Origin of the sequence: Alkalibacterium sp. (assembly GCF_046484155.1) — a bacterium.
Classification (GTDB): domain Bacteria; phylum Bacillota; class Bacilli; order Lactobacillales; family Carnobacteriaceae_A; genus Alkalibacterium.
Genome location: NZ_JAWOBT010000047.1, coordinates 1 through 57,671 on the forward strand (window position 1 = coordinate 1; position 57,671 = coordinate 57,671).

The window sequence follows — 57,671 nt, forward strand, 5'->3', positions numbered from 1 at the left end:
AAATTTCAATGTTTTCCTCTTCTTTCTCAATAAAAGTGTCAAATATATCATTATAATTGATGAATGTTACTATTTCTTCCATAAATTGTATATGTTTTGTGTGTAAAATTAATTAATATTGATCGAAAATTTTTCTGTCCAATGCGAATTTTGATAGCCGAAAGCAATGAATTGATAGGTAGCGTAGTACAATCGATACTTGATAGAAACGGACATAGCACTTATCTGGCCCACGATGGAATAGAAGCCTTCAGAATGCTTAATTTGAGCCATTTCGATTTGGTAATCACTGAGGTCTTGCTTCCCTATTATACAGGACTGGAAGTGCTTCATTTTATAAACAATCAGGATCATAAACCCAAAACCATTGTTCTTTCATCTGTTCAAAACATGGATACTGTCCCAAGGAAGTCATGCCGATCAATCAAATTGACAACCGGAAGTTTGATGTACCTGAAGCGAATTCAATCATCAGACAATTACAAGCTGGTTATGAAAAAGAAATAGTAAAACAATGTGGCAAATTAACTAATTAAATGAATTGTTTTATTCATGAAAATAAAAAAGAACATGCATGTGCTTGACGACGCACAATTTTCTTTCTACAATAGAAAGTGCATCAATGTCTGTACCATTGTTTGACTAAAGATAAAAAAGGATTGAGTAAATATGGAGCTGGAGAGAGAATCGGGGTGGCAATTACATCCTATCGGTGGAGAAACAGGTCAAGCTTATATGGGTACAAGAAATGAAGAACGATTATTTTTAAAGCGCAATTCTTCTCCATTTTTAGCGGCCTTATCCCTGGAAGGCATTTCACCTAAACTCGTGTGGACAAAACGAACGGGTAACGGTGACGTTTTAACAGCGCAAGAATGGTGTAGCGGAAGAACCCTTCACAAAGAAGAAATGCACATGTCTAGCGTATTTGATATTATTCGCAAGGTCCATCATTCACAAAGCTTAAAACGTATGTTGATGAGACTTGGCGGTAAAACTGTAAGTCCATCTGATTTCTATAACGATTCGGTTTTTGACTTAGCTTCCGATCTTAGAACTCATCCATTAATAAAAAAAGCCATTGTTTATTTGAAAGAAAATATACCTGATGAAACAAGTAATGATAATCAGGTTGTTTGTCACGGAGATATTTCACATAAAAATTTATTATTGTCTACTGATAACCACTTATACTTGGTTGATTGGGATTCGGTTATTATATCGGATCCTTGCTATGATATGGGACAGTTGATGGGACGCTATATTCATCCTGACCATTGGGATGATTGGCTGAACGCTGTTCGACTCTCAAATAATGAATTTTCAAAAGATAAAATATATTGGTATGCTCATTTAAATATTTTAAATGATTTGAAAAACAATCATAAAAAACAGGATTATATCCGAATGAACAATGAGTTAATTAAGCTGGATGCCACATTAAGACTTATTAAAACTTAAAAAAGGATCAGGTTTTCAATCTGATCTCTTTTTTATTGAACAGATGAAGGAGAATGAGAATGAGATTACGTCATAAACCCCATGCAAGAGATATGTTAGAAGAATATTCTCAATATGTCGTTAATAATCCCGGAGAAGTCAAAGGGGATTGGCAGAAACGATTCGGTAATGAAAATCCTATTCATATTGAAGTTGGATGTGGAAAGGGTCAGTTTATTATGGACATGGCCAAAAAGTATCCTGCGATTAATTTTGTGGGTGTTGAATTACTATCGAGTGTTATCATAACGGTTCTAGAAAAACAAATAGAAGAAGATTTACCAAACGTACAGTTGTTGCAGGTGAATGCCAGTGATTTAACTCACTACTTTGAAAAAGATGAAGTAGATCGTATTTATTTAACTTTTTCAGATCCTTGGCCAAAAAATCGTCATGAAAAAAGACGGTTGACCTATAAAACGTTTTTAGCTGTCTATGAAACTATTTTAAATACAGAAGGTGAGTTGCATTTTAAGACGGATAATCAGAAATTATTTGAATACTCTTTAGTGAGTTTTTCTAATTACCCTGCTAAACTATCTGAAGTGTACCTCGATTTGCATAAAAGTGATGTAAAAGATAATGTAATGACCGAGTATGAAGAAAAATTCTCTAGTAAAGGAAATAGAATATATAAAGCTGTTGTTCAATTTCCTAAAAAATAATCTATATAATGAAAAGCCAAATTGTTTTTAAGAACAATTTGGCTTTTTCATTATATAGATGGGTGATTATACGCGATATATATCGATGATCGTACCTGTATATGCGTCAGCAATAAATTCATACTGAACCAGCTTATAGTCCTCATAACGAGAAATACCGCCATAGTAGACATCCGTTTTATGAGCAAACTTCTTCCAAGGTACTTTTGTCAACTCTATCCAAGATCCATCTAGAGTGCCTTCTTTGAGAAATTCTTTTTTCACATCTTTTAATATATCATCTGCTTTTAAAGCTTTTTTCTCACTGTATTGCTTAAAAGATAGCACGCCCAGAAAAAAAGATAACACAAGAACGATTGAAAGAAGTGACCATTCTTTAGAAGAATAACGAGACATTTTTATTTTTTTGAACTGAAACACTGTGACTCCTCCTTTACATTGATAGGTTGGTTCTATTTTATCACACACGAAGATGAAGTGTAACAGAAAATGAAAGATGAAAGGTTAAAATCGGAGAGTGTTTTGTGTATAATAATAAAGAATAGGTTAATACATATAGCGAAAGGAACATAAAGTATGAACATGAATAACAAAAATTCAAAAACTAAAGAGCTAATTAAAAAGACGACAGAATTGCAAGCAACAAGCGGATTTGAACATGCAGTGAGAACATTTATGCATAAGGAGATGAAACCGTACGTTGATGAGATCGACTATGATGGATTAGGTGGGATATTTGGTGTTAAACAGTCTTCACAAAATGATGCACCAAAATTGATGATTGCTGCCCACATGGATGAAGTGGGCTTTATGGTGTCAGCCATTACCAAAAAAGGGCTGATTAAAGTCTTGCCATTAGGCGGGTGGAATCCTTATGTTGTGTCAGCTCAAAGGTTTACACTACAAACGAAAAAGGGAGATTATCCAGTTGTCTCGTCTTCCATTCCACCTCATTTACTCAAAAATGAAGAAGCAACCAAACCATCGATCGAGGATATACTATTTGATGGTGGGTTTGAATCCAAAGATGAAGCTGAAGAATACGGCGTCAGACCAGGAGATGCCATTGTTCCTAAAGTGGAGACAGTCGAGCTGGCTAATGGTAAAGCATTTTTAGGGAAAGCATGGGATAACCGTTTTGGTGTGACCTTAGTGCTTGAATTACTTGAGAAATTAAAGGATGATTCTTTGCCTAACACACTTATTGTCGGCGCTAACGTCCAAGAAGAAGTGGGGTTGCGTGGAACAAAAGGCGCGGTAAGGAAATTTAATCCTGATGCATTCATTGCTGTGGATTGTTCGCCAGCTGATGATTTAAACGGAGATGAAGAAGCTTTCGGACGTTTAGGTGAAGGGTTCTTATTAAGATTTCAAGACCCTGGAATGATATTGTCTAAAGAAATGAAAGATTTTTTACTGGATACAGCCGAAACACACGATATCCCCTATCAGTATTTTGTTTCAAAAGGTGGAACAGATGCGGTTGCCGCTCATCAGCTTAATGAAGGGATACCTAGTGCAGTCATTGGTGTCCCGGCAAGATATATTCATACGCACCAGTCATTGTTTAGAATTGATGATTACGAAGCAGCGAGGGAAATGGCCTATCAAGTCGTGAAGTCTTTCGATCGTTCAATTTTAGAAACATTAAAGCTGAACAAATAACAAAAAATAATAACATAAACACTAAAAGGAGAACGCGATATGTTTGTAAGTACGTATAATAATAATGGATTAAATGATACACTGATGATTTTATTCGAGAAAAGTGAAAGTGATGTTCAAGAATTCAGCAAGTCTGAAGATCTAGTGGAAATTAAAAATAAGGAAACAGATAGAGTTGTAGGTTATAATTTATTTAACGCTTCAACCCATTTAAAAGATTTAACCAATGGCCCTGTTACTTTATCGGAAGAAAATATAAATAGTCTGAATGAACTGATAAAGGAAGCGGATTTCAAAAAAACACTAGAAACAACGGGCAGATCAAATTTCGTCGTAGGTTATGTAAAAAAATGTGAACCTGTAGAGGGATCAGACCATTTAAGTGTCACACAAATAGAAATAGATGATGAAAAAGAAGTTCAAATCGTTTGTGGGGCAAGTAATATTGCCGAAGGACAAAAAGTTGTTGTTGCCAAAGTAGGAACAGTAATGCCGAGCGGTTTGATTATTTGGCCGGGTGAATTAAAAGGAGTAACGAGCGAAGGGATGGTCTGCTCCGCAAGAGAACTAGGCTTGCCTCAAGAAGCTGATGGAATTATGGTTCTGGATGATGGCCCAGAGCCGGGAATAGAATTTAAATTTTAATCTGATCTTTTAACCGAGACGAAGGAGGGAAACGATGACTTCTAAGTATACAGATTTTTTTGAAACGACACGTAAAAATGAAGAAAGTCATAAAAACAAAAAACAGAAGCAAGTTTCTTTTGACGACTCCTACTCACTTCCAAAACATGTGAAAAGTAGAGAAGATGTAGAAAAAGGATTTAAAAGCTATTTGAATCATAAAGAGGAAGACAGACGTAGAGGATATATTTCTCCTCCTTTTGAAGTGAGCAAAGTACCTTCTCCTATTTATGGCTATCACAAACCTAAAAAAGAAACGAAAAGTACGTTTAATTACGAGCAATTAAAGGCAGATATGAGAAAAGAAAAGAAAGATTTCATACTATACGAGCAATATGTAACAAAGGAACTGGAAATTTTATGGCAAGAAAGCACGTCTCTAAGTATAGAAGAGGTCGGCGGTTCAAAGAAAAAGGTTTTGCCCCAAATTAAATCCATGAAATTGACCAAAAAATCGTTCGGTTTAAATCGGACACTTGCTGCGATAATGGAAGAAGAAAAGAGTGGGAAAAACAGCGAAAGACGAAATGTTCCTGGCTTGTTTAATTATAAAGACAATTCAAAAGACTGACACTAACTGAAAATAAACGGATCTATCAGTGTATCTTAACATTAATAATGTATTACTAGCTTTTTTTCTCTATTTGCCATATAGTATGTAACGATGTAAAATTAGCATGTTAGACATAACTGGAGGACTTTTTTATTATGAATCAAGATACACTGTACCATTTCGTAGGAATCAAAGGGTCAGGTATGAGTGCTTTGGCATTGATACTTCAAGACAAGGGATTTAAAGTACAAGGTTCCGATGTGAAGAAGTACTTTTTCACTCAGAAAAATCTGGAAGAAGCAAACATCCCAATGTTTGTTTTTGATAAAGACAATATTAAAGAAGGTATGACTATCATTGCCGGAAACGCTTTTCCTGATTCACATGAGGAAATCGTTCGCGCCAATGAGTTAGGTCTTACCGTTAAAAGGTACCACGATTTTTTAGGAGAACTTAGTAATCAGCACACCAGCATTGCTGTCACCGGCTCTCACGGAAAAACGAGCACCACAGGCCTGCTTGCTCATGTCTTAAGCGGCATTAAGGATACAAGTTATTTAATTGGTGATGGGACGGGTAGTGGCGTTAAGGATGCTAAATACTTTGTCCTGGAGGCTTGTGAGTATAGAAGACATTTTTTAGCCTATGCAACGGACTATGCTATCATTACAAATATTGATTTTGATCATCCAGATTATTATAAAAGCATTGAAGATGTTCAAGATGCCTTTCTGGAATTTTCACAACAAATAAAAAAAGCGATTTTTGCTTGTGGCGATGATATGAGATTGCAACGATTACATGCATCTGTACCTATCGTTTACTATGGTTTTGATGAATACAATGATTTTCAAGCAAAAAATATCGAACGTTCTACCCATGGTTCTGGTTTTGATGTGTATGTTCGAGGAGACTTTTACGGACGCTTTACTATCCCCTCATTTGGCAAACACAATATTCAGAATGCTTTATCTGTCATCGCTCTCGCCCATTATGAAGGGTTAGACCAGGAAAAAGTCAAAGACCGATTACTGTCCTTTGAGGGTGTTAAAAGACGGTTCACTGAAAAAAACGTGATGGATACGGTAATTATTGATGATTATGCTCATCATCCGACTGAAATTAGAGCAACACTTGATGCAGCTCATCAAAAATATCCTGATAAAGAAATTGTTGCAGTATTCCAGCCGCATACATTCAGCCGAACGATTGCTTTGCTGGATGAATTCGGAGAAGCTTTGGATCTAGCAGATGCAGTATATTTATGTGATATATTTACATCAGCCAGAGAACAAGATGGTAAAGTAACGATTAAAGACTTACTCGATAAAACAGAAAAGGGAAAACAAATATTGACTGAAGAAGATATGTCGCCGCTGTTGAAACATAAAAACCAGGTTGTCATATTTATGGGAGCGGGAGACGTAGAAAAATTCGAACATGCTTTTGAACGCATTTTAAGCCAGTCTCAAGCTATTAATTAAACCTTTAGAGAGAAGGTACTTATGAGCAGTCTACTTCAACTACAACATGCTGTATTGGTTGAAGTAGTGGGAGCTCTCAAGTATGTTCTCTTTTTCTATCACCGAAAGTTTGATATTATAGTCATAGGATGGATAACTAGGAGTGAAGTATATTGACTGAAAATAAAAAACTGCTTTTAATTGATGGCCATAGTGTGGCTTTTCGAGCATTCTATGGATTACATAGTCAAATAGAGAGCATGAAAAATAAAAACGGCTTACACACAAATGCCTTATATGGCTTTCATAATATGCTGGAAGTAATTATGGACAAGGAAAAACCAACACACGCTTTAGTCGCCTTTGATGCTGGGAAAACCACGTTCAGACACGAATACTTTGAAGAGTACAAAGGCGGCCGTTCCAAAATGCCTTCTGAATTTGCTGAACAAATTCCGTATTTGAGTGATTTATTGGAGGGCTTTGGTCTTAAAAGTTACGAGTTAGACAATTACGAAGCCGATGATATTATCGGAACGTTGGCAAAAGAGGCTGAAGAAAAAGGGTTTGATGTCGTTATATTAACAGGCGATAGAGACTTAACTCAATTAGCTTCCGATCACGTACGCATAGATATCACCAAAAAAGGTGTGAAAGATCTAAAAGAACATACGAAAGATTCCATAATGGAAGAAATGGGCATCACGCCTGACAAGATAGTAGATATGAAAGGTCTTGCAGGCGATGCCTCAGACAACATTCCCGGAGTTACAAAGATAGGCGAAAAGACAGCTTTGAAATTACTTCATGAATATGGCTCAGTTGAAAATTTATATGAGAATATTGAAGATATGAAGAAATCAAAACGTAAAGAGAATCTGATCAATGAAAAAGAGACGGCTTTCTTGAGTAAAAAACTGGCAACGATCGATAGAGACGCACCAGTAAAAGTTACACTGGACGAATTGGATTATGACGGTCAAAATATAGAAGCTCTTATTTCCTTTTATAAAGAAATGGACTTCAATTCACATTTGAAAAAATTAGATACAGCAGAATATATGGAAGAACTAGCTGAAGATGTTGAAGAAGTGAACTATACATTTGTAGATGAGATCACCTCATCGATGTTTACGGATGAGATGGCTCTTTACACCGAAATGTTGGATGAGAATTATCACCATTCTGAGATTGTTTGTATAGCTTGGGGGAATGATGAATCGATTTATGTAACCAATACTGAAACAGCTCTTCAATCGACCATATTTAAAGATTGGATAGAAGATGAAAGTAAAAGTAAAAGAGTGTATGATGCTAAACAGACATTTGTTGCTCTTAACAATAAAGGTTTGAAAGCAGAAGGTATCACTTTCGATATTATGCTGGCTTCTTATCTGTTAACAGCCGAGGATAGCAGCAGTGGTGATGTGTTTGATGTCGCTTCTAAACATAATTATCCAGGTGTTTCACCGGATGAAATGGTCTACGGCAAGGGTAAGAAAATCAAAGTGCCAGAGGATCAAACCTTGATGAATGCTCATTTAGCCCGAAAAATCTTAGCCATTCACGATTTGTCAGAAACGCTGGATGAAGAGTTGAAAGAGAATGACCAAGAAGATTTGTTGAAAGAAATGGAGCTGCCGCTTGCCATGGTTCTGGCTGAAATGGAAATCCAGGGGATCACTGTGGATGCTAAGCGATTAGAAACGATGCGGGAAGAATTTCAAAAGATTTTAGATAACGTTGAACAAAGAATATATGAAGAAGCTGGAGAAGAATTCAATATTAAATCGCCTAAACAGCTGAGTGTTATATTGTTTGAAAAAATGGGCTATCCAGTTATTAAAAAAACGAAAACAGGCTACTCGACCGCTCAGGACGTTTTAGAAAAATTAAGAGATCAGGCGCCGATCGTCAAATTCATTTTGGAATACCGCCAAATTTCCAAGATCCAGTCTACGTATATCGAAGGACTGCTTAAAGTGATCGATCCTGAAACGAGTAGGATACACACGCGTTATTTACAGACAGTTGCGCGTACGGGTAGGTTGAGTTCTGTCGATCCTAACCTTCAAAACATTCCTATCAGATTAGAAGAAGGCAGAAAGATCAGACAAGCTTTTGTACCTAGAGAAAAGGGATGGAAAATATACGCATCCGACTATTCCCAGATTGAACTGCGTATACTCGCGCATATTTCTAAAGATGAAGAGTTAATCAGAGCATTTAATGAGGATGAAGATATTCATATGACAACGGCCATGAGAGTTTTTGGAATTGATGATCCATCCGAAATAACGGCTAATATGCGTAGAGATGCCAAAGCAGTCAATTTTGGAATTGTTTATGGTATCAGTGATTACGGTTTGTCTCAGAATTTGAATATTACAAGAAAAGAAGCAAAAGTATATATAGACACATATTTCGAGCGTTTTCCTGGTGTTAAAAACTTTATTGATGATATTATTCGTGAAGCTAAAGAAAAAGGGTATGTTGAGACCTTGTTTCATCGAAGACGTTACCTTCCAGATATTAATTCAAGAAATTTCAATCTTAGGTCATTTGCTGAACGGACAGCTATGAATACACCTATTCAGGGAAGTGCAGCAGATATTCTGAAAATGGCTATGATTGAAATGAACAAAAGAATTAAAGAAGAAAAATTAAAAGCGACGATGCTACTGCAGGTTCATGATGAACTTATTTTTGAAGTGCCAGAAGATGAGATAGAAAAGATTGAACAACTTGTAGATGAAGTAATGGAAACCACAGTGCAGCTTGCTGTTCCGCTAAAAGTAGACAGTAGCTATGGAGACAGCTGGTATGACGCTAAATAATCAGTATGAAGGAGCGAGAGATATTCTCGCTTCTTTTATTGAGTATAATTTTTTAAAGAAAGAGATGAAACCTGTGCCTGAATTACCAGAAGTGGAAAATGTGAAAAATGGACTAAAGAAATTGATTTTAGGGAAGATAATTGTTGATACACATGTACTGTGGTCAAATATTATAAAAGAACCCTCTGTTTTTGAATTTCAAAAACAGATAAGGGGTCAGGAAATCGTAGATATCAAACGTCAAGGTAAGTTTTTATTATTTATCCTAACTGACTATGTTTTAATTAGTCATTTGAGAATGGAAGGAAAGTATCGTATCGAAAAAGCAACGGTGCCTTTAACCAAACACACACATGTGGTGTTCGAGTTGGATTCCGATGAACAGCTCAGATATCTCGATGTAAGGAAATTTGGTAAAATGAGTTTAGTAGACAAAGATAAATTGCATTTACATCCTTCAATCAAGAACTTAGGACCTGAACCGACCGTAGAAGCTTTAAAAACAGAGCATCTAATAAAAGCATTAAAAAAGACTGAAAGACCTATAAAAGCATGCTTACTGGATCAAAAAGTAGTGGCAGGCATAGGTAATATTTATGCTGATGAAATACTTTATGATGCGTATATACATCCCGAAAGAAAGGGAAACTCCTTAAGCGACGATGAAATAGAAACATTAAAGACTTCAATTATCGGTATCATGAGTAAAGCTGTGAAAAAGGGTGGAACGACGATTCGAACCTACTCAAATGCTTTTGGAGTCGAAGGAAGCTATCAAGCATATTTAAATGTTTATGGAAAAAAAGGCAAAGCATGTCAACGGTGTCAACACACGATCGAAAAAATAAAAGTAGCACAACGAGGAACGCATTATTGCCCTTATTGTCAGAAAATTGGAAGGTGACCATCTTGTCCCATGTGTTAGGTTTGACCGGTGGTATTGCAAGTGGAAAATCAACCGTTGGTCAATATTTGAAGAAATCAGGTTATCCAGTAATTGATGCAGACATCATCGCGCGAGAAATCATGGAACCTGGAGAATCAACTTATTCTAAAGTTGTTGATTATTTTGGTGGAGAAATAGTAAATAAAGACCGCTCAATAAACAGGAAGCTGTTAGGAGAAATTGTATTCAGTGATAATGACAAACTGCGTCATTTAAACGCATTGGTACAAAAAGATATATTCAATGAAATGATGGAGAGGAAAAAAGAAATGTGTGAACGCGGGTATCCGTTAATCGTTATGGACATTCCGCTATTATATGAAATAGGTTATGATGATTACGTTGATGAAGTAATGGTCGTCTACACTGATTATGCCACTCAACTAAGCCGATTAAGAAACAGAGATCAGCTGACTGAAGAAGAAGCTGTAAAACGCATTGAAGTACAAGAATCACTGGAAATCAAAAAAAATAAAGCAGATGTGGTCATAGATAATAACGGAACAATATCTCAAACTATCCAGCAAATAGATGAATGGTTGACAAAAAATGGGTATTCGTCACCCATGTAGTCATATGGTATAATAACCATATGAAATCTTTAGTAAAGGGATGAAATGCATGCAGTGTCCAAGATGTCAGCACTATGGAAGTCGAGTTATAGATAGTCGACCGGCAGATGATGGCAGAGCCATTAGACGGCGACGTGAATGTGAAAAATGTTCCTTTAGATTTACTACATTTGAGAGAATTGAACAAGGTGCTATTTTAGTTGTCAAAAAAAATGGAAACCGTGAAGAATTCAGCAGAGAAAAATTGCTGAGAGGCATACGTAGAGCGTGTGAAAAACGTCCAGTAGCTGCGGAAGATCAGGAAAACATTGTTAATAAAGTAGAATATAAAATACGTGATTTAGGCCTCAGCGAAGTCCCTTCTAAACAAATTGGAGAATTTGTCATGGATGAACTCGTAGATATAGACGATGTCGCCTATATTCGTTTTGCAAGTGTTTATCGACAATTTAAGGATATCGAAGTCTTTATGCAGGAAATGAAAGAACTTGAAAAGAAGAGAAAAGATAAATAGTATTTGAAAGGATAAATAATATAATGAGTTACCCATGGAAAAATCTTCGACCAAAAGACACATTGATACTTAATAAATCAACTGTCCTTTCTGATTTAAACGTGTCTACCGTTCTTTCGTTATATCAACCGCTGATGGGAATCAATGCAGCGAGTCTTTACTTGCTGATCAAAGAATATTTAAATGTCCTGGATGAGAAAGAATTGACTCTTTCTGATATTCTTACTCAACTAGATATAGGCATAAGAGAATATTATGAAGCAAGGACAAGGCTAGAGGCCTATGGATTATTAAAAGTTTTCAATCATAAAGAAAATGAAGGTATCTATTTATTTATTTTAGAGGCGCCCTTAGCCCCGATCCATTTTTTCAACGATACTATGCTGAGAATGTTACTGACAGAAAAGCTAGGTGAACGTCTTGTTTCAGAGCGGAGAGAAAAGTTTATTAAACCTGTTCAATCCAATGATAATTATAGAGAGATCACAAAATCCTTCCAGGATGTTATCAATTTTAATATGGAAAACTATACCGAATCATTTAATGTGATAGACACACCGAATGAATTAACCAAAACATCTCTTGTAGACGAAATATCGAAAGACAGCGACTTTGACTGGTCCTTTTTCACCTCAGGATTAAACAAACATTTTATTAGTTCTCAAGCTATCACTCCGGAGATAAAAAAATTAATCGAAACTTTCCATTCGATTTATGCTATCAATGAATTAGATATGCAAAAATTCGTACTTGAAGCGGCAGACATTACCTCTGGTAAAGTAAACGAAAAAACATTGACACGGATTATTCATGATCACTATTTAGGCAAAACGAAGCAGGTCAGATCTGAAACACCAGCGAGTCAGGATGACAATACGAGGAGCTCACAGTTAAGAGCAAAAGGAATCTCAAGAGAAGAGATCGAAATTATTCTGCATGCTGAAAAAACGCAGCCATTTGCCTATTTGAAATCAATAAAACAGCAAAAGGGCGGCTATGTGTCGTCCAATGAAACCTGGCTGTTAAAAGAACTTGTCGAACAAGCGCCTTTATCCACTGCCGTGATTAATATTTTAATGAATTATATATTAGTCGTTAAGAATGCCCCTACTTTAGAAAAAAACTTAGCAAATAAAATCGCTAATGACTGGGCTCAAAGCAAAGTGAATTCGCCTGAAGAGGCAATCATAAAGGTTAAAGAACTCTATGATTCGGTTCGAGAAAAAAACAAACAAACACAAAGTCAAACGCGATCAAAATCCAAATACAAGCAGTCTTCCGGCAGAAAAGAAACGTTGCCATCCTGGGCTAGTGAGTCAGAACAGACAGATGAGAAGATCAGCAAAGAAGAGGAAGAAGCGTTTAGAGAAAAATTAAGAAAAATCCGAAAGCAGAAAAGCGGTGACGACTAATGAAAAGTCTGAAAAATCAACTTGGAAAAATGATGGATGCTAATAAAATGAATCAAACATATCAAGATATTATGAAAAACCAGGTATTTAAAGATCCGGATGTAAAAAAATTTATTGCAGATAATAGAGAGTCCCTAGATAAAACAGCCATTGAGAGAAGTTCTTCTAAACTTTATGAGTTCGTATCAGAAAAAAAGAAAGCAGAAAAAATGAACGAAGGATTGGCTCCGGGATATGTGCCGAAACTTATATTAAATAACCACCGTATAGATGTAACCTATGTACCGACTCTCGAATTGGTCAACAAGCGAGCGGAAGAAAAAATAAAAAATCGGATCCAATCAGTCTTTCTGCCGAAGGATTTAAAAAATGCATCATTTGAATCTTTCGAAGTGACTAAAAAACGTCAAGTCGCTTTAGAGAAGGCGATGACGTTTATTGAATCCTATATTGATAATCCTAAAGATTTTCACAAAGGATTATATTTACACGGTGCTTTTGGTGTCGGGAAAACATATTTACTTGGGGCAATCGCCCATGAGTTGTCAGAGCAAGGATATTCATCGACAATCGTTCATTTCCCTACGTTTGCTGTTGAAATGAAAAATTCGATTGGGAAAAACACAACGGAAGATAAATTAGACAGCTTCAAACGGGCTAAACTGCTCATGATTGACGATATCGGAGCCGATTCCATGTCCTCTTGGATACGTGACGATGTGCTGGGTATTATTTTACAGTACCGTATGCAGGAAGAGCTGCCAACCTTTTTTACTTCAAATTTCAATATGAATCAATTGGAAAACGAACATCTGACAACGTCTCAACGTGGTGAAAACGAACCACTTAAAGCTAAGCGTATAATGGAGAGAATTCGTTTTTTAGCAGAAGAAGTTGAAATATCTGGAGAAAACAGAAGACATAAATAAATTGTATTGTAAAAAGAATTTAGCTGTGATATTATCAAAACTATAAAACAATGAGAAAGACATCTGTGATAAATAATCTTTTCAGAGAGAGAATGACTGCTGCGACATTCTTAAGACGAACTATCACTGACCCCTTTCGAGTACTATTTTGAAACTGAGTAAAAATGGTCGTATCCTCTGCGTTAAAGAGTAATGAAGGTAGAAGACACTAAATCATGTGTTTCTACAAATTTGGGTGGAACCACGTAGAATTTGACGTCCCATTGAATGAGATTATCTTGTTCAATGGGACTTTTTGTTTACCTAAATAAGGAGGAGAAAAAAATGGTCGAAAAAATCAAAGTAACATTACCTGACGGAACAATTAAAGAAGTGGAGCAGGGAACAACGCCTAAAGATATTGCAGGAAGCATAGCGAAATCATTAGAAAAAAAAGGATTAGCTGCAAAATGGAATGGAGAACTCATTGACTTTAACCGCTCTTTAAACAATGATGGGGTATTGGAAATTGTCACACCGGATCATGATGACGCCTTATCCGTGTTACGTCATTCGACAGCGCATTTAATGGCACAAGCCATTAAACGACTCTATCCTGATGTCAAATTCGGCGTAGGACCAACTATCGAAAATGGTTTTTATTATGATACAGATACAAAAGAGCCGATTACAGAAGAAGATTTAGACAAAATCGAACAAGAAATGATGAATATTGTCAAAGAAAACTTACCCATTGAAAGACAAGAAGTAAGTCGTGAAGAAGCATTAGATATCTTTAAGGATGATCCATATAAAATTGAACTGATCAATGAATTACCTGAAGATGAAATTATTTCTATTTACAAACAGGGTGATTTTGTCGATTTATGTCGAGGCGTGCACGTTCCCTCTACAGGACGTATTCAAGTCTTTAAAATGCTTTCTCTAGCGGGAGCTTACTGGAGAGGCAATTCAGACAATAAAATGATGCAGCGCGTGTATGGCACTGCCTTTTTTGACAAGAAGGCATTAAAAGACTACCTTAAAATGCGCGAAGAAGCTAAAGAACGCGACCACCGTAAATTGGGCAAGGAATTAGATTTGTTCATGTTGTCTCCTGAAGTAGGATCTGGTTTACCATTCTGGTTACCAAAAGGAGCAACGATCCGTCGTATTATTGAACGTTATATCACAGATAAAGAAATCAGCTTAGGCTACGAACATGTCTACACACCGATTATGGCTAATGTTGAATTTTATAAAAAATCCGGACACTGGGATCATTACCATGAAGATATGTTTCCACCAATGGATATGGGTGAAGGCGAAATGCTGGTGTTACGTCCAATGAACTGCCCTCATCATATGATGATCTTCAAAAATGATGTGCGCAGTTACCGTGATTTACCAATCCGTATTGCTGAATTAGGTCAAATGCACCGCTATGAAAAAAGTGGCGCCTTATCTGGCCTGCAACGTGTACGCGAAATGACATTAAATGATGCACATGTTTTTGTTCGTCCTGATCAAATCAAAGTGGAGTTCAGACGTGTCGTGGACTTGATGCTGGCTGTGTATGAAGATTTTGACATTAAAGATTACCGTTTCCGTCTAAGTTATCGTGATCCTAAGAATACTGAGAAATATTTCGATGATGATGCAATGTGGGAAAAAGCAGAGTCCATGCTAAAAGAGACACTGGATGAAATGGGACTTGAATACTTTGAGGCGATTGGTGAGGCTGCTTTTTATGGTCCTAAACTCGATGTTCAAGTGAAAACAGCATTAGGGATTGAAGAAACCTTATCAACGGTCCAACTTGATTTCTTGCTCCCCGAGCGCTTCGATCTAACTTATGTCGGTGAAGATGGTCAAGACAATCACCGACCAGTTGTTATCCACCGAGGAATTGTATCTACGATGGAACGATTTGTTGCGTATTTGATCGAGCGATATAAAGGAGCGTTCCCAACTTGGTTAGCGCCTGTTCAAGCTAAAATCATTCCAGTTAATTTAGATATTCATGGGGACTATGCAAAAGAGTTGCAGGAAAAAATGGCTTCAAAAGGATTACGTGTAGAAGTAGATATGCGTAACGAAAAAATGGGGTATAAAATTCGAGAAGCTCAAACCTTGAAAATTCCTTACCAACTTGTTATCGGCGATAACGAAATGGAAGCAGGAACAGTGTCTGTGCGTAAATACGGTGAGAAGAAAACTGATACAATTGATTTGAATGAATTCATGAATACACTTTTAGAAGAAGGAAAAAAATAACTGAAAACAAATATTTACTTGACACTGATTCTAATTGTTGGTATTATTAATAAGTTGGAAAAACAAAGCAGAAGCTCCCGCTTCTCGCCTAAGCAGATTAAAATCTCTGGGCAGATATGAACGTATATATAATTAAACGCAATGAATTGTGTTTTTATGCGGAGACAAGGCGGGATTTCTATAACTTATAGGAATGTCGTCTTTTTCTGTGTTTTTCTCGCAAATACTTTGGAGGTGACCACCATAGCAAAAGACATGATTGTCAACGACCGTATTCGTGCTAATGAGGTACGATTGATAGGTAAAGACGGTGAACAGATAGGCGTAATCCAAACAAAAGAAGCAATGAAGCTGGCAGAAGAAGCTAGTATGGATTTAGTGCTCGTTTCTCCCAATGCTAAACCACCAGTGGCTCGTATCATGGATTACGGTAAATTTCGCTATGAACAGCAGAAAAAAGAACGTGAAGCAAGAAAAAATCAAAAAGTTGTTAATATAAAAGAGATTCGATTGAGTCCAACTATTGATGACCATGATTTTGACACGAAATTGCGTAACGCTCGTAAATTCCTAGAAAAAGGCGATAAAGTTAAAGTTTCTATTCGTTTCCGAGGTCGAGCTATAACTCATAAGGACCTTGGACGTGTAGTGTTGGAACGTATGGCGGAAGAAGCATCTGATATTTCAACAGTTGAGTCCAAGGCTAAGATGGATGGCCGTAGCATGTTCTTAATGCTCGCACCGAAAAGTGAAAAGTAATAAGCTTTAGACTTATATTGAATTTAAGTCTGCTTAAAATTTTAGATAAGAGTATTGGAGGAAAATTAAAATGCCTAAGCAAAAAACGCATAGTGGATCAGCAAAAAGATTCAAAAGAACTGGTTCTGGAAAATTAAAAAGGGGTCATGCTAAAACTAGCCATATGTTTGCGAATAAATCACAAAAACAAAAACGTAATTTACGCAAATCTACTCTGGTTTCTGCTAGTGACTACAAACGTATCAAACAGCAATTAGCTTATATGAAATAATAATTTAGATTCATAGGATTGTATTGAAGGAGGAAGAACAACAATGGCACGAGTAAAAGGTGGAACAGTAACCCGCAGACGCCGTAAACGCGTTTTAAAGTTAGCTAAAGGGTATTATGGTGCGAAACATCGCTTGTTTAAAGTTGCAAAACAACAAGTAATGAAATCATATATGTATGCTTTCAGAGACCGCAAGCAAAACAAACGTAATTTCCGTAAATTATGGATTGCACGTATCAATGCAGCATCACGTATTAATGGCTTAAGCTATTCTAAATTTATGCATGGATTAAAACTTGCTGATATCGATATAAACCGTAAAATGTTAGCTGATTTAGCAATCAATGATTCAGTAGCATTTACGTCATTAACAGATCAAGCTAAAGACGCATTAAATAAGTAAACGTGAACCATAAGCCATATAATTATGAGTAATATTTACTCATAATTATATGGCTTTTTTTTTTTTAGAATATAGAGTCAAAATCATTTAATGTATTCTTTCCGCTTCATGGTATAATAAAATGGATCACGTTGTTATAGAACGTAAGATAACTATACATTCTCCAATGTAAAGTAACTAAATGTAATACATCGATTATTATCAGTATTAATTATGTAATATCGAATGGAGTATATGGGTATTATTATAGTTTGCGAGGGAAAGATGAATGGATAAAGTCAAAAAAAGAATTGCTATAATTGGTAGTGGAATCACCGGATTAACTACTGCCTATCATTTGAAAAAACAGGTAGATGAAGAGAACCTTCCTGTGGAAGTGATTGTGTTGGAATCATCCATTCGTTCAGGTGGAAAATTATTTACCATGAAATTTGGCGAACAATTTATTGATTTAGGAGCAGAGTCTATCGATACACGGTTACCTGAAGCAATGAATTTGATAAAAGAATTAAAATTAGAGGATAATATTGAATTAAGTCAAAATGGGAAACAAGATGTATTTGCATTTAATAAGTTATATCATTTTGAATATCCCACCTATAAAGGAATTCCTGTAAAACGAACAGATATTTGGAACTATGAGCTAATTTCCTTTCAGGGAAAACTGGCATTCTTAAGAAATACTTATTTTTCTCAAAAAGAAACGACACAAGAATTAACGACAAAAGGATACTTTGCTCAACGTATTGGAGAAGAAATGGCTGAATATGTAGCCGAGCCATACTTTTCGAAAATCTATTCAAGTGATATCGATGAAATAGGTATCCGTGGTTTTAATGAACCCATTATAGAATTAGAGAAAGAGTATGGATCGTGGACGAAAGCTTTGGAGAACCATCCGGAAATATGGGATGGTGACGGAATGTATGCGACATTTAAAGACGGCCTTGAAACGCTGACGAATGAATTAGCTATTAGAGTGAATGAGAGCATTAGATTTTCAAAAAAAGTGACTGAAATTAAAAAGAGCATCAACGGTACTTATATTTTAAACATAAATAAGAAAGAGCAGTTAAGAGTTGATTCCATCGTAGTAGCGACAGATTCTGGATCATATCAAGAGCTGTTTTCTGATATCGAATTAAGTGATTACTTTAAAGAAATTAAAATGGGCTCAGTTGGGTTCATGTTATTTAGTTTTCCGAAGGACTCCATCCAGAACCCTCCTAAAGGTAATGGTTTGTTGTCTGTTAGACGCAACAATTCATATATCCAAAGTGTCATTTGGTTAAATAAAAAGTGGAATCATTTTAAAGACAAAGATGAAGAGCTGTTAGGCGTCTATTTCGGCCGTAATGGGGACGGCGTCATGATGTCCTTAAGCAATAGACAAATAGAGGAAGAGATACTAGAGGATGTATCAAGGATGTTAAATATTGGTAGCAAGCCTAATTATAAAATTATCAAGCGCTGGCCAAATGCTATCCCTCAATTTACGCTAATGCATGAAGAAAAACGAATAAATTTGATGGAATTTTTAAACGAAAATTATCCGGGTCTTTATTTGGCGGGAAATGGTGTCAATGGGTTTGGCATTAATAACTGTATTGCCCAAGCAAATAAAATAAGTAAAGAAGCAATAACATATATTAAAAATACAATTTAGTTTTTTGAAGCATATTATTTGTTCGGTATACTAGAAAAACAGCTAAAACTTTTGATAAAAAAGAGTTTTAGTTGTTTTTTTTTACTCAGAAACGTATTCTAATAATAGACTATGGAATAAGAAGGGAGATTATTATGAAGGTCACTGTTTTAGGTTTCTATGGAGGTTATCCAACTAAAGGGGTAGGGACAAGTTCCTACTTGATTGAATTAAATGACTTTCACCTTTTGCTTGATGTCGGAAGTAACAGTTTATTAACGTTGGAAAAGTACGTTGATCCGATCGATCTGGATGCTGTTTTGTTGTCTCATTACCATCATGATCATATTGCTGACTTAGGTGTCTTGCAATTTACTCGTTTATTAAAAAGAGATGACAAAGGAAACAAGCCTCATCTATTACCCATCTATTGTCATAACGAGGATGTAGATAATTTCAATAAAATGTCTTTTGAAAATGTCAGTCAAGGCATTGCTTTTAATGAAGAGTCGGAACTGACTATTGGACCATTCAAGATCGAACATATGAAAACACTTCATCCTGTACCGTGCTATGCATTTAGAATTACCGAAGAAAAAAGTAATAAGACAATGGTCTTTACTGCTGATTCTGGATATAAAGAGGATTTTATAGGATTTGCTAAAGATGCAGATTTACTGATAGCAGATAGTAATTTTTATGAGGGAATGGAAAATCATACTGTGCATATGACAGCTAAAGAATGTGGGAGAATAGCAAATAAGGCAAACGTCAAGAAGCTGCTACTCACTCATTTACCCCAAACGGGAGATCTGAATCAATTAGTTGAACAAGCACAAGATGAAGCACCATCTATACCGATCGAACTAGCACATAAGGAAATGATAATAAATGTTTAAGGAGAGAAGATAATATGTACTATGTTAAAAATGAGCGTGACGGGAAAGAGATCCATGATCCGAGAATTAATTTAGCTATAGAATATTACTTGTTAAATGAAGTCAAATTAGATGAACCGATTCTTTTATTTTACATTAATAATAACTCAATCATTATTGGACGAAATCAGAATACATATGAAGAGGTCAATACTTCTTATGTGGAAGAGAATGAATTAGAAGTTGTTCGTCGTTTTTCTGGTGGAGGAGCAGTATACCATGATATGGGCGTCTTGTGTTTCTGTTTTATCACTGAAGATGATGGTGATTCTTTCCGAGATTTCAAAAAATTCACTTTACCTGTTATAGATGCTTTGCATGAAATGGGGGTAGAAGGAGCTGAATTAAAAGGAAGAAATGATTTGGTCATTGATGGGAAGAAATTCTCGGGAAACGCTATGTATGCTAAAAATGGTCGCATGACGGCTCACGGAACACTGATGTTCGATTCGCAAATTGAAGCGATAGTAAAAGCTCTAAAACCAAAAAAACATAAATTAGAATCAAAAGGAATCAAATCCATAAGAAGTCGTGTAACTAATATCAAACCTTTCTTGGATGATTCATATCAGTTTATGAATGCAAAAGACTTTAGAGATCAATTGCTTCTTCATATCTATGATACTGATTCCAAAGAAAATATAAAAGAATATGTGTTGACAGATGAAGATTGGGAAAAGATAGAAGTTTTTGCTAAGCGGTATACGGCTAACTGGGATTGGAATTATGGAAAATCTCCTGAATTTGATATGGAACGGAGTGAACGACTCTCTGTGGGAACGGTAGAAGTCAAGATGAATGTTAGAAAAGGTAACATCGAAGACATCCGTATTTATGGAGATTTCTTTGGTCTAGGTGAAATAGAAGATGTGGAAAACAAATTTAAGGGTATTCCTTATACGAGAAAGGCTATCAAAGAAACTTTCGATAACATTGATAAAAATAAATATTTTGGCAATGTTGATACAGATGAATTAGTCGATTTATTTTACTGATTTAATAATAGCTTACAAAAAAAGTGTGACCAGCTGATTAGTTTAATCAGCTGTTCATGTTTTTTTTGTTCAAATTGACAACCTTTATTTATAATAATTATAAATTGATTTAAAATATAAAATTAAGTAATGTTAAAAAAACCTTATCCTGTAGGGTTTTATATTAATTTTTCGAATAAAAAGAATGAATTTGACGGAAAAATGACAAAAGGGGTTTACATTCCGTCACATTTAAGCTATTATAATAATTGTAAACAGTTTCACTCGGTTTTATTAATTAAACATAATTGAGGGGAGAAATACATAATGGTTACATTATTCACAACACCTAGTTGCACATCTTGTCGAAAAGCAAAAGCATGGTTAGAAGAGTACGACATCCCTTATACAGAGAAAAATATGGCTCATAATCCTTTGGAAATTGAAGAAATAAAAGCTATCATGCGATTAACTGAAGGTGGAACGGAAGATATCATATCTACACGGTCCAAAGCATTTAAAGAATTAAATATCGATTTAAATGAGTTGTCTTTAAAAGAATTGTTTGTATTGATTCAAGACAATCCAACATTGATCAGAAGACCAATTATCTTAGATGAAAGAAGATTACAAATTGGGTATAACGAAGATGAGATTCGTCAGTTTGTACCGAGAGCAATCAGAGAAATCGAATTACAGAAAGCACAACGGTTAGTAGCTTTAACACAAAGTTAAATAGTTTATAAAAAGAATCGACAATTACATTTGTCGATTCTTTTTATAAACTGTCACATTTCTACATCGATTTACATACAGTTGTTACTTGTATTTAGAGAACAGCTTTTGTATAATAACTAGAGTGCTATCTATCGATAGTACAGTAAAATTATCCCAGCGGGACGTTTATTCCAAAGAAATGCGAGGTGTGGAATAATGGAAATAGAATATATCAACGATGATACTATTCGTGTGGTCATTGAAAACACTGATTTAGAAGAACGTGGTATCACTTTTCTTGATTTGTTAGGAAATCAAAAACAAATTGAAAAGTTTTTTTATAGTATCTTGGAAGAAGTTGATATTGATGAAGAATTTCAAGAATCTGAAGCGGTCACTTTTCAAGTCATGCCGAATAATAACGGATTAGAATTATTTATTAGTAAAGGAACTAATTTTAAAGAAGAAGTTGATTCGCTAGACACGTTGAAAGAGCAAATTGATGATAATATTAATCAAAATGAGGAATCACTTGATGAAATTGATGAATACACTAAAGGTGATAACACGACCAAAAAAGTCGTGATTGCTTTAGAGAGTTTTGAACAGATGATATCACTTTCCAAATCATTGTTTTTAGAAAGTGGCATGTCAACTCTTTATAGCTACAAAAATAGATACTATCTTCATTTAACTTTCTTTGTAGATGAGATGGTTGAAAAGACAAGTGATGAGGAAATAGCCATTGCTTTAGAGTTTGGAAATAAAACGAATACAACGCCGGAAGTCTTGAATGAATATGCCGAGAAAATAATGGAGAAGAACGCATTAGAGTTAACACGCTATCACTTCAAATGAAAATTATAATAACTAGTAAAACCCACAGAAATTTAATTTTCTGTGGGTTTTTTCGTTACAAAAAAAATAGTTAGTAAATATTAATACTGTAAGAAAAGAAAATAAGCGAGGCGATTTAATAATGTTTATAGCAATTGATAAGCAGTGTAACATTATAAAAGCTAGTGATTATAATTATAATGAAGAATGTTTCTGTCCGGCTTGTAAAGAAGAAGTGATTTTCAAGAATGGGTCGATTTATCAATCTCATTTTTCACACCGGAATAATAGTAATTGTAAGACTTTCTCCGAGGGTGAAACTGAGGAGCATATGGAAGGGAAGCTGCTGCTTTATAACTGGTTTAAAAAAGAAAAAATAGAGGTTCAATTAGAAGCGTTTTTACCTGCATTAAAACAGCGACCAGACCTGCTCATCAATTATAAAGGAATAAACATAGCTATTGAATATCAGTGCAGTCCTATTTCGAAAGAGATGATAACATCCAGAACTAGAGGTTACAAAAGAAACGGGTATTATGTTTTTTGGATTTTAGGTCCTAAATTAAAAGTATCAGAAAAATTTAATACAATACATTTTACCTACATATCAATGGATTCAAATGAAAGGTTTTATTTGTTTCAATTAGATCAGAAGAGAAAAAAGCTGGAAATGTTATCAGATTTTTCAGGTTCCCACAGTAAGATTCACTACACTAAAAAGAGTTTGACTTTCTCCAGCACATTAAAAGATATATTCAGGACTCCCGGTAAGAAGGAAAGAACCGGTCAGTTCGTTGTTAAAAATAAAAAAGAGCAAAAAGAGTATTTATATCAGTTATCTTTTTATAAATATGAAAAAAGCAGACACTTTTTTGAACTTATGTATGAGAGTGGTGTGTCTATTGAGTCTTTACCTAATACTATTTTCTATATTGTTCCGAACGAATGGATGATCGCTACATTTTCATATCAATGGAAATTCTTAATGTTAGTATGGTTGGGGAATTTTGAATCCTATCATGTTATAACGACAAACGTTATGGTACGTAAAATTAAAGAATGGGAAAATGAAAAAGAGCTCGTTTTTCAAGGTATGCCCAATGTGAATGCTGCTTACTTAAACCAGCCTTTTTTTGAGTATATTGAAAAATTATGCGCAAATGAAGTAATGAAAAAAGTCGGTGATGAAAAATGGATTCGCCATAAAAACATTTTCAGAGAATGAGGATTAAATGAGTAGGGAAGAGTGATAAATTAAAAAAGCAATAGATATTCTATTCGTTTTCAAATTATGTTATCATTGATTTGTTCATAAAAGTATAGGAGGAAGTTTAATGACTGAATCAAAAGTATTGCCTTTAAGAATTGAAATACCTTTAGAACAAACGTGGGATCTTACTGTTATTTATAAATCTGATGAAAAATGGGAGGAAGATTTCAAAGATACTGAAAAGTCGTTAAAAGATGTCAAAAAATTTCAAGGAAAACTTGGAATTGATGCAAAGACATTTCTTCAGGCACTGGAGTCGATGCTGAATCTTTCCAGAAAAGTAAGTGCCCTTTTTGTTTATGCCCATTTAAAAAATGATCAGGATACTGCAAATAGCACCTATCAAGCAATGAATGATAGAGCGCGTTATCTTGCCGCTTTATCTCAAGAAGCTACGTCCTGGTTTGAACCGGAACTAATCGCTTTACCTGAAAAACAACTAGCCAATTATTTTGAAGAAAAAGAAGAGTTAGAACAATATAAACATTACATCTCACAATTGACTGCCAATAAAGCGCATGTACTTTCAGCTGAAATGGAAGGTTTGTTAGCAGCTGCGAGTGAAGTGCTTACTTCTTCAAGCCAAACATTCAGTGTCTTGAATAACGCTGATTTGAAATTTCCGATGGTCAAAGGGGAAGATGGAGAAGATGTCCAGTTATCTCATGGAATGTTTGGAGAACTTCTAGAAAGTACTAATAAAGAAGTAAGAAAAGAAGCGTTTGAGAAAATGTATGAAGTCTATGAAAGCTTTAAAAATACATTTGCCAGTACCTTGTCAGCCAACGTCAAACATCATAATTATCAAGCGAAAGTCCATCATTTCAAATCAGCTCGAGAAAGTGCTTTATCTGATAACCATATTCCGGAAGCTGTTCATGATACTTTAATCGAAGTAGTAAATGATCATTTGCCTCTTCTGCATAGATATATGAACTTGAGAAAACAGGTGCTAGGATTAGACGAATTGCACATGTTCGATTTATATACGCCTATTACTGGAGAAGCCAGCCTGAAATTCACTTATGAAGATGCAAAAGAAAAAACATTCGAAGGATTAGACGTACTCGGACCTGAATATAAAGCTGTTTTGGATGATGCTTTTAATAGCCGTTGGATTGATGTTGTTGAGAACAAAGGAAAACGGAGCGGGGCTTATTCTTCAGGTATGTATGACACCAATCCTTATATCTTATTAAACTGGCACGATTCGCTCAATCATCTTTACACGCTTGTTCACGAACTAGGCCATAGTGCGCATAGCTACTTTACCAGAAAGAATCAACCGTATGTATATGGTAACTATTCTATCTTTTTAGCAGAAATTGCATCTACAACGAATGAAAATTTACTTACTGATTATCTACTAGAAACAACCAAAGATCCTAAAGCAAGAGCTTACGTCTTGAGCCATTATTTAGATGGGTTTAAAGGCACCGTCTTCCGACAAACACAATTTGCTGAATTTGAACACTTTATGCATGAAGAAGTTGCAAAGGGTACGCCACTAACAGCAGACTATTTGAGCGAAAATTATAGAAATCTAAATGCAAAATATTACGGAGATGCCGTTGAAAAAGATGATGCCATCCAATTTGAATGGGCACGTATTCCACATTTCTACTATAATTATTATGTATATCAATATTCAACAGGTTTTTGTGCTGCCACAGCGTTAGCTGACAAGATTTTGAAAGAAGAAGAAGGCGCATTAGATAAATACCTTTCATATTTAAAATCAGGCAGCAGTGATTATCCAATTGAAGTAATGAAAAAAGCAGGCGTTGATATGACTGAAAGAGATTATTTAGAGAGAGCAATGACAGTGTTTGAAGAACGTTTAGATGAGTTGGAAAAAGCTTTGAATTCTATTTAAAACAGACAGTTTAAAGCAGATAAGAGCAAGGATTTTAGATATGATTTTACCAATAAAAAAAACATAAAAAAGCCATTCTCCTTTATTCAATTGAAAAACTGAATATCGTGAGAGTGGCTTTCTTAAAAAAATATGACGTTCAATTGATTCTTACATCATTTGTAGTAGGGACAAACGATTAACATTAGATTTTTCAACTTGGACTTTTTCGTCACAAAATCCATGAAGTAATTGTTTGGTAATGGAATTTTCAACCTGGTAGCCATAGTCATCATTGTTCCCAGAATATAGAACACAAGAAGGCGCATTTTGTATATTCATTTCTTGGGCTAAACTCTGATCTTTTTTAAATGCTGATTTTGAAAAATCGGATTGAATATCTTCTTCAAACATTTCTAAATCCAGTTTAATCAATTCAGCAATTTCAGTAAATAATTCTTTAGTCACTTCTTTGCCTTCGTTGATAACTTTACCTTGTAAAGCCATCAAAAAATTTCTGCCTTTTTTTCTGCCCTGCATCGAAGCGGATTGAAAGGCTAAGCTAGCATAAAAGGAGTCGGTGTAGAGTTGATTTCGATGGGCTAGAGTCGGATTATCAGTTTCTTTGATAATGTTTCCGATAGTGTGGAAATTTAGTAAAGGAATAAAGCGCACGTTGACTTTCTCATCTCGTTCACTAGAAAACGATTCAATTATTCTTTCGGTTTCAAAACATGTCGGCCCTAATGGATTTACAAATAAGAAAACTTCAATTATATTATTTAAAAACATTTCAACACTCACCTAGTTTATATTTTGTCTTAACCAAATCAATCTATATAGAGTTTCTTTGTTCCTAATTGATTACATTACATAGATTAACAAATAAAACTAGTTTTATATAATATTCTGCCTAAAAATAGCAGGAAAAAAAATCCTTTGTAACAATTCAGTCACAAGCATAATGAATTACTTATCTCAAATGAATTTTGCTTTAAAGGCACGAGCAATTTTATTTGTTGTGGGTCTTAGAGGTATACCGTTATCCTTCAGTATTTGATTAAATAATGCTTCACCAGTAGATTTTGAATCTGATTCAATTTCCAGCTCAAAATCTTGTTGGTTAGAGTAATAACTTTTGTCTAATACAATGATAGAATGTGGATCGATCACTTCTAATCGATCAGTCTTTAGTTCAGCTATTATAAAAACACTTGGATCGATTGAAATGTTTTCTTTTTTGAGAACAGAGATAAGATCCTCGGGCAATGTAAAGGTACCGGATGCAATCATTTTTTTTGCGTTATCAGTATCTAAATCAATTGTTGTTTCCGTATGATGTCCTTCAAATGGAGTCTTTAAAGTCATTTCGGCATGATTTCCCTTTATTCTTATTCTAAGTGCACATTGATTGTTTTTCAAAGTATGGTCTTCGGTGTCGAAATAGTAATTCTCTTGAGTAACGGGTATGGCTTCGTCATTGAAAAATATTTGTTTTAGTTTCATGTATTCTGCTTCGGTTAATAAGTTTTTGTATTCGATTTCTACTTCTTGTTTCATATCAGTCCCTCAATTCCCTTGCTACGGTATTTTATGAAAATATGTTACAATGATATCAATAATAACAACTAAATTAAAGTAGAGAAGGTTGAGGATATGAATAGAGATTGGGAACTTTTCCTGCTTCCTTACGACCAGACAGTTGATGAATTAAAAGTGAAGTTACGAGGTTTGAGAGGGATGTACCTTTTAAGAAAAGAACATGGCCCCATAGAATTTGTAACAGGTCGAGTCAAGCCTATCAACAGTATTTTATTTAAATCTAAAACGAGAAACATTTCACTCGATAAGCTTGAAACTGATATGGAAGATTTAGCAGGGATTAGAATTATGTGTCCTTTTGTAGAAGATATACATGATGTGGTAGCTATGTTGAAAAAGCGCAATGATATTAAAGTAGTGTACGAAAAGGATTATGTTAACCATAAGAAAGATAGTGGTTACCGGTCATATCATTTAATATGTGAGTATCCGGTTCAATTAATCGATGAAGTAAAAGTGGTTTTAGTGGAAATCCAGATCAGGACCCTGGCCATGAATTTTTGGGCTTCTATAGAGCATTCACTCAATTATAAATATCAAGGTGAATTCCCGGATGAAATTAATAGAAGATTACAGAAAGCTGCTGAATCAGCTTTTCAATTAGATGAAGAAATGTCTACCATTAGAGAAGAAATAAAAGAAATTCAAAAGGACTTCCGTTATTCTCAAGAGTAATTGATGTAAAGGAAGGAAAGTTATAGTGAAAATTGCAATCGTTCAGAACAATACTGAAGAATCAATAGGAGTAACGCGCGAACTAAAGAAATTACTGGATAATACCATGTTGGAGATCGTCACTCATCAACCGGATATTATAATATCTGTCGGGGGAGACGGAACATTATTGTCAGCATTTCATCGGTATGCTCACCTCTTGGATAGTGTTCGTTTCATAGGGGTTCATACGGGGCATTTAGGCTTTTATACAGATTGGAGACAGTATAATTTAGCTGAATTAGTTGATAGCTTAGAAAACGATAATGGTGAATTTATAGACTATCCATTACTTGACGTTGAGGTCATCTACAAGAACAAGCTGAAAAACAAACACTTTTTAGCATTAAATGAATCTATTGTCAAAATCGCTGATGGAACTCTAGTTTGTGATGTTTACATTAAAGAGGAGCACTTTGAACGTTTTAGAGGAGATGGTGTATGCATATCTACACCTACCGGCTCAACCGGCTACAATAAATCCATTGGCGGTGCAGTGTTACATCCAAGATTGGAAGCCTTACAATTGACCGAGATAGCGTCACTGAATAATCGTATATTCAGAACGCTCAGCTCACCAATGATTATAGCTCCTAATGAATGGATAAAAATAAAGCCAATTGCTACGACTAAATTCACTTTAACCATTGATCAATTAGTTTCAGCCGAGACTGAAGTTGACTACATACGATTTCAAATTGCAAAAGAACGTATCAGGTTTGCGCAATATCAGCATACTCATTTTTGGAATCGTGTGGAAGATGCTTTTTTAGGAGTAAAATCAAAAAATGAAGATAGAATGGACAGTTGAGAGTCACCAACCAATGACTCTGAAATCGTTTCTAAAAACAAAAAACATTTCCAAACGACTTCTTGCAAAAGTAAAGTTTCAAGGGGGGCGTTTAGAAGTTAATCATGAACTCAGTCGTGTCAGGAAAATGGTATTGCCGGGGGATTTTATTTCTCTAACTATACCTACTGAAGCCAGCAACGATATTTTGGAAATCTCGCATGAAAAGATTGAGGTCTTATTTGAGGATGATCATTTTCTTATCCTCAATAAACCAAGTAAAGTCCCTTCCGTCCCCTCATCACTCTATAAAAATCATACGATGGCAAATCGAGTGAAGGGGTATATCGAAAAGAATGAGTATAAGCATAAAACAATACACATTGTTACACGTTTGGACAAAGATACTTCGGGTGTCATGATTTTCGCTAAACATTCCTTAGCCCATTCTTATTTAGATCAACTATTACAAAATAAAGAGCTCTATAAGGAATATGTTGCATTTGCTGAGGGGATAATAGAGAAATCTTCAGGACTTATCAATAAGCCGATTGGTCGGATGGAAGATTCGATCATTAAGAGGCAAATCGATGATTTGGGGAAACCTTCGCTAACGGAGTATTGGGTGAAACGAAGATATGCTAATGCGACAAAAGTAAAAGTTCAATTGCACACGGGAAGAACGCATCAAATCAGAGTGCATTTTGCCGCTTTAAATCATGGCTTGATTGGAGACACATTATATAACTCTAAAGCAAATAATAATCTTATTGACAGGCAAGCTTTGCACTGTGCCAAAGTTAGCTTCAAGCATCCGTTTACAGACCATCAGCTTGAAGTAGAAGCTCCCTTATCGGAAGATTTGATTTTATTAAGTAATCAATTGGAGAGTATGCGTCGTGACTAGAAAATATAAGCGTAAAAAGACAAATATCAATAAACCCTTATCCATTTTATTGACGACACTACTTGTTAGTGTTGCTTTTTTATTGGGGTCATGGTTTGGAAAAAATAACATTTCTTATCAATGGATAGAAACGTATGCAAATGAGATATCTTCTCAAATCCGTTCACTCGGCTCATATTTCAATAAGGACAAAAAAAGTGAGAAACTGGCCGACTATCATTTTTTTGACATGGGCCAAGCATCATCCGTCTTATTGAAAGGATATGACGGCACAACGATATTGATCGATACGGGACGTTATAATGACAGTGAACCGCGCATCATTGACTATCTGAATGCTGAGATTGGAATTGGAGCAGAAATTGATTTACTCATATTCACTCATAACGATGCGGATCATATAGGGAATGGCGATTTAGTGCTGGACTATTTCCAAGTTAATGAAGTGTGGATGAATGGGATGGATCATACAAGTCAAACGTACAGTAGATTATTGGACGCTTTGCTAAAGTCAGACGCGATATATACTGAGCCGAAAGATGGTTACACGACAGAGATGGGTGCATTCTCAATCGAAGTCTTTCATCCATTGGAAAATGAAAAGCAAAGCAATCAAAATGATGAGTCCATTGTCACACGTATTACGCTTGGGGACACAGTATTGATGCATACGGGTGATGTAAATGCTGACGTTGAAAAGCGTATTTTAAACGAAGCGTCCGCAAGTCTTCAATCTGACATTATGGTGTTAGGTCATCACGGTTCGAATGAAAGCACGAGTGAGAAATGGTTACAAGCAATCAATCCATCCGTTGCTGTATATCAGGCTGGCGTTGGAAACCAATATGGACATCCTCATAGAGAGATTCTCCAATTATTTGATAATCATCCAGCAGAGCTTTTAGGAACGGATAATTATGGAACGATTCATATTGTTGTTAACGAGAACAATGAAATCGATATCTTTACCGAGGAGGAAGGGTAATGTATGTGGTGCTGGAAGAAATCGAAAATAACGTAGCTTGTTTGATTCCGGATGATGAAGATGACCCTATCTATGTTCCAGTTTCGATCTTACCCCCAGCATATGAATTTGGGGATGTTTTTGTTATAAGAATAAGAGACAACGGTCAATTTGTATTAGAAAAAGACAATGCAGAAAAAGAAAAAAGATTATCTGAAAATAAACTAAAAAGACAAACGCTACTAAAGAGATCAGATGATAAAGAACAAAAATAAGAGAAAGATTTAAATAGCTTTTTGCATGAAGTGATGTGGTATGTCGGCATCTAAAAATCCGTCACCTTCTACAGAATAGCCGATTTTTTCGTAAAATGAGATGGCATGGTCTTGTGAATCAAGAACAAGACGTGAGGCATTTAATTGTTCTTTGGCAATTTTTTCGATTTGCTCGAGTAGCAGTTTACCTAGGCCTTGTTTTCGATAAGCAGCAAGAACAGCGACGCGTTGTATTTTCACCGATCCATCCTCTTTTTTAAGTAAACGAGCAGTACAGACAGGGGACTTGTCTTTGTATCCAACGATATGCAAGGTTTTATCCTCCAAGTCATCAATTTCTAATGATTCATCAACTTGTTGTTCCTCTATAAAAACTATCTTTCTTATCTCTATGGCATCAAGGTAAATTTGAGAAGATGTGTCGGTAGTAGTAAGAAAATTCATAGTATCCCTCTTTTCTGAAATTATGTCTTACTATAGCAATATTTAACATTTAGGTCAATATATCCGCAAATGCTCTTTTAATAAAGCATCAGGTCTACTATAATGTAAGAGAAATGATTTAATAAGAGGGGGATAAAGTGATCAATTGGAAAGAATCCAAATTAATGTTCTGGACGGTTTGGTTATTGGCAGTTGCCATACTTATTTACTTGCTCCAACGCATTGATTTTATATTGAATCCGTTAATGGGCATACTAACTGCATTATTCATGCCATTGCTTCTTGCCGGTTTCTTGTATTATTTATTGAATCCTCTAGTTAAATTGCTCGAACGTTTCAGAGTGAAAAGGATAGTTGGTATCATAATTGTAATGATATTATTAGTTGGTTTCATTGTCATCTCGATTCTATTGGGCATTCCTATGCTGATAGAGCAAACATCCAATTTGATTTCCGGTATACCTGAATTAATAAGTGGACTGGAAATATACACGAACCGCTTGGCAGAAGAACCGTGGATGCAGCAGATCGATATCAACTTAGCTTTAGAGAATTTGGAAATGTGGATGAGAGATATTGGGTCACGTTTCTTAACTGGAATTGTCTCAGGGGCAGGAAGCGCTATTCAGGCTTTTACTGAAGTAGCCTTCTTGTTGATCACAGTTCCAGTCATATTATTCTACATGCTTCATGACGGTAAGAAATTTTTACCCCATGTTGTCGACATTGTGCCATTAAAGTATAAAAGGAATGTCAAAGAAATCATTATGAAAACTGATGATACGATTTCAAGTTATATTAGCGGGAAAGGGTTGGCGTCCTTACTAGTAGGCGTCCTACTCTTTCTCCTGTATTCAGTAGTCAATCTGCCTTCTGCCTTTCTGTTATCAATTTTTGCGGCTATTACTAATTTCATCCCTATTATTGGTCCATTTATTGGTGCAGGACCGGCAATCGTGGTTGGACTGATCGAATCACCGGCACGGGCAATACTGGTAGCTATCTTTGTTTTAATTGCTCAACAATTGGACAGCAATTTCTTCACGCCTTTATTAGTCGGTAAATCCTTGGCAATTCATCCGCTGACAGTTATATTGGTGTTATTGGCTTCCGCAAAAATTGCTGGGTTGATTGGAATGTTGATAGGCGTACCGCTTTTTGCTATTTTGAAGACAATAGGAACCTATCTATTTAAAATGTATCGAGAAGAAAAGTTAACTAAGTATTCATCATTAGAAAAAAAATAAATATAAAGATTAAGGACGTTTACATTGACTGAAAATAAAAATAATGAGTTAAATAAAGAAGTGAAAAGAAGAAGAACGTTTGCTATTATTTCCCACCCCGACGCGGGTAAAACAACGATTACCGAACAATTATTACTTTTCGGTGGCGCTATTAGAGAAGCCGGAACAGTTAAAGCAAAGAAATCTGGTAAATTTGCAAAATCTGACTGGATGGAAATAGAGAAACAAAGAGGTATCTCTGTCACAAGTTCAGTTATGCAATTTGACTACGAAGACAAACGTATCAATATTTTAGACACTCCCGGACATGAAGATTTTTCCGAAGATACTTACCGTACATTAATGGCGGTGGATGCTGCTGTCATGGTCATTGATAGCGCAAAAGGTATAGAGGAACAGACTAAGAAATTATTTAAAGTTTGTCGTATGAGAGGCATTCCGATTTTCACTTTCATGAACAAGCTAGACAGAGATGGTAGAGAACCTTTAGAACTCATAGAAGAATTGGAAGAAGTGTTGGAGATCGATGCTTATCCAATGAACTGGCCGATAGGATCTGGTAAAACCTTATTAGGACTATATGATTTATACCACAATCGAATTGAAGCATTTAGACCTGAAGAATCAAATAAGGGCGAACGATTTATCCCGCTTAATTCAGAGGGGGAGATTGAAGGCGAACACAATATAAAAAAAGATAGCCTGTACAAGCAAGTGCTTGAAGAGGCTCTGCTTCTTAAAGAAGCGGGGAATGAGTTTTCTGAAGAAGCTATCGCCGCAGGGAAATTGACACCTGTATTTTTTGGTTCTGCCTTAAATAATTTTGGCGTACAGACATTTTTGGAAACCTTCCTGCAATTTGCTCCCGAGCCATCTTCTCACAAAACAAGAGAGGGAGATACCGTTCTGCCTACAGAACCAACTTTTTCAGGATTCGTATTTAAAATACAAGCCAACATGGATCCGCGTCATCGAGATAGAATTGCGTTTTTAAGAATATGCTCCGGTAAATTTGAAAAAGGGATGGACGTGACATTATCACGTTCAGATAAAAAAATCCGACTCTCAAATTCAACTCAATTTATGGCTGAAAGTAGAGAAATTGTTACCGATGCTGTAGCAGGAGATATTATTGGCCTTTATGATACAGGTAATTTTCAAATAGGGGATACTTTATATGAAGGCAAAGATAAGATAGAATATCAAGAGTTGCCACAATTTACACCTGAACTATTTATGAAGGTTGAACCGAAAAACGTTATGAAGCAAAAATCATTTCATAAAGGGATCAATCAACTTGTGCAAGAGGGTGCAATTCAACTCTATAAATCCTATCACACAGAAACCTATATTATCGGTGCTGTCGGGCAACTTCAATTCGAGGTTTTCGAACATCGAATGCGAAATGAGTATAACTCGGAAGTCATTATGACTTCGATAGGTAACCGTATCGCCAGATGGGTCGATCCGGAACAATTGGATGAAAATATGGGGTCAAGTAGAAATATGCTTGTAAGAGATCGCTTCGATCAGCCGCTATTCTTATTTGAAAACCGGTTTGCTATGAGATGGTTCAGCGATAAATACCCAGAAGTCGAACTGACGTCATTATTATAATAAATAAAAAAACATTAACATTCAGGTTCAATACAATGAACCTGAGATGTTAATGTTTTTTTTGAATAAAGAATGAGCCGTTTGTTTGATGATTGAAATTTAATTGGATTAAGGACTGGAATTAATCAGAACCCGTTTCTCCACTATCGTTACTTTGCATTTCACTAACAGATTTAGATGGGGATTTTTTAGTAATAACGATAGCATCATTTTCAACTGTTGCCAATATTTCTCCTGGTTCCGGATTGTTTAAATAAAATTCAGCGATTTTATCTTCAATTTGTTCTTCAATGACTCTTCTTAAAGGACGTGCTCCCATTTTAGGGTCATAACCCAAGTCAACCAGTTTTTCTTTTGCCTGCTGATCGACATTCAGCGTGATTTCGTGTTGGCTCAAAGCGTCATTGACATCGTCCAGCATCAAATCAACTATTTCCAGGAGGTTCTCCTTTGTAAGAGAGTTGAATTCTACGATGCCATCAAAACGATTTAAAAATTCTGGCTTAAAGTAATCCTGAAGATGATTTAAAATAGAATGCTGTTCACCGCTAAGTTGCGCTCCAAAGCCTACACTTGATTCAACATTTGTTGTACCCGCATTACTTGTCATAATAATGATGGTTTCTTTAAAGTTAACTGTTCTTCCTTGAGCATCAGTTAAGCGTCCATCGTCTAAAACTTGTAAAAACATATGCAGAACATCCGGGTGAGCTTTCTCAACTTCGTCAACCAAGATTAAACTATACGGATTCCGTCTTATTTTTTCGGTTAATTGCCCTGCTTCTTCATACCCAACATATCCTGGCGGTGAACCAATGAGCTTAGACGTACTGTGTTTTTCCATGTATTCACTCATGTCTAAACGTACATAGGCATCCTTGCTTCCAAATAATTCTAGGGCCAATGTCCTAGCCAACTCTGTTTTCCCTACACCTGTTGGACCTATAAACATAAATGATCCGATCGGACGGTTTTTCTGTCTTAATCCAATACGATTTCTACGAATCGCTCTTGCTACTTTATCAATAGCTTGATCTTGACCAATAACATGACGTCTAAGCGATTTGTTTAAATCTTTTAATTGTGTTTGTTCTTTCTCTTTTAATTCTCCAACAGGAATGCCTGTTTTAATTTCAATGATATTGATAATATCTTGTTCAGTTACTTCAGGTTGTTCAGACTGAGGCATCTGCTGATTGATCATTTCTTTGAATTTCGCTGCCTGGTCACGATAAAATGCCGCTTTTTCATAATCTTCTTGATCCAAAGCTGCCTGTTTGCTTTTTTCCGCCTCGCTTATTTTATCTTCCAAAGCTTTTGGATCAACAGACTGAATGGTCAAATTCTTTTTAGAACCTGATTCATCCATTAAATCAATGGCTTTGTCAGGCAGGAAACGGTCCTGGATATAGCGATGTGATAATTCAACCGCACTTTTTATCGCTTTGTCTGAATATTTAACATGATGATAATCTTCGTATTTCTTTTGAATGCCTTTTAAAATAGTCATGGTTTCTTCTAACGAAGGCTCGTTCACTCTGACTGGCTGTAACCGACGTTCCAACGCAGAGTCTTTTTCTATTCTTCTGTATTCATTTAGGGTCGTAGCACCAACCAGCTGCAGTTCGCCTGTGGCTAATGCGGGTTTCAAGATGTTACCAGCATCCATACTACTTCCTTCAGCAGTTCCGGCACCAACGATTTCATGCACTTCATCGATGAATAAGATGATATTATCATCTTCACTTAATTCATTCATCAACTGGTACATGCGTTCTTCAAATTGACCTCTAATACCTGTTCCTTGAACGAGGGAAGCGACATCTAGACGAATGACTTCCTTATCCTGGAGCTTTTGAGGGACGTCTCCGTTTACTATTTTAAGAGCTAGACCTTCAACGATTGCTGTTTTACCAACACCAGCTTCTCCTATCAGCACCGGATTATTTTTTTTCCGTCTATTTAAAATTTCGATGACGCGTTCGATTTCTTTATCGCGGCCGATTATTGGATCTATTTTCCCATCTTTAGCCAGTTGATTTAGATTAACACCATACTCACCAAGTAACCCACCGCGACCTCCGCCATGTCTGGGAGGTTGTTGGTTGTTCCCGGGGAATTGTTGAGTCGGCGGGATAGGCGGCTGTGCATTGGGGTTTTGTCTTTGCGATAATGCTCTAAACAGATCATCAAATTGATTAAATCCAAAGGGATCTTGATTGTTTCCTTGATTTAAACGTCCCTGCTGTTCCTGCTGTTTTAATTCACGATAACATTTCTGACAAAGATCAATTTCTTGTTTGCGGCCATTGACGACTGTTGTTAAATGAATCGTGGCAGGTCGTTCTTTACAACGTTGACAAATCATTGTATATAACATCCTTTCATTCATATTTTAATTTTATTATACTCGTAATTTTGTCAAAGGTCAGTTCAAAACGGTTGAGGATATAAATATATAGGCCATTTATCTGACCAATATTGACCTTTAATAATTATATTATACATTGACCAATTTTGACTTTCAAGTACTAAATAGGTGGACTGAGAAAAAATAGTTGTAGGTAAAGGAGAAAAATGGTAATCTGTTAGAGAAGAAAGAATAAAATGGAGGTTTCCTGGGAAAGTACTGTCCAAAAGATATAATCCCATAAAGCGTTGACATTTTATTCCTTTCGATAAAAAATACTTTATTTAAAAGGAGAAATTCAAATGGAAAAAAGAGAATACACAATCATTGCAGAAACAGGGATTCATGCTAGACCAGCTACTTTATTGGTTCAACAAGCTAGCAAATTCAACTCAGATATCACTCTAGAATATAAAGGTAAATCTGTTAATTTGAAATCAATCATGGGAGTTATGTCTCTTGGTGTTGGTAAAGGTGCAGAAGTTTCAATTACTGCCGATGGCGCTGACGAAAAAGAAGCTATTGAAGGAATTGAAGGAACAATAAAAAATGAGGGAATGGCTGAATAATGACTTTAAAAGTATCCGGGATTGCAGCAAGTGATGGAATCGCTCACGCAAAAGCTTACTTACTAGTTGAACCAGATTTAACTATTGAAAAAATCGAGATCTCTGATACTGATTCTGAGATGACTCGTTTAGCAGAAGCTATGGATAAAGCTAAAGAACAATTAACTAAAGTCAGAGCTATTGCTGCTAAGTCATTAGGTGAAGATGAAGCGCAAGTTTTTGATGCTCATATTATGGTATTATCAGATCCAGATTTAATAGATCAGGCAAAAGCAGTGATCGATAGCGAAAATGTTAATGCTGAATTTGCTTTCAAACAAGTGACTGATACGTTCATTACAATGTTTGAGGGAATGGAAGATAATGCTTATATGCAAGAGCGCGCTGCTGATATCCGTGATGTCAGAAAACGTGTACTAGCTAATCTGTTAAATGTTACCTTACCATCTCCAGCAACAATTGAAGAAGAAGTTATCATTATTGCAGAAGATTTAACACCAAGTGATACAGCCCAACTGAATAAAAAATATGTTAAAGCTTTTGTAACAAATGTCGGAGGTCGAACATCTCATTCTGCAATCATGGCTAGATCATTGGAAATTCCAGCAATCGTTGGAACGAAAGATATCACAGAGCGAGTATCTGAAAATGATATGTTGATCGTAGATGGTTTAGAAGGCGATGTTTACATCAACCCTTCTGAAGACGAGATTTCAGCTTTCAATAAGAAAGCTAAAGAACATGATGAATTGAAAAAAGAATGGGATCAATTATTAAACGAGCCTAGTGTCACTAAAGATGGCAAACATGTCGAGTTAGCTGCGAATATTGGTACACCAAAAGATTTAGAAAGTGTTAAAAACAATGGTGGAGAAGCTATTGGTTTGTACCGTACAGAATTCTTGTATATGGATTCTACGGAACTACCAACAGAAGAAGACCAATATAAGGCATATAAACAGGTATTAGAAGGTATGGGTGATAAGCCGGTTGTTGTGAGAACAATGGACATTGGCGGAGATAAAGAGCTCCCATATTTGAAATTACCAAAAGAAATGAATCCATTTTTAGGTTATCGCGCTATTCGAGTTAGTTTAGACCAAGATTCTATTTTCAGAACACAATTAAGAGCTCTACTGCGTGCCTCAGTTCACGGATCATTACGTATTATGTTCCCGATGATCGCTACGTTGCCAGAGTTTAGAGAAGCTAAAGCTATGCTAGAAGAAGAGAAAGCCTTGTTGCTTAAAAAAGGGATCAAGGTAGCTGATTCTATTGAAGTAGGAATCATGATTGAGATCCCTGCTGCTGCAGTATTAGCGGATCAATTTGCTAAAGAAGTTGACTTTTTCAGTATCGGAACAAATGATTTAATTCAATATACTATGGCTGCAGATAGAATGAACGAACGTGTTTCTTATCTGTATCAACCATATAACCCTTCAATCTTACGCCTTGTAAAAATGGTCATAGATGCAGCGCACAAAGAAGGCAAATGGGCAGGTATGTGTGGAGAAATGGCTGGAGATCAAATCGCAGTCCCTCTGTTAGTAGGACTAGGATTAGATGAATTTTCTATGAGTGCAACAAGCATTCTTAAAACAAGAAGCTTACTCAAAACATTGGATTCTAATAAGATGAAAGAATTGTCTGAAAAAGCTCTATCCGAATGCACAACTGTGGATGAAGTTATTGAATTAGTTAATCAATATGTAGAAAATTAATTAAGAAGATTGAGTCCTCTTCGGGCTCAATCTTTTTTTTTACCAATCTTTTTTTAGGAGTGAAAAAATGAGGAAAATAGGATTTATTGGTACAGGCGTGATGGGGAAATCAATTATAGGTCATCTGTTAGACAATAATTATACGGTAACCATATATAACCGGACAAAATATAAAGCTGAAACGCTCATAAGAAAAGGTGCAATATGGAGAGACTCACCGAGTAAGGTTGCTGATGAATCAGATGTGATATTTACCATGGTCGGCTATCCTTCTGATGTAGAAGATGTGTATTATGGTAAATCGGGTATCTTTGAAGCGGATATATCAGATAAAGTACTTATCGACTTAACGACCAGCACCCCGTCAATGGCTGGGAAAATAAGCCTGACAGCGTTACAACACAATGCTAGAGCATTGGATGCGCCAGTGTCCGGTGGAGACTTAGGCGCCAAGAATGGAACGCTAACGGTGATGGTAGGTGGGGAACAGGAAACCTATGAGTCAATAAAAAGTCTCTTTAATCTTTTCTCATCCTCGCTTGAGCTTCATGGACCAGCTGGTAGTGGCCAACATACAAAAATGGCGAACCAGATTATGGTGGCGGGAACAATGACGGGTTTAACAGAAATGCTGGTATATGCTGAAAAAGCTGGATTAAATCTTGAAAAAGTAATCAAGACAGTAGGTGGAGGAGCAGCCGGGAACTGGTCATTAGAAAATTATGCTCCGAGAATTCTAAAGGAAAATTATTCACCTGGTTTTTTTGTTAAACATTTTATTAAAGATTTAACTATAGCCTTGGAGGAAGCTGAAAAGATGCAGCTGAATTTACCCTCAACGAGACTAGCTAAAGAACTTTATGATCAATTGAGTCAAGCTGGATATGATGATGCCGGGACTCAAGCGTTAATCAAATTGTGGTGGGACGTTGAGTAATAGAGTGTCCAGCTAGTCGTTATAAAATAAGAGAATCACCGGTATGTTTATCCGGTGATTCTCTTATTATTTTTGGACTATTGTTCACGTAAGTCGGTTACATATTGAGCAAGGCGATCCATAGCTATTTCTATGTCTTTCAAGCTGGAAGCATAACTGATTCTGAAATAGCCTTCTCCTGCATCGCCGAAAGCGTCTCCTGGAATCATGGCAACCTTGAAATGTTTCGCGAATTCATAACAAAAATCATAGCTTGTCATCGGCAGGTCTTTAGGTAAAGAAGCAAAGACATAGAATGCTCCTTTGGGTTCAGTAAAGGTTAAATTCAATTCTCGTAAAGCCTGTGTAACGGTATTACGACGTTTTTTATAAGCTTGCTTCATGGGAAGAGCATCGTTGATGCCATGGGTCAAGGCTTCGATTCCAGCATATTGTGTGATACTTGAGGCGCTTGTAACAAGCGCCTGATGTGTTTTTAAAAGTTCAGTTGTCAAACTTTCCGGTGCAAAAATCAGACCCAAGCGCCAGCCTGTCATAGCGTGAGATTTAGAAAGGCCATTGATCACGATGGTTTGACTTCTTAAATACTCTCCAAGTGAGACATGGATCTGATCATAGACAAGTTCACTGTAGATCTCGTCACTTATAACCAGCATATCAGGATAGGTTGAGAGTGTTTGTGCTAAGCTAATAACATCGTCTTTAGTCCAAGTGACACCAGTAGGGTTATTTGGATAATTCAAGATAATGGCTTTAGGTATCTTATCTAGATTTTGAATAGCTTTGTCTATCGTATCAGAGGTGATTAAAAAGTCAGTTTCAGAAGTGTCTATATAAATCGGTGTTGCCTGGCTCATTCTCACTAGAGAATCATAGAGAGAAAAAAATGGAGAAGGGATTAAAACATAGTCTCCAGGATTAAGAATCGTAAATAAAGAAGTGGCTAACGCTTCGGTAGCTCCAACTGTAGCAATTACTTCAGTCTGCGGATCGTATTTAAGGTTGTATTTAATCTCTACAAATTTCGATGCAGCTTCTCTGAGTTTAATGTCTCCGGCCGTACTGGTGTAGAAGGAAAAATCAGAATCGATTGCTTCTTTGGCAGCATCTTTAACGTGCTGTGGTGTCGGAAAGTCTGGTTGTCCAAGGGTTAATCGTATCAAGGGCTCAAAAGCAGAGACATGGTCATCGAATTGTCTTATTTTAGAAATATTCAAAGCTCTTATTTCATGATTGAAAATATAAGTGGGTATATGTGTCAAGGGTTCTCCTCCTATTTTAAATTAGTTTACCATAATTTTCACAAATAAATGATAGTGAATTCGAATAACGAAGTCAAGAATGACAATAAATCCTTAAATCGTATTGCATCTAATGTAATTCGAGCTGAAATCTGTTAGAATAAAAAAGTGAAGAGACAAAAGAATAAGAAAGGGGAAAACAAATGAAACCATCCCAACTTATACCAATTATCAGACGTTTAGAAGCAATGCGTGAAGATCAATCGGAAGAAGTGCAAGTTAGACGTTTTGAGAGTGACGGTGTTGAAAAATGTATCGTGCGTTATGATGGTAAGTCTAAAATGTTCGAACTTGAAGATCGTACAGCTCAGCAAACATATGAATTCGATAATATTGATTATGTGGCTGTTGAAATACTCGAATTAGTCGAACCTGCTTCATCTACCGAAGAGTAAGGAGTGCACAAAAGGAAGTGCTTTGTGTGCTTCCTTTTTTTTAGAAAATCCCCTTTCGTGCATTGAAATAATAGTTTAGGAGGGAAATAATGCTGAGTAGTTTTAAGCCCACGTGGATGGTTGAATCCATATACCAAATTACTCCAGAGCAATTAAAAAGTGCCAACATAAAAGCTATATTGACAGATTTAGACAATACGCTAATTGCCTGGAATAATCCAGAAGCAACTGAAGAAACTATTCGATGGATCAAACTAATGAAAAAAAATGATATCAAAGTTGTTATTCTTTCAAATAACTCCAATAAAAGAGTGAAAAAAGTAGCGAGTATACTGGAATTAGATTTTATACCAAATGCATTGAAACCATTAACGATAGGCTTTAAAAAAGCTATTAAAAAGTATTCTTTCCCAAGAGAAGAATGGCTGATGGTCGGAGATCAGGTTATAACGGATATAAAAGGCGCAAATAACGCGGGATTCAAAAGTGTATTAGTTAAACCTATCTTAGATTCCGATGCATGGAATACACGATTAAACAGATTCGTAGAATTGAAAATAATGAATTATTTAATAAAAAAAGATTCAGAAATGAAATGGAGAGATACGATACATGGCAGACGAATTAATGAATAACGAAATGAGATGTATTGGCTGTGGGGCTGTTTTACAATCAGAAGATGAAGCGAAGTCTGGTTATCTTCCGGCTTCCGTATTAAGTGAAAGTGATTCGGAAGATAACGTATATTGTAAACGGTGCTTTCGGTTAAGACACTACAATGAAGTTCAGGATGTTGAGCTAAATGACGATGACTTTCTAAATATGCTTCAAGAATTGAATCAGGAGGATGCTTTAATAGTCAACGTTATAGACATATTTGATTTCAATGGAAGTATTATTTCAGGCATTCAAAGGTTTGCGGGTAACAATCCTATAATAATTGTAGCAAATAAAAGTGACCTTTTACCAAAAGTTCATCGAAAAAGTAAGTTACGTCAATGGGTGACAGAGCAAGTGCAAAGTCATGGCATCAGACCTCAAAATGTTTATTTAGTTAGCGCATTAAACAAAGAGTCTGTTACAGAATTTATGGAAGCCTTAGAAAAAGAACGTAAAGGTAAAGATGTTTATGTCGTAGGAACAACTAATGTAGGCAAATCAACATTAATCAATCAAATAATCAATATTGCTACAGAGTCTGAGAACACAATTACGACATCTTATTTCCCGGGAACGACTTTGGGTAAAATTGAAATCCCACTGGGTAATAAAAAGGTGCTCGTAGATACTCCCGGAATTATACAGAAAAATCAGTTGTCACAGTATTTAAATCCACAAGAATTAAAGATCATCACCCCAAGAAAAGAAGTGAAACCAAAATCCTATCAATTGAACGATAATCAGACATTGTTCTTTGGCGGCTTAGCTAGATTTGATTACTTGATGGGAGAAGGAAAGCAGTCTTTCGTCTGTTATGTTTCAAATGAAATAACTATTCACCGAACGAAGACGGAAAAAGCAGATGAATTATACGAAAATCATTTAGGCGAGTTGCTGTCTCCACCTAATGCTGAATCCGTCGCTTCTTTCCCTAAATTAAAGCGTCATGAATTTAAAATCAAAGAACCGTCAGATATAGTGTTTAACGGCTTGGGTTGGGTGTCCATCGATGCTACAGATATACAAGTAGCAGGTTGGGCGCCAGAAGGCGTGGATGTTATAGTGAGAAAACAGCTTATTTAATAAATGTAAAGACACAGAAAAGAGGATCGATATGAAATTAACAGGTAAACAAAAACGTTTTTTGCGTGCTGAAGCAAATCGTTTATCACCCATTTTTCAAATTGGGAAAAACGGTTTAACTATTGAAATGGTTGAAGAATTTGAAGAATCGCTTGGAAATAAAGAATTAATGAAAGTACAGCTGCTTCAAAATACTGACTGGACAGCTTCTGAAGCTGTAGCCTTTATTGAAGAAAATTCTGACATTACTGTCGTACAAAAAATTGGCAAAGTATTAGTTTTGTTCAAGCCTTCTGACAAAGAAAAGTATCAACGTTACTCTTCTCGCTTGCCTAAATCCAATCATTCATAAAGGGGAGGATGACCGTTGTTAAATATAGTTGCGAACGTCGTTGAACCAAAAGTAGTCGACGAGCTGTATGAGACGATTCCACTGAGAAAAGTAGGCATATTAGGTGGGACATTTAACCCTCCACATTTAGGGCATTTAATTATTGCTGAACAAGTAAGATGCCAGCTGGGTTTAGAAAAAGTAATGTTTTTACCGAGTGCTGATCCCCCACACAAGAAAGAAAAGAAAACGATCGCTGCCAAACACAGGATAGCAATGATACGTGCATCGATCTCATCTAACGACGGATTTTCATTGGAAGAGATCGAGATACAGCGTGGTGGCAAAAGTTACACTTACGATACAATCGTTCAACTGAAAGAAATGAATCCTGATATAGAATTTTATTTTATTATCGGAGCGGATATGGTAGAGGATTTGAAAAACTGGTATAAAATTGACGACCTTTTACAGATCGTTCAATTTGTAGCGGTTAATCGTCCTTCCTACACTTTAAATACGTCTTATCCAGTTATTACAGTTGATGTACCAAACATTGATATTAGTTCGAGCTTGATTCGTCAAAAAGCTATGGATAACTGTTCAATAAAATATTTAGTTCCTCCAGAAGTCGAGAAATATATCGGAAGTGAAGGATTATATAAAAATGAGAAAAATTCAGATGGATTATCAAAATGATTTTATTAGTTTAAGCAGAAAAGAACTAGTGAAAATCATGAAGGATGCGATGAGTCAACGAAGATACAGGCACGTATTAAGAGTGGAAAAAACGGCTATAGAGCTTGCTGAAAAATACAATATAGATAAAGAAAAGGTAAGTATTGCTGCTTTAGCGCACGATTATGCGAAAGAAAAACCTGATGAAGAAATGCGTGATTTAATTATTAGTGAAAATCTGGAATTAGACATGTTGCAGTTTGGAAGTAATATTTGGCATGGTCCTATCGGGGCAGTCCTCATGAAGAACGAATATCAACTAGAAGACGAAGATATTTTAGAAGCTATAAAATATCATACCATTGGAAGTCCGACAATGGGTGAAATCGCTCAAATTATATATGTTGCTGATTATATAGAGCCTAATCGCTTACACAAAGGTGTAGATAAAGCAAGGAAATTAGCTGAAAAAGATCTGTCAGCAACCGTTGCTTATATCACCAGACAAACATTAAAACATTTAATTGACAGAAAAAATAAAATATACCCCAAAGCTGTTGAGACATATAACGCTTGGGTTGTAGAAAAATAAGGGGAAAAAGTATGACTCAATCATCAATAGATATACTAGAATACGTAGTGAAAGCGGCAGATTCAAAAAAAGCCGAAGAAATAGTAGCGTTGGATATGAGAGATGTTTCTTTGTTAGCAGATTATTTTGTTATTCTGCATGCAAATAATGACAGACAGTTAAATGCAATCTCTTTAAGCATATTAGAGGCAGCTGATAAAAACAATCAAGAAGTTAAGCGTATTGAAGGTAAAGATAACGCACAATGGATTCTTATTGATTTAGGAGATATCATTGTTCACTTGTTCAAAAAAGAAGAACGCGATTTATATAAATTAGAGCGCTTGTGGTCTGACGCAGAACAAGTTGATATTAGTAAATGGCTTGATTAATGACTTACAACTGGTTTGCAAAAGTATATGATAACCTCATGGATGATAGCCTTTACGATAAGTGGTTAGTCTATACAAAAAGATATATTCCGAATGGAGAAAAAATACTTGAACTTGGCTGCGGAACAGGCATACTGGGATTGAAATTAAAAAGAGATGGTTATGATATCACTGGTTTAGATTTGTCTGATGAAATGTTGAGTATTGCATACAACAAACAGCTTGATGAAGGCGTGACGTTTCCTTTGATACAAGGTGATATGAGAAATCTAGGGGATCTACCGATGTATCCTGGAATCATATGCTATAGCGATGCTCTGTGTTATATGGAAAACGAAAAAGAAGTTTTGCTCGTTTTTAAAGAGGTTTATAATCGCCTGGAGGAAAACGGAAAATTTTTATTCGATGTGCATTCTACTACTCAAATAGAAAATTTTTTAACATCATCGTTTCATGCAGAAACAGAAAACATTGTTTTTATGTGGGATAGTTTTGAAGGGGAATACCCTTATTCAGTTGAACATGAATTGTCTTTTTTTGTAAACAATAAAGATAATCTATATGAAAGATTTGAAGAAACGCATAAAGAAAGAACATATCCGATAAATGTTTATATGGAATTACTGCAAGAAGCGGGTTTTCATGCTATCGACGTCAGTGCTGATTTTAAAGATGATGTGAGCGAAGATAGTAAACGCTGGTTTTTTGCTTGCACTAAATAAGGAGTTAGTTTATGAAAGTATGCGGGGTTGTAGCCGAGTATAATCCGTTTCACAATGGACATTTGTATCATCTTCAAGAGGCTAAAAAGAAAACAGAAGCTGATGTTATGGTAGTAGCCATGTCAGGCAACTTCCTTCAAAGAGGGGAGCCGGCGATTGTAGATAAGTGGGACAGAGCATCACTTGCTTTACAACATGGTGCGGATATCGTCGTCGAGATTCCTGCAGCTTTTAGTGTTCAGCCAGCAGACTTATATGCAAAAGGCGCTATAGAACTGCTGGCTCATATGGGGATTCATGTATTAAGTTTTGGGAGTGAATCTGGAGAAGGTTCTGATTTTGTTCAAGCTGCAGCTGTTTATTCTGAGAAAGAAAAAGAAATAAATGATCTTTTTCGTAAAGAACAAAAACAGAAACTGACTTATGCAAAAAACATGAGCGACATTCTCTCAAAATATTTTCCGGAACTTGAATTGGATCTTACCCAGCCAAATAACATGCTGGGATTCGCTTATGCAAGAGTGCTGGAAAAATATAATAGGCCAATTGAAATTGAAACGATTCGTAGAAAAAGCAGTCACTATCATGATAGTGAAGTCGGGGCAGGTAATGAAATCGCCAGTGCAACGGCCATTAGAAATCTGCTGTTTTCTGAGAATGAGTGGACTGATTATGATATACTTCCTTTCCCTAAAGAAACAGAGGGGATTTTAAATAAAAGCAAACATGTTAACTGGGATGACTTTTTTTCTTATCTAAAATACCGAATATTGACAACCCCGCACTCTGAGTTAAGTCGGATATATTTAATGGAGAAGGGTTTAGAATATAGAGTAAAAGAAGTCATTAAAGAATCATCAAATATGAATGTTTTTTTATCTCGATTAAAAACAAAACAACTTTCATGGACAAGGTTGCAGCGTTTAAGCTTTTATATACTGCTTAATCAATCTAAAGCAGAAATGGAACAGATGACAGAGAGCGTAGAATATATACGTGTGCTAGGATTTAATGAAACAGGACAAAAACATTTAAATCAGATAAAACATCAGTTGAAAAAACCATTGATTACAAACATTAATCAAAAAAACAACAGATTACTCGCTTATGACATAGTGGTCGGGGACGTTTATAGATTGGCTGATCAAACTAGAATTAAAAGCCAAGATTATAAAAGAAAGCCGATTAAAATATATTGACATTGTCAGCTTAAACTAGTATAATTATTTTTGTTGCTCAATTAAGTGAAAACTTTTTAAAAGTAATAACTCAAGTGCCTAAAGTATTAGGTTGAAAAAGACGTTTAACACTGAGGTGAAGTCTATGAAAATCAAATGGGCATTAAATGAATTACAAAAATATCAGGATTCTGCTTTAGCTGTCGATGGATCTGTCGATTTAGAAAAGTCACTGAAAAAACGTGATGATGAAATAATCGCAGTAAGTCCGGTTTCCTTAAAAGGAAGCTTAACAGTTGAAGAAAAATCTGTTTATTATGTTGATTTGATAGTGAGAGTGATAATTACCATACCATCTTCCCGGTCTTTAGAACCAGTAGATGTGTCAATGGAAATTCCATTTTCAGAAATCTATCTAGCCCCCGATTCTCCTGTTAGTTTGGAACAATTTTCAGAAGAAGAGTTAGTCGAACGATTGTCCGCGGATATATTAGATCTCAATAAACCTATTGAGGATGCAATTTTAGCTAATAAACCCAGTCAAGTATTTACTGATGAAGAACTTGAGACGGATGATATGCCGAGCGGGAAAGATTGGATAGTTTTACCAGAAGATCAGCATAACGATGATACTAATTCATCTAATGATGAAGGAGATCCAAGATTTGCAATACTAAAGGATCTCTTCAAAGACGATAACGAGTAAATATATAGAATTCGAATCCTTTTAAGGAGGTGTGTTGGAAAATGGCAGTACCTAAAAGAAGAACATCTGTTAGCAGAAAAGCAAAAAGACGTGCTCATATCAAATTGGACCTTCCAAACATGAGTGATTGTCCTAATTGTGGCGAAGTTAAACGTAATCACCACATTTGCACTTCTTGCGGATTTTACGCAGGCAAAGAGGTCATCAATAAAGAAGCTTAATTTAATTGATCTATCGGATAAGTTAAATTATATTATATAAAAAAGTGTTTATGACTATTGTTCATAAACACTTTTTTGTTTCTCTTTATGTTATTATTTACATATGTAACTTCAAATTATAATTTGAAGATAAGAAATGGAAGTGACTTCGTGGGTTCATTAACAAATCTACTCCCTTTGATCGGGTTTTATTTAGTGCCTTTTATCACATTGGTTTTTTCGAAATGGATCAATAAACAATTTAATTTAATACGACTGTCGATAAAGGTTGTCGATGTGATTATCCCCTATATGATTTTACTTCTGTTTATCATCAGTCAACTCTACCTGACAATCAATCTTGTTCCTTACTTATTTATTTTGATCTCAGTACTTGGCATTCTTTTAGCGTCGTATTACACATTCTATAAACAAGAATTAAACCTTTATCTGTTTTTCAGAATATGGTGGCGCATTGTTTTTATTATCTGTTTAATTTCCTATACGGGTGCAGGTATCTGGGTGCTATATCAAGGAGTAATTTGAAGTAAGAGTCAGTCATGAAAAATTAATAAACAGGCGTTCCCTAGTCATATGTATCAATGACTAGGGCTTTTTTTTGTAAGTTTATAAATAAATGTATTTTAGAGAAATAATGTGGTGGAAAGTGGGGAATTGTGGTAGACTTTACCTTATAAGTGGGAAAGGGGCAGTGAAATGTTATTAGGCGAATACAAACATTCAATTGATGCAAAAGGCCGCTTGATTGTTCCAGCTAAATTTAGGGACGATTTAGGCGAACGTTTCATTGTGACCCGCGGATTAGACGGCTGTCTTTTCGGATACCCCATGGAAGAATGGAAACTACTCGAAGCAAAGTTAAAACAGCTTCCTCTTGCTAAAAAAGAATCGAGAGCGTTTACACGCTTCCTGTATTCAGCAGCTACTGAATGTTCACTAGATAAACAAGGAAGAATTAATTTACCCAACACATTAACTAAACATGCAGCGCTCGAAAAAACGTGTTATATCATTGGTGTGTCGGATCGTATTGAAATATGGAGCGAAGACAGATGGACCTCATTTGCTGAAGAAGCGAATGAATCATTTGAAGACATAGCTGAAGAAATGATCGACTTTGGATTCTAACACGGAAAGTCAGCAAAGGGGTACAAAAATGGCAGATTTTAAACATGAAACAGTACTATTAAATGAGACTATTGAGGGTCTCAATATAAAACCAGACGGTATATATGTCGACTGTACTTTAGGCGGAGCAGGACATACAGCACTTCTATTAAATGAATTAAGTTCAAAAGGTCACGTTTATGCTTTTGACCAGGATATGACGGCTATTGATAACGCCAGTCAGTTGTTATCTGAAGAACTAAATAGCGGGAAATTGATATTTATTCACGATAATTTCAGAAATATAAAATCCGCTCTAGAAGAGAGAAACGTTCTGAAAGTAGATGGTATTATCTACGATTTAGGTGTTTCATCTCCTCAGCTGGATGTTACAGAAAGAGGATTCAGTTATCACAAAGATGCTCGGCTAGATATGCGAATGGATCAATCTCAAGCGTTAACAGCTCACGATATCGTCAACAAATGGGATTACAGTGATTTGGTTCGGATTTTCTTTCGATACGGTGAAGAAAAATTCTCTAAACAGATTGCTCGAAAAATTGAAGCAAGTCGGGAAAACAAGTCTATTGACACGACACATGAATTAGTGGATATCATCAAAGATGCGATACCAGCCTTCGCACGTCGAAAAGGCGGTCACCCAGCCAAGCGTGTATTCCAGGCATTACGCATTGCAGTGAATGATGAACTGGGTGCTTTGGAAGATTCATTGGAGCAAGCCGTTGATATTTTAAATGTTGGTGGGCGTATAAGTGCCATCACATTCCACTCGCTGGAAGACCGAATAGTTAAGCAGTTATTCAAAAGTTATTCAGATCTACCAGAATTACCTCGGGGGTTACCGATCATTCCTGATCATAAACAACCTATCCTGAAGATGATAAATAGAAAACCTATTTTACCTTCCGAAGAAGAATTAAGTGAAAATAATCGTTCAAGAAGTGCAAAGCTGAGAATAGCTGAAAAACAAAGAGAAAAATAATGTAAGAATAACTTAATCCAGAAAGGAGAAGGTGACTAATGATGAATGATAATTTAGCTAGACAATTAGCTAATGAAACGCAACCCTTAACGCAACCCAAAAAGACTGAAAATAGAGAGAACGAAAAAAAATTACATAAAGGTTTAACTCGATTAGAGATGGCAGTTAGTGGTTTGTTTGGATTCGTTCTTTTCGCATTGGCTGTTGGCCATATTGCTTTATCAATGCAGGTTTCTACAACGAATAGAAGTATTCAAGACATTGAATCACAAGCAGCTATGGTTCAAATAGAAAATAGTAACTACGAACAGAATGTACAAGAATTGTCACGTTATGATCGTGTATATTCAATAGCCAAAGAAAATGATTTGAAAATGAATGAAGAACAAATTAGGAATGTGTTCAAATGAAACATATTAAAAGAAAATTAAAGGAGTCAAACCCTTTTCATAATAGAAAATATATAGCGATAGCGCTGTATATTTTTTGTTTTATCTTGTTTTTCGGTGTCTTTTCACGGTTTGCTATTATCATGGTAACTGGAGAAGTTAACGGGGAAAACTTAATTCAAAATGTGCATAACTTATATACAAGAAATAATACATTACAGGCTAACAGAGGGACAATTTATGATGCAAATGGGAACCCTATTGCGCTGGATGCAAATTCATATAAAATGATTGCTGTGCTGACAGATGAATGGTCAACACCAAAGCGTCCTATTCATATTCAGGATTCTGAGGCTGTAGCAGAAGTGTTGTCTCAACATGTATCAATGAGTAAAGAAGACCTGCATGACAGATTAATCTTGGACAACAGTCAAGTAGAATTTGGAAGTGCCGGCAACAATTTAACTTATGAAACAGTAAGCACAATTAAAGAAAAGTTAGAACAAAAAGAGTTGACAGGTATAACCTTTGAGGAGAAAAAAAGTCGACTATATCCAAACGGAACGTTCGCCTCTCACACGATCGGGTTAGCTCAAAGAGACAGTGAAGATGAGAGCAGTCAATCGCTCAAAGGTGTTATGGGTCTTGAAAAAGAATTTGATGACATATTAAGTGGTGAAGATGGGTGGATAGAGTATCAGAGAGATCGCTTTGGCTATGTCATTCCCAACCAGGAAATAGAAGAGGTTCTGCCTACTGATGGAAATGATATCCAGTTGACAATCGACAGACGAATGCAGATTTTTCTGGAAAGTATTGTCGAAGAAGTCAATGATGAACATAAGCCAGAAGCTGTTACGGCGACCTTGATGAATGCGAAGACAGGAGAAATTTTGGCAACAACCCAGCGTCCGACATTTAATGCAACAACTAAGGAAGGCATCGATCAAACTTGGCAAAATTTTTTGATTGAATATATCTTTGAACCCGGATCTACAATAAAAGTGATGACATTAGCGGCAGCAATCGAAGAGGGAACGTTCAGACCGAATGATTATTATCAATCAGGTAAGATTCAAATTGGCGGGGGCACTGTCCATGATGTCAAGCCAGAAGGCTGGGGATATATCTCTTATCTTGAAGGGCTGGCACGCTCCAGTAATGTTGCTTTCGTTCATCAAATTCAGGAAATGGGCTACGATAAGTGGAAGGATTATTTAGATGCCTTTGGTTTTGGTCAAGAGACAGGCATTTCTTTACCCAATGAATATGATGGGGCTAATCCATATAACAGTATACTCCAAAAATACCAGACATCTTTTGGTCAAGGCATTTCTGTAACGCCTATTCAAATGCTTCGCGCTTTTTCAGCCATTACTAATGAAGGCAATATGGTTGAACCTCACGTGGTTAAAAAAATAATAGACACGAAAACGGGTGAAGAAGAGCTAGTTGAAACTGAAGAAACGCCTACATTGATATCTAAAGAGACAGCTGCGCAAACACTTGAATATTTAACCGAAACAGTATACAGTGATGTAGGAACAGCCAGCGGGTATGAAGTAGAGGGTTTCGAAATCTCAGCTAAAACAGGGACGGCTCAAATCCCTAGTGAGACGGGCGGCTATCTATCAGGAGGTTCGAATTATATTTATTCAGTTGTCGGGATGGGACCTGTGGAAGACCCAGAACTAATCTTTTATGTTACTGTACAACAACCGGTATTAAACGGTGTTGGCCACGGGAGTCAAGTGGTTAAAAAAATATTTAACCCAGTTATGAAAAGAGCACTGGAATATTATTCTAATGAAGATGATAGTGAAATTGATTCAGTTGAAGAAAAAAATCAAATAGATAATGTTATTCAACAAAATACTCAAGCTGTGATCGATCAATTAAATGAAGAAGAAATAGAATACAGCATTATTGGTTCAGGTGATACGATTGTTCAGCAGTATCCCGATCCGGATGCTGAGATCGATGCATCAAACCGTGTCATGCTATTGACTAACGGAGCCATGACGCTGCCTGACTTGACAGGATGGTCAAAGAGTAATGTGTTGAAATTAACAGAATTGACGGGTATAGATGTTACTTTCGAGGGTGAAGGTTTTGTAATGTCACAGGATTTGCCCGCCAACGCCTTTATCGAGAGTGGAACTGAACTGACAATAGTTTTGTCTACTAATCAATAATTTAGCTAGTAAGGAAGGAATATAATAGTGCAAAGCATTCAATTGATATATCCATTACTATTAAGTGGAGTCATCGTTACAGGGTTAATGCCCGTATTTATAAAGTATTTTAAAAAAAAGCAACTGGGCCAGACAACTAGAGAGGAAGGTCCTTCTTGGCATGAAGCAAAGTCAGGAACGCCTACAATGGGCGGCATCACAATTATCATAGCTGTGTCGATCATATCTCTAATATTCAGTGTTGTCTTTCCAATCAATACGTTACTTGTTCTCTTACTTATCTTTATATTATTGGTTTATGGGACAATCGGCTTTATTGATGATTATATAAAAGTAATTATGAAACGTAATTTAGGATTAACAAGCTTGCAGAAACTAATCGGGCAAATAGTAGCGGCAATCCTGTTTTACTTTGGTGTGTCACGAGTCATAGATATTCAAAGTATCGCTTTGCCTTTTGGAAATGAAGTAGAATTAGGTTATTTTTACATCTTGTTTATTTTATTTTGGTTAGTGGGTTTTTCAAATGCCACGAATTTGACTGATGGCATCGATGGTTTACTGGCGGGTACTGGTTTTATCGCTTATTTCAGCTATACTATCATTGCTATTCTTCAAAATCAGTATGAAGTAGCTATTTTTACATCCGCAATCATGGGGGCTTTGATCGGTTTCTTTATTTTTAATAAAAAACCAGCCAAGATTTTCATGGGTGATGTCGGTTCACTTGCTTTGGGAGCGGGCTTAGCAGCGGTGTCTATCGTTTTGAATCAGGAGTGGACGTTACTTTTGATCGGGATAATATTCGTCATTGAAACGGCTAGTGTCATGATACAGGTTACCTCTTTTAAATTAACAGGTAAGCGTGTATTTAAAATGAGTCCGATTCATCACCATTTTGAAATGGTGGGATGGAACGAATGGAAAATAGTTATCATCTTTTCACTTATAACTTTAATTGCATCTTTATCAACGTTCTTAATGCTTTAATGTACTGAAAAACTGGTAGTAGCTTTCTACTTCCAGTTTTTTTAGATTCAGTGTAAACTTGTACATGAGTAATTCAGAATATTAGAGGAGTTTTTTATGAAAAATGCAACGCAATTCAAAAATAAAAATGTCTTGGTGTTAGGCTTGGCAGTCTCTGGCTATAACGCAGCTCTATTACTCAATCGACTTGGAGCTAAAGTGACCGTGAATGATTTTAAAGACTTAAGTCAAAGCACTGAAGCTAAAGATTTAACAGATAAGGGAATTGAAGTAATATCAGGAAGTCACCCTTTAGATCTATTAGAAGACCCAATTGATTTTATTGTTAAGAATCCGGGTATTCCATATACTAATCCTTTAGTAAAAAAAGCCAAAGATAAAAATATCTTGATCATCACTGAGGTGGAATTAGCTTATTTGATATCAGAAAGTCCAATTATAGCTATAACAGGCACTAATGGAAAAACAACGACAACAATGATGATTGAATTGATATTAAATAAAAATCGGTCTATTGGAAAAGCTTACGCAGTGGGTAATATAGGTACATCGGCCAGCATGATTGCTCAAGAGTCGTCTGAAAAAGATGATCTGGTAATGGAAGTATCAAGCTTTCAGTTAATGGGAATAGAGAGATTTCATCCAGCAATCGCAGTTATAACAAATATTTATTCAGCGCATTTAGATTATCATAAAACTAGAAATGAATATGTCGATGCGAAGTTAGCAATAGCTAAAAACCAATCTTCAGCCGATTACATGGTGTATAACTATGATCAAGATGAGTTGCGCGAGCTGGTATCAAGCACTGCGGCCGCAAAACTGGTGCCTTTCTCCCGTAAAAACGATCTAGATACAGGCGTTTATGTGAAAGACAATATTATTATGTATAACGGAGAGTCAGTGATGTCCACGGAAAATGTCTTGATTCCGGGGGAACATAATTTAGAAAATGCGCTAGCTGCTATAGCTGTTGCGAAACTTAAAAGTGTGAAAAATGAGGATATTATCAATGCATTTCAAGAATTTAAAGGTGTAGAACACCGCATGCAGCTAGTGGATACTATAGAGAATAGACGGTTCTATAATGATTCTAAAGCCACTAATTCCTTGGCGACGATCCATGCCTTAGAAGGATTCACTGATCCGATCGTGTTAATTGCTGGAGGCTTAAATCGAAACGAATCGTTTGATGATCTGGTCCCCCTATTACAGGAACACGTTAAAGCAATTATCACTTTTGGTGAAACAAAGCATGAACTAGCTGAAGTAGCCAAACATGCCGATATCGCTAAAATTATTGTAGCAGACAGCGTGTCTGAAGCGACGATAACAGCCTTTGAAAATAGTGAAGCCGGAGATGTGGTTTTATTGTCACCAGCTTGTGCAAGTTGGGATCAGTACACTAATTTTGAAGAACGAGGTAACGATTTCATCGATACAGTCAAGTCTATAAAGGAATCAGTCAAAGGAGGTTAAGCACAAACGTGCGCTTATTATGAAGATTTTAGTAACGGGTGGCGGCACAGGTGGCCATATATACCCTGCATTAGCTTTAATGAACAGAATGAAAGAATTAGATTCTGAAGCAGAATTTTTATACGTTGGGACTCATCGAGGGCTTGAAAGCACAATTGTCCCTAATCAAGGATACAATTTCGAATCGCTTAGGGTTGAAGGCTTTAAACGAAAATTAAGTTTTCAAGGAATAAAATACAATATAAAAACGATTCAACTGTTTGTAACGTCAATTAATAAGGCGAAAAAAATCGTCAGGAAGTTTGAACCAGATGTGGTGATCGGTACTGGTGGATACGTGAGTGCACCTGTATGTTATGCCGCATCAAAATTAAATATTCCCACGCTTATTCATGAACAAAACAGTGTGGTTGGGCTGACCAACAAATTTTTAGCAAAACATGTCTCGGCTATTGCTATTTGTTTTGATGAAGCTCGTGATCAATTTGGGAAACACAAAGAAAAGGTCGTCTATACGGGTAACCCTCGTGCACAGGAAGTGGCCGACCTTGTGCAGACAGATGTTTTGTCTGAATATCAACTAGATCCCGAAAAACCTACTGTTCTTATTTTTGGAGGAAGTCAGGGAGCATCGAGGATAAACGAGACAGTAAAGAATAGTTGGCCGCAGTTAACAAATAAACCTTATCAGACTTTATTTGTCACTGGTAAAAATCATTACGACCCTATTGTTAAAGAGTGGAAAGAATCGACACATTTTGTTTCCGATTCAGCATCAAATGGAGTGAGAATCGTTCCTTATATAAACAATCTTCCAGAGGTATTTGCCTCTGTTTCGTTAGTCGTTTCCAGAAGTGGTGCGACAACACTTTCAGAGTTGACATCATTAGGTATTCCTAGTATTTTAATACCTAGTCCAAATGTAACGGAAGATCACCAAACAAAAAATGCCCAAAGTCTTGAAAAAAAAGGCGCTGCTTTGGTATTGAAAGAAGAAGAATTAAATGCTGTGAATTTAGTTGGGAAAATAGATTTATTAATGAATGATAAAGAGAAACGAAAAACAATGAGCCACGCTTCTAAACAGCTAGGCAAACAAAATGCGTCGGATTTAATTATAAACATAATTGTAAATCTTTTAAAAGATGAAACACTTAGGAGATAGGAATATGAGTAATAATGAGGGGAAGCTTACAGAATCAGAAAAACTAAAAACATCAACAGAATCCTCTGTTATTCATTTGAAACGAGCAAGAAAGAGATTGATAAAGTGGGGAATAGTAGTTGGATCATTTTTATTAACATTGCTTATTTCACTTTATTTCGTCAGCCCGTATCGTTTAGTTAATGATATAAGTGTTTCCGGTTCTAAAGCAGTTTATGACCAGGTTATTCTAGATTCGAGCGGGTTAACTTCAGGAGATTCTATTTGGGAAGAATATATGAACAAAAGAAAAATAGAAGAAAAAATAGTGCAGGAAAACCGTCAAGTTGCACAAGCAGAATTGTCTTTATCAGGTATTCAGGATCTTGTTATTACAATCGAGGAATACAGGACAGTTGCTTATTTGTCTAATGATAATAAGTATAAAAAAATATTGGAAAATGGCGATATACTGGATGAAGCAGTTCCTCGTATCAGTGCTAACCAACCAATATTAAATGGGTTTGAAGAAGGTCCTCCTTTAGAGTGGCTGATTGATGAATATGAAAAAGTAGATGCAGATGTTCAAACGCTTATATCAGAGATCGATTATCTTCAGCATGATCGAAATGATATGCTGATAAGTGTTTTTATGAATGATGGCAACGAGATACTGGTTTCTATTCCTGTTTTTTCTGAACGAATAAATTATTATCACCAAATGAAAGCGGAAGTAGATAACGCTAAAGGACTGTTTGATTTAGAAGCAGGGGCATATTTCATTCCATTTACAGCTGATGTTGAAGACGACCCAGAAGAAATAGAGGGATTTGAATAAAAAGCAGGAGTAAACATCTCGTTTAACTCTTGCTTTTTTTCATTAAAAGCAGATATTTGCAATTGTCACACAAAAGTAATCGAAAAATACTGATAAATCAATAAACACTCTTCATTATAGCTGTCAATTTATGGTAAAATGATATGAGTAATAACTTTAAATATATAAATTCTTAAAAAATAGAGTATTTTAGACAGGAAAGTTTTGAAGATAGGAGGTTTCAATAAATTGAAAAATGGCGTTTATACGAGTTTGGATATTGGAACCACTTCAATTAAAGTCATTGTTTCTGAAGTTTTAAATGGTCAGATGAATGTTATTGGAGTTGGAAGTGAAAGAACAAACGGTATAAGTAAAGGCTTGATCATTGATATTGACGAAACAGCTCAATCAATAAAAAAAGCTGTAGAGCAAGCAGAAGAA

Annotated in this window: 60 protein-coding genes, 2 pseudogenes and 1 other annotated feature (1 of these 63 running past the window's edge); of the genes and pseudogenes, 56 read left to right on the top strand and 6 right to left on the bottom strand. The window is 35.9% G+C overall.

Going from position 1 to position 57,671, the window contains the following annotated elements; genetic code table 11:
- Positions 1-195: 195 nt before the first annotated feature.
- From R6U02_RS03505 to trmB, 4 genes and pseudogenes are all read left to right on the top strand, one after another.
- Positions 196-342: pseudogene (locus tag R6U02_RS03505) on the top strand (response regulator transcription factor); the annotation flags it as partial.
- 71 nt (positions 343-413) lie between these two features.
- The gene (locus tag R6U02_RS03510; protein WP_410262332.1) at positions 414-536 is read left to right on the top strand and encodes a hypothetical protein; all 123 of its coding nucleotides are present in this window, start codon (positions 414-416) and stop codon (positions 534-536) included.
- 133 nt (positions 537-669) lie between these two features.
- A complete protein-coding gene (locus R6U02_RS03515) occupies positions 670-1,461 on the top strand; it encodes a phosphotransferase family protein (protein WP_410262253.1) in 792 nt (263 codons plus the stop codon).
- A 59-nt stretch (positions 1,462-1,520) separates the two neighbouring features.
- Positions 1,521-2,165: a tRNA (guanosine(46)-N7)-methyltransferase TrmB gene (gene trmB, locus R6U02_RS03520; RefSeq protein ID WP_410262254.1), complete on the top strand. Its 645-nt coding sequence runs from the start codon at positions 1,521-1,523 to the stop codon at positions 2,163-2,165.
- 66 nt (positions 2,166-2,231) lie between these two features.
- On the opposite strand, the gene R6U02_RS03525 is transcribed toward trmB, so the two are convergent.
- The gene (locus R6U02_RS03525; RefSeq protein WP_410262255.1) at positions 2,232-2,585 is read right to left on the bottom strand and encodes a hypothetical protein; all 354 of its coding nucleotides are present in this window, start codon (positions 2,583-2,585) and stop codon (positions 2,232-2,234) included.
- 162 nt (positions 2,586-2,747) lie between these two features.
- On the opposite strand from R6U02_RS03525, the gene pepA reads away from it, so the two are divergent.
- From pepA to pepF, 21 genes are all read left to right on the top strand, one after another.
- Positions 2,748-3,830, top strand: coding sequence for a glutamyl aminopeptidase (gene pepA / locus R6U02_RS03530; RefSeq protein ID WP_410262256.1), 1,083 nt, complete (start codon positions 2,748-2,750; stop codon positions 3,828-3,830).
- Positions 3,831-3,869: 39 nt separating this feature from the next.
- Entirely contained in the window at positions 3,870-4,475 is a 606-nt protein-coding gene (gene ytpR / locus R6U02_RS03535; protein ID WP_410262257.1) for a YtpR family tRNA-binding protein, read from the top strand.
- A gap of 34 nt (positions 4,476-4,509) precedes the next feature.
- The gene (locus R6U02_RS03540) at positions 4,510-5,085 is read left to right on the top strand and encodes a hypothetical protein (RefSeq protein WP_410262258.1); all 576 of its coding nucleotides are present in this window, start codon (positions 4,510-4,512) and stop codon (positions 5,083-5,085) included.
- A gap of 137 nt (positions 5,086-5,222) precedes the next feature.
- Positions 5,223-6,551, top strand: a complete 1,329-nt coding sequence (gene murC, locus R6U02_RS03545; protein ID WP_410262259.1) for a UDP-N-acetylmuramate--L-alanine ligase — start codon at positions 5,223-5,225, stop codon at positions 6,549-6,551.
- A 152-nt stretch (positions 6,552-6,703) separates the two neighbouring features.
- On the top strand, positions 6,704-9,367 hold the full coding sequence (gene polA, locus R6U02_RS03550) for a DNA polymerase I (protein ID WP_410262260.1): 2,664 nt from the start codon (positions 6,704-6,706) through the stop codon (positions 9,365-9,367).
- A gap of 73 nt (positions 9,368-9,440) precedes the next feature.
- Positions 9,441-10,271: a DNA-formamidopyrimidine glycosylase gene (gene mutM, locus R6U02_RS03555; protein WP_410262326.1), complete on the top strand. Its 831-nt coding sequence runs from the start codon at positions 9,441-9,443 to the stop codon at positions 10,269-10,271.
- Entirely contained in the window at positions 10,250-10,885 is a 636-nt protein-coding gene (gene coaE, locus R6U02_RS03560; RefSeq protein WP_410262261.1) for a dephospho-CoA kinase, read from the top strand. The genes mutM and coaE overlap by 22 nt, the downstream gene beginning before the upstream one ends.
- A 49-nt stretch (positions 10,886-10,934) precedes the next feature.
- Positions 10,935-11,399 carry a transcriptional regulator NrdR gene (gene nrdR / locus R6U02_RS03565; RefSeq protein WP_410262262.1) on the top strand — a complete coding sequence of 155 codons (465 nt, stop codon included), beginning with the start codon at positions 10,935-10,937 and terminating at the stop codon, positions 11,397-11,399.
- A 23-nt stretch (positions 11,400-11,422) separates the two neighbouring features.
- Entirely contained in the window at positions 11,423-12,811 is a 1,389-nt protein-coding gene (locus R6U02_RS03570; RefSeq protein WP_410262263.1) for a replication initiation and membrane attachment family protein, read from the top strand.
- Positions 12,811-13,740, top strand: coding sequence for a primosomal protein DnaI (gene dnaI, locus R6U02_RS03575; RefSeq protein WP_410262264.1), 930 nt, complete (start codon positions 12,811-12,813; stop codon positions 13,738-13,740). Before R6U02_RS03570 ends, dnaI begins: the two co-directional genes overlap by 1 nt.
- A 41-nt stretch (positions 13,741-13,781) precedes the next feature.
- Positions 13,782-14,006, top strand: a binding site (T-box leader).
- A gap of 58 nt (positions 14,007-14,064) precedes the next feature.
- Complete coding sequence (thrS, locus tag R6U02_RS03580) at positions 14,065-15,996, top strand: threonine--tRNA ligase (RefSeq protein WP_410262265.1); 1,932 nt, start codon at positions 14,065-14,067, stop codon at positions 15,994-15,996.
- A 255-nt stretch (positions 15,997-16,251) separates the two neighbouring features.
- On the top strand, positions 16,252-16,755 hold the full coding sequence (infC, locus tag R6U02_RS03585; RefSeq protein WP_410262327.1) for a translation initiation factor IF-3: 504 nt from the start codon (positions 16,252-16,254) through the stop codon (positions 16,753-16,755).
- Positions 16,756-16,825: 70 nt separating this feature from the next.
- Positions 16,826-17,026, top strand: a complete 201-nt coding sequence (rpmI, locus tag R6U02_RS03590; RefSeq protein ID WP_410262266.1) for a 50S ribosomal protein L35 — start codon at positions 16,826-16,828, stop codon at positions 17,024-17,026.
- Positions 17,027-17,069: 43 nt separating this feature from the next.
- Positions 17,070-17,429, top strand: coding sequence for a 50S ribosomal protein L20 (gene rplT, locus R6U02_RS03595; protein WP_410262267.1), 360 nt, complete (start codon positions 17,070-17,072; stop codon positions 17,427-17,429).
- A gap of 268 nt (positions 17,430-17,697) precedes the next feature.
- Positions 17,698-19,095: a protoporphyrinogen oxidase gene (hemG, locus tag R6U02_RS03600; protein WP_410262268.1), complete on the top strand. Its 1,398-nt coding sequence runs from the start codon at positions 17,698-17,700 to the stop codon at positions 19,093-19,095.
- A gap of 134 nt (positions 19,096-19,229) precedes the next feature.
- On the top strand, positions 19,230-19,973 hold the full coding sequence (locus R6U02_RS03605; RefSeq protein ID WP_410262269.1) for an MBL fold metallo-hydrolase: 744 nt from the start codon (positions 19,230-19,232) through the stop codon (positions 19,971-19,973).
- Between the two features lie 14 nt (positions 19,974-19,987).
- On the top strand, positions 19,988-21,007 hold the full coding sequence (locus R6U02_RS03610) for a lipoate--protein ligase (protein ID WP_410262270.1): 1,020 nt from the start codon (positions 19,988-19,990) through the stop codon (positions 21,005-21,007).
- Positions 21,008-21,313: 306 nt separating this feature from the next.
- The gene (gene spxA, locus R6U02_RS03615; RefSeq protein WP_410262271.1) at positions 21,314-21,721 is read left to right on the top strand and encodes a transcriptional regulator SpxA; all 408 of its coding nucleotides are present in this window, start codon (positions 21,314-21,316) and stop codon (positions 21,719-21,721) included.
- Between the two features lie 198 nt (positions 21,722-21,919).
- Positions 21,920-22,561 carry an adaptor protein MecA gene (locus R6U02_RS03620; RefSeq protein ID WP_410262272.1) on the top strand — a complete coding sequence of 214 codons (642 nt, stop codon included), beginning with the start codon at positions 21,920-21,922 and terminating at the stop codon, positions 22,559-22,561.
- 121 nt (positions 22,562-22,682) lie between these two features.
- Positions 22,683-23,765 (top strand): competence protein CoiA, encoded by a 1,083-nt coding sequence (locus R6U02_RS03625; RefSeq protein ID WP_410262273.1) that lies wholly within the window; start codon positions 22,683-22,685, stop codon positions 23,763-23,765.
- Between the two features lie 109 nt (positions 23,766-23,874).
- On the top strand, positions 23,875-25,686 hold the full coding sequence (pepF, locus tag R6U02_RS03630) for an oligoendopeptidase F (RefSeq protein ID WP_410262274.1): 1,812 nt from the start codon (positions 23,875-23,877) through the stop codon (positions 25,684-25,686).
- A gap of 150 nt (positions 25,687-25,836) precedes the next feature.
- On the opposite strand, the gene R6U02_RS03635 is transcribed toward pepF, so the two are convergent.
- The gene (locus tag R6U02_RS03635; RefSeq protein WP_410262275.1) at positions 25,837-26,457 is read right to left on the bottom strand and encodes a DsbA family protein; all 621 of its coding nucleotides are present in this window, start codon (positions 26,455-26,457) and stop codon (positions 25,837-25,839) included.
- A 186-nt stretch (positions 26,458-26,643) separates the two neighbouring features.
- Positions 26,644-27,225, bottom strand: coding sequence for a CYTH domain-containing protein (locus R6U02_RS03640; RefSeq protein ID WP_410262276.1), 582 nt, complete (start codon positions 27,223-27,225; stop codon positions 26,644-26,646).
- Between the two features lie 96 nt (positions 27,226-27,321).
- Here R6U02_RS03640 and R6U02_RS03645 point away from each other — a divergent pair, with 96 nt between their 5' ends.
- Genes R6U02_RS03645 through R6U02_RS03665 form a run of 5 tightly spaced genes read left to right on the top strand, consistent with a single transcriptional unit; the run spans position 27,322 to position 30,917 of the window.
- Complete coding sequence (locus tag R6U02_RS03645; RefSeq protein WP_410262277.1) at positions 27,322-27,942, top strand: GTP pyrophosphokinase family protein; 621 nt, start codon at positions 27,322-27,324, stop codon at positions 27,940-27,942.
- 25 nt (positions 27,943-27,967) lie between these two features.
- Complete coding sequence (locus R6U02_RS03650; RefSeq protein ID WP_410262278.1) at positions 27,968-28,792, top strand: NAD kinase; 825 nt, start codon at positions 27,968-27,970, stop codon at positions 28,790-28,792.
- Positions 28,770-29,678, top strand: a complete 909-nt coding sequence (locus R6U02_RS03655) for an RluA family pseudouridine synthase (RefSeq protein WP_410262279.1) — start codon at positions 28,770-28,772, stop codon at positions 29,676-29,678. Before R6U02_RS03650 ends, R6U02_RS03655 begins: the two co-directional genes overlap by 23 nt.
- On the top strand, positions 29,671-30,663 hold the full coding sequence (locus R6U02_RS03660) for a ComEC/Rec2 family competence protein (protein ID WP_410262280.1): 993 nt from the start codon (positions 29,671-29,673) through the stop codon (positions 30,661-30,663). Before R6U02_RS03655 ends, R6U02_RS03660 begins: the two co-directional genes overlap by 8 nt.
- Before the next feature lie 5 nt (positions 30,664-30,668).
- Complete coding sequence (locus tag R6U02_RS03665; protein WP_410262281.1) at positions 30,669-30,917, top strand: DUF3006 family protein; 249 nt, start codon at positions 30,669-30,671, stop codon at positions 30,915-30,917.
- Positions 30,918-30,926: 9 nt separating this feature from the next.
- On the opposite strand, the gene R6U02_RS03670 is transcribed toward R6U02_RS03665, so the two are convergent.
- Positions 30,927-31,361 carry a GNAT family N-acetyltransferase gene (locus R6U02_RS03670; RefSeq protein WP_410262282.1) on the bottom strand — a complete coding sequence of 145 codons (435 nt, stop codon included), beginning with the start codon at positions 31,359-31,361 and terminating at the stop codon, positions 30,927-30,929.
- A 137-nt stretch (positions 31,362-31,498) separates the two neighbouring features.
- Between R6U02_RS03670 and R6U02_RS03675 the strand changes: the two genes are divergently transcribed.
- Positions 31,499-32,608 (top strand): AI-2E family transporter, encoded by a 1,110-nt coding sequence (locus R6U02_RS03675; protein ID WP_410262283.1) that lies wholly within the window; start codon positions 31,499-31,501, stop codon positions 32,606-32,608.
- A gap of 24 nt (positions 32,609-32,632) precedes the next feature.
- A complete protein-coding gene (locus tag R6U02_RS03680) occupies positions 32,633-34,225 on the top strand; it encodes a peptide chain release factor 3 (protein WP_410262284.1) in 1,593 nt (530 codons plus the stop codon).
- Positions 34,226-34,346: 121 nt separating this feature from the next.
- Here R6U02_RS03680 and R6U02_RS03685 read toward each other — a convergent pair whose 3' ends face one another.
- On the bottom strand, positions 34,347-36,593 hold the full coding sequence (locus R6U02_RS03685) for an AAA family ATPase (RefSeq protein ID WP_410262328.1): 2,247 nt from the start codon (positions 36,591-36,593) through the stop codon (positions 34,347-34,349).
- A gap of 344 nt (positions 36,594-36,937) precedes the next feature.
- Here R6U02_RS03685 and R6U02_RS03690 point away from each other — a divergent pair, with 344 nt between their 5' ends.
- The 3 genes and pseudogenes from R6U02_RS03690 to R6U02_RS03700 form a co-directional block, all read left to right on the top strand.
- On the top strand, positions 36,938-37,204 hold the full coding sequence (locus R6U02_RS03690; protein WP_410262285.1) for a phosphocarrier protein HPr: 267 nt from the start codon (positions 36,938-36,940) through the stop codon (positions 37,202-37,204).
- Complete coding sequence (ptsP, locus tag R6U02_RS03695) at positions 37,204-38,928, top strand: phosphoenolpyruvate--protein phosphotransferase (protein ID WP_410262286.1); 1,725 nt, start codon at positions 37,204-37,206, stop codon at positions 38,926-38,928. The genes R6U02_RS03690 and ptsP overlap by 1 nt, the downstream gene beginning before the upstream one ends.
- Before the next feature lie 64 nt (positions 38,929-38,992).
- Positions 38,993-39,865: pseudogene (locus R6U02_RS03700) on the top strand (NAD(P)-dependent oxidoreductase); the annotation flags it as partial.
- Between the two features lie 77 nt (positions 39,866-39,942).
- On the opposite strand, the gene R6U02_RS03705 reads toward R6U02_RS03700, so the two are convergent.
- A complete protein-coding gene (locus R6U02_RS03705) occupies positions 39,943-41,127 on the bottom strand; it encodes an aminotransferase class I/II-fold pyridoxal phosphate-dependent enzyme (RefSeq protein WP_410262287.1) in 1,185 nt (394 codons plus the stop codon).
- Positions 41,128-41,309: 182 nt separating this feature from the next.
- On the opposite strand from R6U02_RS03705, the gene R6U02_RS03710 reads away from it, so the two are divergent.
- From R6U02_RS03710 to ftsA, 21 genes are all read left to right on the top strand, one after another.
- Positions 41,310-41,561 carry a YkuJ family protein gene (locus R6U02_RS03710; RefSeq protein ID WP_410262288.1) on the top strand — a complete coding sequence of 84 codons (252 nt, stop codon included), beginning with the start codon at positions 41,310-41,312 and terminating at the stop codon, positions 41,559-41,561.
- An 89-nt stretch (positions 41,562-41,650) separates the two neighbouring features.
- Entirely contained in the window at positions 41,651-42,196 is a 546-nt protein-coding gene (locus R6U02_RS03715) for a YqeG family HAD IIIA-type phosphatase (RefSeq protein ID WP_410262289.1), read from the top strand.
- Positions 42,189-43,304 carry a ribosome biogenesis GTPase YqeH gene (yqeH, locus tag R6U02_RS03720; RefSeq protein WP_410262329.1) on the top strand — a complete coding sequence of 372 codons (1,116 nt, stop codon included), beginning with the start codon at positions 42,189-42,191 and terminating at the stop codon, positions 43,302-43,304. The genes R6U02_RS03715 and yqeH overlap by 8 nt, the downstream gene beginning before the upstream one ends.
- A 31-nt stretch (positions 43,305-43,335) precedes the next feature.
- Complete coding sequence (gene yhbY, locus R6U02_RS03725; RefSeq protein ID WP_410262290.1) at positions 43,336-43,656, top strand: ribosome assembly RNA-binding protein YhbY; 321 nt, start codon at positions 43,336-43,338, stop codon at positions 43,654-43,656.
- Between the two features lie 15 nt (positions 43,657-43,671).
- Positions 43,672-44,334 (top strand): nicotinate-nucleotide adenylyltransferase, encoded by a 663-nt coding sequence (locus R6U02_RS03730; protein WP_410262291.1) that lies wholly within the window; start codon positions 43,672-43,674, stop codon positions 44,332-44,334.
- Complete coding sequence (gene yqeK / locus R6U02_RS03735) at positions 44,318-44,905, top strand: bis(5'-nucleosyl)-tetraphosphatase (symmetrical) YqeK (protein WP_410262292.1); 588 nt, start codon at positions 44,318-44,320, stop codon at positions 44,903-44,905. Before R6U02_RS03730 ends, yqeK begins: the two co-directional genes overlap by 17 nt.
- Before the next feature lie 11 nt (positions 44,906-44,916).
- Positions 44,917-45,276, top strand: a complete 360-nt coding sequence (rsfS, locus tag R6U02_RS03740) for a ribosome silencing factor (protein ID WP_410262293.1) — start codon at positions 44,917-44,919, stop codon at positions 45,274-45,276.
- The gene (locus R6U02_RS03745) at positions 45,276-45,998 is read left to right on the top strand and encodes a class I SAM-dependent DNA methyltransferase (protein ID WP_410262294.1); all 723 of its coding nucleotides are present in this window, start codon (positions 45,276-45,278) and stop codon (positions 45,996-45,998) included. Before rsfS ends, R6U02_RS03745 begins: the two co-directional genes overlap by 1 nt.
- Before the next feature lie 11 nt (positions 45,999-46,009).
- Entirely contained in the window at positions 46,010-47,197 is a 1,188-nt protein-coding gene (locus tag R6U02_RS03750) for a nucleotidyltransferase (RefSeq protein WP_410262295.1), read from the top strand.
- A 124-nt stretch (positions 47,198-47,321) separates the two neighbouring features.
- Positions 47,322-47,882, top strand: a complete 561-nt coding sequence (locus tag R6U02_RS03755) for a YceD family protein (protein ID WP_410262296.1) — start codon at positions 47,322-47,324, stop codon at positions 47,880-47,882.
- A 41-nt stretch (positions 47,883-47,923) separates the two neighbouring features.
- Positions 47,924-48,103 carry a 50S ribosomal protein L32 gene (gene rpmF / locus R6U02_RS03760; RefSeq protein WP_410262297.1) on the top strand — a complete coding sequence of 60 codons (180 nt, stop codon included), beginning with the start codon at positions 47,924-47,926 and terminating at the stop codon, positions 48,101-48,103.
- 87 nt (positions 48,104-48,190) lie between these two features.
- The gene (locus R6U02_RS03765) at positions 48,191-48,628 is read left to right on the top strand and encodes a DUF3397 family protein (RefSeq protein WP_410262298.1); all 438 of its coding nucleotides are present in this window, start codon (positions 48,191-48,193) and stop codon (positions 48,626-48,628) included.
- Positions 48,629-48,799: 171 nt separating this feature from the next.
- Complete coding sequence (mraZ, locus tag R6U02_RS03770; protein ID WP_071847426.1) at positions 48,800-49,231, top strand: division/cell wall cluster transcriptional repressor MraZ; 432 nt, start codon at positions 48,800-48,802, stop codon at positions 49,229-49,231.
- A 28-nt stretch (positions 49,232-49,259) separates the two neighbouring features.
- Positions 49,260-50,213 carry a 16S rRNA (cytosine(1402)-N(4))-methyltransferase RsmH gene (gene rsmH, locus R6U02_RS03775; protein ID WP_410262299.1) on the top strand — a complete coding sequence of 318 codons (954 nt, stop codon included), beginning with the start codon at positions 49,260-49,262 and terminating at the stop codon, positions 50,211-50,213.
- A gap of 38 nt (positions 50,214-50,251) precedes the next feature.
- Positions 50,252-50,623 (top strand): cell division protein FtsL, encoded by a 372-nt coding sequence (gene ftsL / locus R6U02_RS03780; RefSeq protein WP_410262300.1) that lies wholly within the window; start codon positions 50,252-50,254, stop codon positions 50,621-50,623.
- A complete protein-coding gene (locus tag R6U02_RS03785) occupies positions 50,620-52,797 on the top strand; it encodes a penicillin-binding transpeptidase domain-containing protein (RefSeq protein ID WP_410262301.1) in 2,178 nt (725 codons plus the stop codon). The genes ftsL and R6U02_RS03785 overlap by 4 nt, the downstream gene beginning before the upstream one ends.
- Before the next feature lie 27 nt (positions 52,798-52,824).
- Positions 52,825-53,787, top strand: coding sequence for a phospho-N-acetylmuramoyl-pentapeptide-transferase (mraY, locus tag R6U02_RS03790; protein WP_410262302.1), 963 nt, complete (start codon positions 52,825-52,827; stop codon positions 53,785-53,787).
- 96 nt (positions 53,788-53,883) lie between these two features.
- A complete protein-coding gene (gene murD, locus R6U02_RS03795; RefSeq protein WP_410262303.1) occupies positions 53,884-55,266 on the top strand; it encodes a UDP-N-acetylmuramoyl-L-alanine--D-glutamate ligase in 1,383 nt (460 codons plus the stop codon).
- A gap of 19 nt (positions 55,267-55,285) precedes the next feature.
- Positions 55,286-56,431 carry an undecaprenyldiphospho-muramoylpentapeptide beta-N-acetylglucosaminyltransferase gene (gene murG / locus R6U02_RS03800; RefSeq protein ID WP_410262304.1) on the top strand — a complete coding sequence of 382 codons (1,146 nt, stop codon included), beginning with the start codon at positions 55,286-55,288 and terminating at the stop codon, positions 56,429-56,431.
- A gap of 4 nt (positions 56,432-56,435) precedes the next feature.
- Complete coding sequence (locus R6U02_RS03805) at positions 56,436-57,248, top strand: cell division protein FtsQ/DivIB (RefSeq protein ID WP_410262305.1); 813 nt, start codon at positions 56,436-56,438, stop codon at positions 57,246-57,248.
- Positions 57,249-57,476: 228 nt separating this feature from the next.
- A protein-coding gene (ftsA, locus tag R6U02_RS03810; RefSeq protein WP_410262306.1) for a cell division protein FtsA crosses the window boundary here: on the top strand, positions 57,477-57,671 show its beginning. The gene runs 1,116 nt beyond the window's last position; 195 of the gene's 1,311 nt are visible here — the first part of the coding sequence; the start codon lies at positions 57,477-57,479; its stop codon lies off the right edge, out of view.

Coding starts and splice junctions, on each gene's coding strand:
- R6U02_RS03510 (WP_410262332.1), top strand. CDS start 414: ATGCCGATCAATCAAATTGACAACCGGAAGTTTGATGTACCTGAAGCG.
- R6U02_RS03515 (WP_410262253.1), top strand. CDS start 670: ATGGAGCTGGAGAGAGAATCGGGGTGGCAATTACATCCTATCGGTGGA.
- trmB (WP_410262254.1), top strand. CDS start 1,521: ATGAGATTACGTCATAAACCCCATGCAAGAGATATGTTAGAAGAATAT.
- pepA (WP_410262256.1), top strand. CDS start 2,748: ATGAATAACAAAAATTCAAAAACTAAAGAGCTAATTAAAAAGACGACA.
- ytpR (WP_410262257.1), top strand. CDS start 3,870: ATGTTTGTAAGTACGTATAATAATAATGGATTAAATGATACACTGATG.
- R6U02_RS03540 (WP_410262258.1), top strand. CDS start 4,510: ATGACTTCTAAGTATACAGATTTTTTTGAAACGACACGTAAAAATGAA.
- murC (WP_410262259.1), top strand. CDS start 5,223: ATGAATCAAGATACACTGTACCATTTCGTAGGAATCAAAGGGTCAGGT.
- nrdR (WP_410262262.1), top strand. CDS start 10,935: ATGCAGTGTCCAAGATGTCAGCACTATGGAAGTCGAGTTATAGATAGT.
- R6U02_RS03570 (WP_410262263.1), top strand. CDS start 11,423: ATGAGTTACCCATGGAAAAATCTTCGACCAAAAGACACATTGATACTT.
- dnaI (WP_410262264.1), top strand. CDS start 12,811: ATGAAAAGTCTGAAAAATCAACTTGGAAAAATGATGGATGCTAATAAA.
- thrS (WP_410262265.1), top strand. CDS start 14,065: ATGGTCGAAAAAATCAAAGTAACATTACCTGACGGAACAATTAAAGAA.
- infC (WP_410262327.1), top strand. CDS start 16,252: ATGATTGTCAACGACCGTATTCGTGCTAATGAGGTACGATTGATAGGT.
- rpmI (WP_410262266.1), top strand. CDS start 16,826: ATGCCTAAGCAAAAAACGCATAGTGGATCAGCAAAAAGATTCAAAAGA.
- rplT (WP_410262267.1), top strand. CDS start 17,070: ATGGCACGAGTAAAAGGTGGAACAGTAACCCGCAGACGCCGTAAACGC.
- hemG (WP_410262268.1), top strand. CDS start 17,698: ATGGATAAAGTCAAAAAAAGAATTGCTATAATTGGTAGTGGAATCACC.
- R6U02_RS03605 (WP_410262269.1), top strand. CDS start 19,230: ATGAAGGTCACTGTTTTAGGTTTCTATGGAGGTTATCCAACTAAAGGG.
- R6U02_RS03610 (WP_410262270.1), top strand. CDS start 19,988: ATGTACTATGTTAAAAATGAGCGTGACGGGAAAGAGATCCATGATCCG.
- spxA (WP_410262271.1), top strand. CDS start 21,314: ATGGTTACATTATTCACAACACCTAGTTGCACATCTTGTCGAAAAGCA.
- R6U02_RS03620 (WP_410262272.1), top strand. CDS start 21,920: ATGGAAATAGAATATATCAACGATGATACTATTCGTGTGGTCATTGAA.
- R6U02_RS03625 (WP_410262273.1), top strand. CDS start 22,683: ATGTTTATAGCAATTGATAAGCAGTGTAACATTATAAAAGCTAGTGAT.
- pepF (WP_410262274.1), top strand. CDS start 23,875: ATGACTGAATCAAAAGTATTGCCTTTAAGAATTGAAATACCTTTAGAA.
- R6U02_RS03635 (WP_410262275.1), bottom strand. CDS start 26,457: ATGTTTTTAAATAATATAATTGAAGTTTTCTTATTTGTAAATCCATTA.
- R6U02_RS03640 (WP_410262276.1), bottom strand. CDS start 27,225: ATGAAACAAGAAGTAGAAATCGAATACAAAAACTTATTAACCGAAGCA.
- R6U02_RS03645 (WP_410262277.1), top strand. CDS start 27,322: ATGAATAGAGATTGGGAACTTTTCCTGCTTCCTTACGACCAGACAGTT.
- R6U02_RS03655 (WP_410262279.1), top strand. CDS start 28,770: ATGAAGATAGAATGGACAGTTGAGAGTCACCAACCAATGACTCTGAAA.
- R6U02_RS03670 (WP_410262282.1), bottom strand. CDS start 31,361: ATGAATTTTCTTACTACTACCGACACATCTTCTCAAATTTACCTTGAT.
- R6U02_RS03685 (WP_410262328.1), bottom strand. CDS start 36,593: ATGATTTGTCAACGTTGTAAAGAACGACCTGCCACGATTCATTTAACA.
- R6U02_RS03690 (WP_410262285.1), top strand. CDS start 36,938: ATGGAAAAAAGAGAATACACAATCATTGCAGAAACAGGGATTCATGCT.
- ptsP (WP_410262286.1), top strand. CDS start 37,204: ATGACTTTAAAAGTATCCGGGATTGCAGCAAGTGATGGAATCGCTCAC.
- R6U02_RS03710 (WP_410262288.1), top strand. CDS start 41,310: ATGAAACCATCCCAACTTATACCAATTATCAGACGTTTAGAAGCAATG.
- R6U02_RS03715 (WP_410262289.1), top strand. CDS start 41,651: ATGCTGAGTAGTTTTAAGCCCACGTGGATGGTTGAATCCATATACCAA.
- yqeH (WP_410262329.1), top strand. CDS start 42,189: ATGAATAACGAAATGAGATGTATTGGCTGTGGGGCTGTTTTACAATCA.
- yhbY (WP_410262290.1), top strand. CDS start 43,336: ATGAAATTAACAGGTAAACAAAAACGTTTTTTGCGTGCTGAAGCAAAT.
- yqeK (WP_410262292.1), top strand. CDS start 44,318: ATGGATTATCAAAATGATTTTATTAGTTTAAGCAGAAAAGAACTAGTG.
- rsfS (WP_410262293.1), top strand. CDS start 44,917: ATGACTCAATCATCAATAGATATACTAGAATACGTAGTGAAAGCGGCA.
- R6U02_RS03745 (WP_410262294.1), top strand. CDS start 45,276: ATGACTTACAACTGGTTTGCAAAAGTATATGATAACCTCATGGATGAT.
- R6U02_RS03750 (WP_410262295.1), top strand. CDS start 46,010: ATGAAAGTATGCGGGGTTGTAGCCGAGTATAATCCGTTTCACAATGGA.
- R6U02_RS03755 (WP_410262296.1), top strand. CDS start 47,322: ATGAAAATCAAATGGGCATTAAATGAATTACAAAAATATCAGGATTCT.
- rpmF (WP_410262297.1), top strand. CDS start 47,924: ATGGCAGTACCTAAAAGAAGAACATCTGTTAGCAGAAAAGCAAAAAGA.
- R6U02_RS03765 (WP_410262298.1), top strand. CDS start 48,191: ATGTTATTATTTACATATGTAACTTCAAATTATAATTTGAAGATAAGA.
- mraZ (WP_071847426.1), top strand. CDS start 48,800: ATGTTATTAGGCGAATACAAACATTCAATTGATGCAAAAGGCCGCTTG.
- rsmH (WP_410262299.1), top strand. CDS start 49,260: ATGGCAGATTTTAAACATGAAACAGTACTATTAAATGAGACTATTGAG.
- ftsL (WP_410262300.1), top strand. CDS start 50,252: ATGATGAATGATAATTTAGCTAGACAATTAGCTAATGAAACGCAACCC.
- R6U02_RS03785 (WP_410262301.1), top strand. CDS start 50,620: ATGAAACATATTAAAAGAAAATTAAAGGAGTCAAACCCTTTTCATAAT.
- murD (WP_410262303.1), top strand. CDS start 53,884: ATGAAAAATGCAACGCAATTCAAAAATAAAAATGTCTTGGTGTTAGGC.
- murG (WP_410262304.1), top strand. CDS start 55,286: ATGAAGATTTTAGTAACGGGTGGCGGCACAGGTGGCCATATATACCCT.
- R6U02_RS03805 (WP_410262305.1), top strand. CDS start 56,436: ATGAGTAATAATGAGGGGAAGCTTACAGAATCAGAAAAACTAAAAACA.